Origin of the sequence: Burkholderia sp. USMB20 (assembly GCF_000949135.2) — a bacterium.
GTDB lineage: Bacteria > Pseudomonadota > Gammaproteobacteria > Burkholderiales > Burkholderiaceae > Burkholderia.
The window spans coordinates 1-56,662 of sequence record NZ_JTAN02000008.1 but is presented as its reverse complement, the minus strand read 5'-3'; the positions used below and the strand labels follow the sequence as shown (position 1 = coordinate 56,662).

Genomic DNA, 56,662 nt, shown 5'->3' with positions numbered 1-56,662 from the left:
CTCGCGAGCTCCGGCGCGATGGTCTGCAGCATCTCGACGTACGCGGACGTCTTGAAGCGCTCGGCCGCGATCACGGCCTTGCAGCCCACCTTGTTCAGCGCGTATTCGAGTTCCGCGAGCCGGTAGGCCGGGTTGATGTTGACGAGCACCGCGCCGATCCGCGCGGTCGCGAACTGCGTGAGCAGCCATTCGCTGCGGTTCGGCGACCAGATGCCGACGCAGTCGCCCTTCACGATCCCGAGCGCGGCGAGACCCGCCGCGAGCACGTCGACCTCGCGTGCGAATTCGCGCCAGGTCCAGCGCACCTGCTGTTCGCGGAACACGACGGCCGGACGATCGGGAAAGCGGCCGGCCGTGTCGAGCAGGAATCGGCTGATCGTCGCTTCGGATAGCGGCACGTCGGTCGCGCCGCGCACGTACGACAGTCCGTTTTCGGGCGCGATCAGCGCCCCCTTGCCAAGGTCTGCTGCCATCGATGTCTCCGTCCGTTTTTGTCTGATCGGCCCGGCGCGCGGCTCGCGCGCCTGCCTGCTCCGCCACGATCGCGGCGGACTGCCTCTGCCGGATGATGCCGCGCTCTGCTGACGACACTCTGACATCAAATCGCGGCGGACGGATGAAATAGCACGACCGGACGATACGATCCGGCCCGCAAAAAAACAGACGAAAACGACGGGCGAAAAAAAAGCAGCCCGAAGGCTGCTTTCTTTCGCGGGATACGCGCGCGCGGCTTAGTGCCGGCTGCGAATCTTCGCCAGACGCTGGATCGCTTCGAGCTGCGCCATCGCGGTCGCGAGCTCGGATTGCGCCTTTGCGAGGTCGAGGTCCGACTTCGCGTTCTGCAGCGTTTCCTCGGCACGCTTGCGCGCTTCCTCGGCTTTCGCCGCGTCGAGGTCCTTGCCGCGGATCGCGGTATCGGCGAGCACCGTCACGGCGCCCGGCTGCACTTCGAGAATGCCGCCTGCGACGAACACGAATTCGTCGTTGCCGCCCTCGACTTCGATGCGCACCGCACCCGGACGAATCCGGGTGATGAGCGGCGTGTGGCCCGGCAGAATGCCCAGCTCACCCGTTTCGCCCGGCAGCGCGACGAATTTCGCCTCGCCCGAGAAGATCTGCTCTTCCGCGCTGACGACGTCTACTTTGATGGTTGCCATATCGACTCCAATCTCATCCACGGGTTGAGCGTATTGCGGCCGGCGCGAGCGGCCGGAATAAGTCATCGCTGACTGATTGCTCCGGCCGGCACACGCCGGCTTGCGACTCACTCAAGCCGTTACTGGATCTTCTTGGCCTTTTCGAAGGCTTCGTCGATCGTGCCGACCATGTAGAACGCCTGTTCCGGCAGGTGGTCGCACTCGCCGTCGACGATCATCTTGAAGCCACGGATCGTTTCCTTCAGCGGCACGTACTTGCCCGGCGAGCCCGTGAACACTTCAGCGACGTGGAACGGCTGCGACAGGAAACGCTGGATCTTACGCGCACGTGCGACCGACAGCTTGTCTTCCGGCGACAGTTCGTCCATGCCCAGAATCGCGATGATGTCGCGCAGTTCCTTGTAGCGCTGCAGCGTCTGCTGAACGCGACGGGTGATCGAGTAGTGCTCTTCACCGATCACGTTCGGGTCGATCTGGCGCGACGTCGAGTCGAGCGGGTCGACCGCCGGGTAGATACCCAGCGAAGCGATGTCACGCGACAGAACGACGGTTGCGTCCAGGTGGCCGAAGGTGGTTGCCGGCGACGGGTCGGTCAAGTCGTCCGCAGGAACGTACACGGCCTGGACCGACGTAATCGAGCCCTTCTTGGTCGACGTGATGCGCTCTTGCAGCTTGCCCATTTCTTCAGCCAGCGTCGGCTGATAGCCCACTGCCGACGGCATACGGCCGAGCAGTGCCGACACTTCGGTACCGGCCAGCGTGAAACGGTAGATGTTGTCGACGAAGAACAGCACGTCGAGGCCTTCGTCACGGAAGTGCTCGGCCATCGTCAGGCCGGTCAGCGCGACGCGCAGACGGTTGCCCGGCGGCTCGTTCATCTGGCCGTACACCAGCGCGACCTTGTCGAGAACGTTCGAGTCCTTCATTTCGTGGTAGAAGTCGTTCCCTTCACGGGTACGCTCGCCCACGCCCGCGAACACGGAGTAACCGCCGTGCTCCTTCGCGATGTTGTTGATGAGCTCCATCATGTTGACGGTCTTGCCCACGCCAGCACCACCGAACAGGCCAACCTTGCCGCCCTTTGCGAACGGGCAGATCAGGTCGATGACCTTGATACCCGTTTCGAGCAGTTCGGTCGACGGCGACAGTTCGTCGAACGCCGGAGCCTTCTGGTGGATCGAACGCGTCGTTTCGCTTTCGATCGGGCCGGCTTCGTCGATCGGACGGCCGAGCACGTCCATGATACGACCGAGGGTCGGCTTGCCGACCGGAACCGAAATCGGCTTGCTCGTGTTCTTCACGGTCAGGCCGCGGCGCAGGCCGTCGGATGCACCCAGACAGATGGTACGGACCACGCCGTCGCCCAGCTGCTGCTGGACTTCGAGCGTCAGTTCCGAGCCATCGAGAATGAGCGCGTCGTAGATCTTCGGCATGCTGTCGCGCGGGAATTCCACGTCGATAACGGCGCCGATGCACTGTACGATCTTGCCTTCTACCAAAGCAGCAGTACTCATCGCTTTTCCTTTAAATACCTGATTCTTTACTCGCGCAAGGGCGCAGTTGTCGTCCGTGGCGCGCGCTTAAACAGCGGCTGCGCCGCCGACGATCTCCGACAGTTCTTTCGTAATCGCGGCCTGGCGGCTCTTGTTGTACACGAGCTGCAGTTCGCTGATCACCGTCTTCGCGTTGTCGGACGCGGCCTTCATCGCGACCATCCGCGCCGATTGCTCGGACGCCATGTTCTCCGCGACGGCCTGGTACACCAGCGCCTCGACGTAACGCACGAGCAGTTCGTCGACGACTGCCTGCGCGTCCGGCTCGTAGATGTAGTCCCACGACGTGGCCGGCGTACCGTCATCGGCTTCGAAGTGTTCCGACGACAGCGGCAGCAGCTGCTCGATCACGGCTTCCTGCTTCATCGTGTTGACGAAGCGCGTGTAAGCGATATAGACCGCCGACAGCTTGCCTTCCGAGTACAGATCGAGCTGCGTCTTCACGGCGCCGATCAGCTTGTCCAGATGCGGGGTGTCGCCGAGGTGCACGACCTGCGACATCACCTTCGCGCCGAAGCGGTTCAGGAACCCGAGGCCCTTGCCGCCGATCGCGGTGGCTTCGACCTTCTGGCCCTTCTCTTCCAGCTCCTTGAACTTCTGCACCGTCGCACGCAGCACGTTGGTGTTCAGACCGCCGCAAAGACCCTTGTCCGTCGTGACGAGGATGATGCCGGCCGTCTGCGCGCCGTCGTTTGCCACCATGAACGGGTGGCGGTACTCCGGGTTCGCACGGCTCATGTGCGCGGCGATGGCACGGACCTTGTCTGCATACGGACGAGCGGCGCGCATGCGTTCCTGCGCGCGACGCATCTTCGATGCAGCCACCATCTCCATCGCCTTCGTGATCTTGCGCGTGTTCTGCACGCTCTTGATCTTGCCGCGAATTTCCTTCATTCCAGCCATAGCTTGCTCCTTGACCGAAGCGGCGCGGGCGCATCAGCACCCGCGCGGCCTCAGTGTGTCACTCGCGGATCAATAGGCACCGGACTTCTTGAAGGATTCGATCGCCGAGCGCAGCGCGCCTTCGTCGTCCTTCGAGAGATCCTTGGTGTCTTCGATGCGCTTGATGAGGTCAGCGTGGCTGGTCTTCAGGTTGTCGCGCAGGCCCTTCTCGAACGACAGCACTTGCTTGACGTCGAGATCGTCGAGGTAGCCGTTGTTCGCGGCGTACAGCGACACGGCCAGTTCCCAGACCTGCAGCGGCTGGTACTGCGGCTGCTTCAGCAGTTCCGTCACGCGGCGGCCGCGCTCGAGCTGCTTGCGGGTCGCTTCGTCGAGGTCCGATGCGAACTGCGCGAATGCGGCCAGTTCACGGTACTGCGCGAGGTCGGTACGGATACCGCCCGACAGCTTCTTCACGACCTTCGTCTGAGCGGCGCCGCCGACGCGCGACACCGACACGCCGGCGTTGATTGCCGGGCGGATGCCTGCGTTGAACAGGTCGGTTTCCAGGAAGATCTGGCCGTCGGTAATCGAGATCACGTTCGTCGGAACGAACGCGGTCACGTCGCCAGCCTGCGTTTCGATGACCGGCAGTGCCGTCAGCGAGCCGCTCTTGCCCTTCACTTCGCCGTTCGTGAACTTCTCGACGTACTCTTCCGACACGCGAGCAGCACGCTCGAGCAGACGCGAGTGCAGATAGAACACGTCACCCGGGTATGCTTCACGGCCCGGCGGGCGGCGCAGCAGCAGCGAGATCTGACGGTATGCCCAAGCTTGCTTGGTCAAGTCGTCGTAAATGATCAGCGCGTCTTGGCCGCGGTCGCGGAAGTATTCGCCCATCGTGCAGCCGGCGTACGGTGCGAGGTACTGCATCGCTGCCGAATCCGAAGCCGAAGCGGCGACGACGATCGTGTATTCCATCGCGCCCGTTTCTTCGAGCTTGCGAACCACGTTCATGATCGACGAAGCCTTCTGGCCGATCGCGACGTAGATACAGATCAGGTCCTTGCCCTTCTGGTTGATGATCGCGTCGAGCGCCACCGCGGTCTTGCCGCACTGACGGTCGCCGATGATCAGCTCACGCTGGCCACGGCCGATCGGCACCATCGCGTCGATCGACTTGATGCCCGTCTGCACCGGCTGCGACACCGACTTACGCCAGATCACGCCCGGGGCGATCTTTTCGATCGCGTCGGTCAGCTTCGCGTTGACCGGGCCCTTGCCGTCGATCGGGTTGCCGAGCGCATCGACCACGCGGCCGACGAGTTCCGGACCAACCGGGACTTCGAGAATGCGGCCCGTCGTCTTGACGATGTCGCCTTCCGAGATGTGTTCGTATTCGCCGAGAATCACCGCGCCGACCGAGTCGCGCTCGAGGTTCAGCGCGAGGCCGAACGTGTTGCCCGGAAACTCGAGCATTTCGCCCTGCATCACGTCCGACAGGCCGTGGATACGCACGATACCGTCGGTCACGGAGATCACGGTGCCCTGGTTGCGAACGTCTGCGCTCGCTTCAAGGCCCTGGATCCGGCTCTTGATCAGCTCGCTGATCTCAGAGGGATTGAGTTGCATTATTCGCTCCTGATAGTCAATTCTGTTGCGTGCCGGCGTGGCGCTCAGGCGGTCAACGCAGCCTGCATCGATGCGAGGCGCGCGCGAACCGAGGTGTCGAGCACTTCGTCGCCGACCGTCACGCGCACGCCGCCGATCAGCGACGAATCGACTTCGACCGTCGGCTTCAGCTTGCGCTTGAACTTGCGTTCGAGGCCAGAGACGAGGCTTTCGAGATCCGCGCCGTTCAGCGGGAACGCGCTCACGATCTCGGCGTCGGCTGCACCTTCACGTTCGTTCTTGAGCGCCTCGAACTGCTCGGCGATTTCCGGCAGCAGCGCGATGCGATGATTGTCGACCAGCATCTGCACGAAGTTCTTCGCTTCGGCGCCGGCCGCGACCGGCGACTTCACCGCAGCAAGCAGCAACTCGGCTACTTGCGTGCGCGTCACCTTCGGGCTCGACGCGACCGACAGCACTTCCGGCAGACGCGCAACCTGGGCCAGCTCTTGCACGAGCGTGGACCAGGCGGCGATGTCACCTCCCTCGGCCACGCGGAACAGCGCTTCTGCGTAAGGGCGGGCGATGGTTGCAAGTTCGGCCATGATCAGAGCTCGGCTTTCAGTTGATTCAGCAGTTGGGCGTGGGCCGTTTGATCGACTTCGCGCTTCAGGATCTGCTCGGCGCCCTTCACGGCCAGCGCGGCGACTTCGCCACGCAGCGCTTCGCGCGCCTTCACGATTTGCTGTTCTGCTTCCGCTTTCGCCTGGGCGACGATGCGGGCGGCTTCAGCCTGGGCGTTGGCCTTGATTTCCTCGGCGACCGCCTGGGCACGCTTTTCAGCGTCGGCGATGCGCTGCTGGCCGTCGTTGCGGGCCTGCGCGAGTTCCTGGTCCACGCGCTTGTGCGCTGCGTCGAGTTCCGCCTTGCCCTTCTCCGCGGCTGCGAGGCCGTCGGCGATCTTCTTCGAACGTTCGTCGAGGGCGTTGATCAACGGCGGCCACACGAATTTCATCGTGAACCACGCGAGGACCAGGAACACGACCATTTGCGCAAACAGAGTTGCGTTGAGATTCACGGTGTTTCCTTATCTGCTATTCCGGAAAAATGAAACGGTAAGGCGCTCATCGAGTTGCATTCGATCAGCGCCCCAAGTCTCCGTTCCGCCCTGCGCCGGCTCACGCCGGTCGCATATTTCCGAGGAACCTTAGCCTGCGACGAGCTTCGACAGGAGCGGGTTCGCGAACGCGAACAGCATTGCGACACCAACGCCGATCAGGAATGCAGCGTCGATCAGGCCGGCCAGCAGGAACATCTTCGTTTGCAGCGGGTTGATGAGTTCCGGCTGACGTGCGCAGGCTTCGATGTACTTGCCACCCATCAGCGCGATACCGATACAGGCGCCGATTGCACCCAGGCCGATGATGATGCCGATACCGATGGCGGTCAGACCCTGGATGTTGGCGATGTAAGCTTGCATGATCACTCCTTTGTGAAAAGACTTGGAACTGAGATTTAAAAAACTAAAACGGAAACTCTTTTTTGCACGCCGCGCTTAGTGCTTGTCGTGCGCTTGGCCGAGATACACCAGCGTCAGCATCATGAAGATGAATGCCTGCAACAGAACAATCAGGATGTGGAAGATTGCCCAGACGCTACCCGCGATCACGTGACCAACGAAGCCGAGGAACGTTGCGTCGCCACCGAAGCTCCACATGCTGCCGAGCAGGGCGATCAACAGGAACAACAGCTCACCCGCGTACATGTTGCCGAACAGCCGCATGCCGAGGGAGACGGTCTTCGCGAGATATTCGACGATGTTGAGCGCGAGGTTAGGGATCCACAGCAGCGGGTGGGCACCGAACGGGGCCGACAGCAGCTCATGCACAAAGCCGCCCGCGCCCTTGATCTTGATGCTGTAGTAGATCATCAGGACGAACACGCCGAGCGCGATGCCGAGCGTGCCGTTCAGGTCGGCCGTCGGGACGATGCGATGGTGGGAAATCACGTCCGACAGACCGAGCAGGCCGATCACGCGGCCCGGCAGGTCGACGGGGAGGAAGTCGAGGGAGTTCATCAGCGCGACCCACACGAACACCGTGAGGGCGAGCGGAGCGATGAAGGTGCGGTTGCCGTGGACGATGGCCTTCGATTGATCCTCGACCATTTCGACGAGCATCTCGATTGCGCACTGGAAACGGCCCGGCACGCCCGACGTCGCCTTGCGGGCGGCCAGACGCAGCAGGAGGATCGTCACGATGCCGCACACGATCGACCAGAACAGCGTGTCGAGGTTCCAGACGTGGATGTCGAAAATCGACGTCTGATGCGAGGTGGAGAAATTCTGCAAGTGGTGCGCAATGTACTCGGACGGATCCGGACCGCGCGTGCCTTCGCTAGCTGCCATATCGTTAATGCCACCCAAATTGTCGAAAATCGTTTTGCCCCGTTCCGCAATACGCTATTGCCGCGATTGCGGGAACGGGCCGGTGCGGTTCGTTGTCGAAACCGCACGCTGCTTGTTGCTTACCGCCAGGCCAGCGCGATCCAGTACGTCTTCAGCACGACGAGGTAGGTGACGAGGAGTGCAGGCCAGTGCACGCCGGCGTAGCCGTATGCCACTGCGGCGAACATCCCGATCGTCACGCCGAGCTTCAGGGCTTCGCCCATCACCCAGCTCATCACGGTGGCCGAGCCACCTGCCTTCAGTCGTGCCACGAACAACGCGCTTGGCACCCAGCCGATCGCCCCGCCCAGAAACGCGGATTGCGCAGCGGCGCCCGGCGACTTTGAAAACAGCCACCACGCCAGCGTTGCAACCAGGGACAAGACCACCTGCGCGATCACCACCTTGTAGGGGGTCACGCGCGACGGCTTGCTCACGTCCGGACCGAACAACCTCTCGGCTTCCGTCCGCGTGAGCGGAACGATGTTGTTATCTTGCTGCTCGGCATCCCAGTCGTCGTCATCGGACTCGCGCCGCTCGCCGGCCGCTGAAGCGGTGCGTTGCGCTCGGTGATCATCGTGCCTGTCGTTCGGCGCCTGACCCGCCATCGCAATCTTCCGCAAAATCCTTGAACCCGGCCCCTGCTTTCCGAAAGCTTTCAGGGGTGCCTAGCTAACAAATCCGGGCGATTGTAAGCGATAGTTGCAAGTGATTCAAGGCTTTAGACGCGACAAAAACCTGCGTAAAACGACGCCTCATCATGTGAAAAACGCGCGAATCCACGACGTACGATGACAGTTGTAAGGTCGCTTTTTTGCACCGGTATTTCTTGCCCGAAAAAGTCCGGCGACGAGGCAATGACGTGGCATCGACGCCTGGTGCGGGCGACACCGGCGCGACGCGTTTGCAGCAGGAATTCCGCTGTGACGCGATCACGGATAATGATCCGGCGCAGCGATGCGAAGGAGAGGAAATACTGTGACCACCGCGACGAGCGCGATGCGTGAAATACGCTCGCACGCGAGCGCGTCGATGCCAGCAATCAGTTGTTGTGCCACCACAGTCGATCGACTGTGGATCGCCGCACTTATCAACAGCCCCCGGTTTCTCACCCACTGCGAATGCTGTGCCCCACCCCGTCAAGCTTGCAGCACGCCTGCACCGCAGGCGGCCGCATCGCTTAACCGCGCACGAGCAACCACGCACCCAATGCCGCGCTCACCAGCGCGAACGGGATCGACACGAGGTGAAACGGCAGCCACATGCGCGGCTCCTTCGCGAGACGCACCGCGATCAGGTTCGCGAGCGAACCGATCGCGAAACCGAAACCGCCGACCGATACGCCGAACGCGAGCGCCCGCCAGTCGCGCGTGAATTCCGACAGCAGGATCGCCGCCGGCACGTTGCTGATGCCCTGCGACAGCACCGCGCCTGCCGCGAACACGCGCAGCGGCGAATCGAGGTGAGTCCGCGCGATCGCGTCGTGCACGACGGGCAACGCGGCCGCGCTGCGCAGCACGACGAACATCAGCACGAAGATCAGCAGCAGCAGCCAGTCGATCTTCAGGACTGCATCACGTCTCGCCACCAGCAGCGCGATCACGACGGCAATCAGGCCCGGCACGGGATGGTGCGCATCGGCGAGCAGCACGAACGCACCGAACAGCACCGCCGCGAGCAACGCATGCAGGCGCTGGACGGGGACGGCCTGGACGTCTCCAGACAGATCGAGCGGCTTCGCGCGAAACGCACACGCCGTCAGCACGAGCAGCAGCGCCATCAGCGCCAGCGCGAGCGGCCCGAGCGTGACGACGAAGCGGCCGAACGACACGCCGCTCAATTGCCACAGGAACAGGTTCTGGGGATTGCCGAGCGGAGTCGCGACGGACCCCGCATTGACGGCCAGCGCGACCACGATCACGAGCCGCCGGAAAGGCAGCGGCGTCAGCAGGCGCAGCGACACCATCAGCGGCACGACGACGAACAGCGCGACATCGTTGGTGAGCCACATCGCGAGCGCCGCCGCGAACACGACGAGCAACATCGCCAGCCCGCGCTCGGAATGCACGTGATGCACGATGCGATGCGCGAGCCACATCAGGCACCCGGACAGCTCGAGCGCCTTGGTCAGCATCAGCAGACCCGCGAGCGTCGCGACGGTCTGCCAGTCGACGAGACCGGCCAATGCGGCAATTGGTTGCGGACGCAACAATTGAAGAATAATCAGTGCAAGCGCCAGTACCGCCAGCACCGGCTCCTGCATCAGCCATCCGAGCCATCGGCGCGGCGCTGCCGCGCCCATGTTCTCCGTCAATCGCACCTCGTTACTCTTCCGTCGCGACGTTGCCGCGAAGGCGCGCGAGAATGCCCTCGAGCGCGTCGAGGTTGCCGAAGTCGATCAGCACCTGCCCTCGCCCGCGGCGGCCGAGCTTGATCTTCACCGTCGACGCGAGCAGGTCGGACAACTCTTCCTCGAGACGGCGCGTGTCGCGGCCGCCGTCATCCTTCGCGCGCGCCTTCACCGCCGGCGCTTCCTTCGTCGTGTGCGCGACCAGCTTCTCGGTCTCGCGCACCGACATGCGCTTGTTGACGACCTGATGCGCGAGCGTGATCTGCGTCGCGGCGTCGACCGCGAGCAGCGCGCGCGCGTGCCCCATGTCGAGATCGCCGGCCAGCAGCATCGTCTGCACTGGCGAAGCGAGGTTCAGCAGGCGCAGCAGGTTCGATACCGCGCTGCGCGAACGGCCGACCGATTCGGCCGCCTGTTCGTGCGTGAAACCGAACTCGTCGAGCAGACGCTGGATACCGTGCGCCTCTTCCAGCGGGTTCAGGTCCTCGCGCTGGATGTTCTCGATCAGCGCCATCGCCGCGGCGGCCTGATCGGACACGTCCTTCACGAGCACCGGCACTTCGTCGAGGCCAGCCAGGCGTGCCGCGCGGAAACGCCGCTCGCCTGCGATGATCTCGTATTTGTCAGACGAAATGGGGCGTACCAGGATCGGCTGCATCACGCCTTGCGCGCGAATGCTGGCCGCCAGCTCCTGCAGGCTGCCTTCGTCCATCCGCGTCCGCGGCTGGTACTTGCCGGCCTGCAGCTTGCCGAGCGCGAGCGTGTTCGGTGCCCCTTCGATCTTCACCGCTTCGGTGATGTCCGCACTGCCGCCGAGCAGCGCTTCGAGGCCACGTCCCAAGCCCTTCTTCTTTGGTACCGCGTTCATGTCTTTCTTCCTCGCTTCGCTCATGTCCGGATCACGACACCTCGAACGCGCGCACGCGATCGATCATCTCGGCACCGAACTGGAGATACGCCTGCGCACCGCGCGAATTGCGGTCGAACACGACGCCCGGCAACCCGTAACTCGGCGCTTCCGCGAGGCGCACGTTGCGCGGAATCACAGCGTCGAACACCTTGTCGCCGAAGTGCGCTTTCAGTTGATCGGAGACTTGCTGCTGCAGCGTGATGCGCGGATCGAACATCACGCGCAACAAGCCGATGATCTTCAGGTCGCGATTCATGTTCGCGTGGACCTGCTTGATCGTGTTGACGAGATCCGACAACCCTTCCAGCGCGAAGTACTCGCACTGCATCGGGATCACGACGCCGTGCGCCGCGCACAGCCCGTTCAGCGTCAGCAGCGACAGCGTCGGCGGGCAATCGATCAGCACGAAGTCGTAGTCGTCGGCCACATGCTCGAGCGCGGCCTTCAACCGACGCTCGCGGTTGTCGATGCTGATCAGTTCGATCTCGGCACCCGACAGCTCGCGGTTGGCCGGCAGCACGTCGTACGTGACGCCCTCCGGACGCACGCGCGCGTCCGTCACCGAGACGCCGTCAACCAGCACTTCGTACACGGTCGACTCGCAGGCGGCCTTGTCGATCCCGCTACCCATCGTCGCGTTGCCCTGCGGGTCGAGATCGATCAGCAGGACTCGTTGCTCCTGCGCTGCAAGGCTTGCGGCGAGATTGACCGATGTCGTCGTCTTGCCGACGCCCCCCTTCTGGTTCGCAACGCAGAAGATCTTTGCCATCGTTGGTGTGTTCCCTTTACCTTCAAACAAACAGCGCGCTACCGCGCGCCTTCAATTCGCCTCGTCGACGGTGACCTCGATCAGATGCCGTTCGGCATCGAGCATCGGCACCGCCAGCCGCATCGTCTGCTTTACGCGACTGCCTTCCGGCAGCCGTGCAATTTCGTCGTCCGGGTGGACACCCTTCATCGCCCAGATCGATCCGCCGGGCGCGACGAGATGTCGAGCAAGTTTAACGAAGTCGGATAGATCCGCGAAGGCGCGGGATACGATCATGTCGAATTTTTCCGGCACTTCGACACCCGGCTGCAGCGATTCGACCCGCCCGGTGACGACCGACAGGTTCGCGAGCTTCAGCTCCGCACGCGTCTGAGTCTGGAATGCAGACTTCTTCTGCACGATATCGTTCAGCGTCACTTGCCAGTCCGGCCGGACGATCGCCAGCACGATACCGGGCAACCCGCCGCCCGAACCCACGTCGAGCACGCGCGCCGATGCACGGTCGCGCAGATGCGGAACGATGGAGAGTGAATCAAGAATGTGCTGGATCAGCATCTGCTTCGGGTCGCGGATCGCGGTCAGGTTGTAGACCGCGTTCCACTTGCCGAGCAGCGCGACGTAATCGAGCAGCTGGTTGCGTTGTGTATCCGTCAATGCGATGTCGAGCGCGGCCGTGCCGTCGACGAGCATTTGTTCAAGTACGTCCCGATTAACCGCCGGCGCGCGACGCGCCGTCATTGTTGCGTCGGGACGGTGCCGTCCCCCTGCTCGGTCGCCTCTGCGGCAGTGCCATTACGACGGCCGAGGCCACGGCGCTTCAGGTGCACCATCAGCAGCGAGATCGCAGCCGGCGTGACGCCCGAGATCCGCGATGCCTGGCCGATCGTTTCCGGCCGGAACTCGTTGAGCTTCTGGCTCACTTCGAACGACAGGCCGCGCACCTCGCGATAGTCGATACCGTCCGGCAGGCGCGTGTTCTCGTTCGCATCGTTGCGCTCGATCTCGCTCGCCTGGCGTTCGATATAGCCCTGATATTTGATACCGATCTCGACTTGCTCCTTGATCTGCTCGAGCAGCACCGGATCGTCGGCCAACGGCTCCGCCGGACCGCATTCGCCGCCCTTCAGGCCGCACACGCCGTCGTAGCTGATACCCGGGCGACGCAGCAGCTCCGCGAGGCTGTACTCGTGATCGATCGCCTTGCCGAGCAGCGCGGTCGCCTCTTCCGGCGGAAGCGTCTTCGGCGTGACCCATGTCGACTTCAGTCGTTCGGTTTCACGTGAAACAGCGTCGCGCTTCCGGCTGAACGCATCCCAGCGCACGTCGTCCACCAGGCCCAGCTCGCGGCCGATCTCGGTCAGGCGCATGTCCGCATTGTCTTCACGCAGGCTCAAACGATACTCGGCACGGCTCGTGAACATCCGGTACGGCTCGGCCACGCCACGCGTGACGAGGTCGTCGACCAGCACGCCCAGGTACGCCTGGTCTCGACGCGGGCACCATGCGTCCTTCTCCTGCACGTAACGGCCTGCGTTCAGACCGGCCAGCAGCCCTTGAGCGGCCGCTTCTTCATAGCCTGTCGTGCCGTTGATCTGGCCCGCAAAGAACAGCCCGTTGATCGCCTTCGTCTCGAGCGATGCCTTCAGCGCGCGCGGGTCGAAGTAATCGTATTCGATCGCATAGCCGGGGCGCAGGATGTGCGCGTTCTCGAGGCCGCGCATCGAGTGCACGAGTTCGAGCTGCACGTCGAACGGCAGGCTCGTCGAAATCCCGTTCGGATAGAACTCGTTGGTCGTCAGCCCTTCCGGCTCGAGGAAGATCTGGTGCGATTCCTTCGACGCGAACCGGTGGATCTTGTCCTCGATCGACGGGCAGTAACGCGGGCCGACACCTTCGATCACGCCTGTATACATGGGCGACCGGTCGAGGCCGCCGCGAATGATGTCGTGCGTGCGCTCGTTCGTATGCGTGACCCAGCACGGCAACTGCTGCGGATGTTGCTCCGCACGGCCCAGGAACGAGAACACCGGGATCGGATCGAGGTCGCCCGGCTGCTCGTCCAGCTTCGAAAAATCGATCGAGCGGCCGTCGATACGCGGCGGCGTACCGGTCTTCAGGCGGCCCTGCGGCAGCTTCAGCTCCTTCAGACGCGCCGACAGCGACACGGCCGCCGGATCGCCCGCGCGACCGCCCGTGTAATTGTTCAGGCCGACGTGGATCTTGCCGTCGAGGAAGGTACCCGCGGTCAGCACCACCGCGCGTGCGCGGAAGCGGATGCCGATCTGCGTGACGGCGCCCACCACGCGGTCGCCTTCGACCATCAGATCGTCGACGGCCTGCTGGAACAGCCACAGGTTCGGCTGGTTCTCGAGCCGATGGCGGATCGCAGCCTTGTACAGGATACGGTCGGCCTGCGCACGCGTCGCGCGCACGGCCGGGCCTTTCGACGAATTCAGGATCCGGAACTGAATACCGCTCTCGTCCGTCGCAGCGGCCATCGCGCCGCCGAGCGCATCGACTTCCTTGACCAGATGGCCCTTGCCAATACCGCCGATCGACGGATTGCAGCTCATCTGCCCGAGCGTTTCGATGTTATGGGTCAGCAGCAGCGTCTTCGCACCCATACGGGCCGATGCCAACGCGGCCTCCGTGCCGGCGTGCCCGCCGCCGACGACGATGACGTCAAATTCTGTGGGAAAAAGCATGGTGGATTCCGCGCGCAGGACTGCGCACGAACCTATCTGAGAAATGTATGGGCCGAATTATAGCGGGTTCGGTTTTCACCCGAAGGCCGTCCGAATGGTAGGGACCGTTCATTTAGCCGGTTTTTTTCGGCCGATCGGCCGAGCTGTACCGCCTGGCGCGGCCTTGGCGGCGCTGGCACGACCTCGACGCACATCGTCAAGCTGTGCAAAACCGAGGACCTGGTAGCGGCTCGTGAACCGACATCACCGTGGCATCACAGTATTTCCGGTGAATCGCCCGACACTTATCCCCTGTGGCGCCCGCCCCTCGGGCGGCCGACCACTATCGCGCATGCAACGCTCAATCCCCTGTGCAACCCGACGCGATGGGTCCGCACTCTCATCACAGTGCTTCCGCTGGTTGCTCCGGCACTTATCCCCACACTCGATTCAACGTCACGTCGCCCTCCTCCGAAAACAAAAACGGCGTGTTTCACGTGAAACACGCCGCGCGTTTCCCGCCCACCGCCTCACCCATCAAGCCGTTTTCTTCGCCAGCCCCAGATACGTTTCGATTACCTGCGGATTCTGTGCCAGCTCGGCAGCCGGCCCTTCCAGCGCAAACTCGCCGGTCTCCAGCACATAGCCGTAGTCCGAGATCTGTAGCGCGGCCCGCGCGTTCTGCTCGATCAACAGCGTCGCGACGCCCGTGCCACGCAACGCGCTGATGATATGAAAAATCTCTTTCACGATCAGCGGCGCCAGCCCGAGGCTCGGCTCGTCCAGCATCAGCAGGTCGGGCTTACCCATCAGCGCGCGGCCCACCGCAAGCATCTGCCGTTCGCCGCCCGACAGCGTGCCGGCCGCCTGCTTGCGCCGCTCCTTGAGCCGCGGAAACAGCGCGAACACATGATCGAGCTGGTCGAGGAAGTTCGACTCACCCGCGACCTTGCGGCGATACGCGCCGAGCACGAGGTTGTCCTCGACGGTCATCGTGCTGAACAGCTCGCGCTTTTCCGGCACAAGGCACATCCCGCGCGCGACGCGCTGCTCGACGGGCAATGCGCCTACGTCGTTACCGCGGTAAACGATCGCGCCCGACGCGTGCCCGGTCACCGGCAACGCGCCCATGATCGCGTTCAGCAGCGTCGACTTGCCGGCTCCGTTCGGGCCGATCACGCTGACGATCTGCCCTGCGCCGACCTTGATCGCCGCACCGTGCAGCGCCTCGACCTTTCCGTACCGCACCGCCAGCCCGCGTACCTCGAGAATCGGCATCGTCGTGTCCGTCATCACTCCACCCCGCCCAGATACGCTTCGAGCACCGCCGGATCCTGCTGCACGTCCTGCGGCAGCCCTTCCGCGATCCGCGTGCCGAATTCCATCACCACCAGCCGGTCAGTGAGGTTCATCACGAAATCCATGTCATGTTCCACGAGCAACACGCTCATCCCTTCGGCCTTCAGGCGCCGCAGCAGGTCCGCGAGCTGCTGCTTCTCCTGGTAGCGCAGCCCGGCCGCCGGCTCGTCGAGCAGCAGCAGCGTCGGATCGCAGCACAGCGCGCGCGCGATTTCGAGAATCCGCTGCTGGCCAAGCGCGAGGCTGCCCGCTTCGTCGTACATGTGCTTCTCCAGCCCGACGCGGCGGATCTGTCGTGCCGCTTCAGCCAGCAGCTGCGCTTCCTCATGTGCATTGAGCCGCGCGATGCTGCGCCAGACGCCCGTATGGCCGCGCAAATGCGCGCCGATCGCGACGTTCTCGAGCACCGTCATCGTCGGCAGCAGCTTCACGTGCTGGAACGTCCGGCCGATCCCGCGGCGGACGATCTGGCGCGACGTGAGCCCGTTGATCCGCTCGCCGCGGAACGTGATCGTGCCGCCGGTCGGCTGCAGCACGCCGGTCACGAGGTTGAACGTGGTCGACTTGCCCGCGCCGTTCGGGCCGATCAGGCCGACGATCTGCCCCGCTTTCACGTCGAAACTGACGTCGTTGACGGCCACCAGCCCGCCGAACTGCTTGCGCGCGTTGTCGACCACGAGCAGCGGCTCGCCCGCCACCGGCTTCGCGCGCTGCGGCAGCGGGTCGGCATGGTCGGGCACATGTGCGCGCGGCCCGCGTGGAAACAGCTTCGCGACGAACGGCCATACCCCCTGGCGCGCGTACTGCAGCAACAGCACCATCAGCACGCCGAACACGATGATCTCGAAGTTGCCTTCCGAGCCGAGCAGCTTCGGCAACAGCGTCTGCAGGTAGTCCTGCAGCACGGTGAGGATCGCCGCACCGAGCACCGCGCCCCATACGTGCGACACGCCCCCGACCACGGCCATGAACAGGAATTCGATCCCGTGGTTCAGGCCGAACGGGGTCGGGTTCACCGCGCGCTGCAGGTGCGCGTACAGGAAGCCCGATACCGCGGCGAGCACGGCCGCGTAGGTGAAGATCACGACGCGCATCCACGCGGTGTTCACGCCCATCGCTTCGGCCATCACGCCGCCGCCGCGCAGCGCGCGGATCGCGCGGCCGGGCCGGCTGTTGAGCAGGTTCTGCACCGACACGATCGCGGCCAGCACGACGGCCCAGATCAGGAAGTACAGGCTGCGGCCGCTGCCGAGCTCGATGCCGAACAGGTTCAGTGCCGGAATCCCGTTGATCCCGTCGTACTTGCCGAGCAGCTCGAGGTTGCCGAACAGATAGAACAGCGCGAGCCCCCACGCGATCGTGCCGAGCGGCAGGAAATGCCCGGACAGGCGCATCGTGACCGCGCCGAGCACCAGCGCGACGAGCGCCGTAAGCACGACACCGACGATCAGCGCGAGCCACGGCGACACGCCGTATCGCGTGGTCAGGAATGCGGTCGCATACGCGCCGATGCCGACGAACGCGGCCTGCCCGAAGCTCGTCATCCCGCCGACGCCCGTCAGCAGCACGAGCCCGATCGCGACGATCGCGTAGAGGCCGATGTAGTTCAGCAGCGTGATCCAGTATTCGGGCACCTGCAGCGCGCCGGGCAGCACCGGCAGCGCGAACAGCACCACGAGAAACACCCAGAAGGTCTTGTTGCGTACCATCGTCTTCATCGCGTCACTCCTCTTCCTCTTCCGCATGCGGCGCCGCGAAACTGCGCCACAGCAGCACCGGGATGATCAGCGTGAACACGATCACTTCCTTGTACGCGCTCGCCCAGAACGACGAATACGATTCGAGCACGCCGACCAGCAGCGAGCCGGCGGCCGCGAGCGGATAACTGACCAGCCCGCCGATGATCGCGCCGACGAAACCCTTCAGGCCGATCAGGAAGCCGGAGTCGTAATAGATCGTCGTCAGCGGACCGACGAGGATGCCGGACAGCACACCGAGCCCGGCCGCCAGCGTGAATGCGAGCCGCCCTGCTTCGGTCGTGCCGATGCCGACCAGCCGCGCGCCGAGCCGGTTCACCGACGTCGCGCGCAGCGCCTTGCCGGCGATCGTGCGGCCGAAGTACACATAGAGCGCGCCGATCAGCACCAGCGCGGTCACGACCACGAGGATGCTCTGCATCGACACCGTCATGCTGCCGACCGACAGCGACGCATCCGCGAAGCCGTTGGTGCGCGAGCCTTCAGCGCCGAACATCACGAGCCCGAGGCCGACCATCGCGAAATGGACGGCGACCGACACGATCAGCAACAGCAGCGTCGTGCCTTCGGCGATCGGCTGGTAGACGAGCCGGTAGACGAACGGCCCCATCGGCACGACGATCGCGAGCGTCAACGCGATCTGCGCAAGCATCGGCAGCGGCTGCGCGGCAAAGCTGCGCGTGATAGCGAACACCGCGAGCGGCAGCAGCACGTAGCGGCTGCCGAGCGTCGCGAGCGTGCGGCCGAGTTGATGGCGGCGTTCGCGATGGCGGACCAGGCCGCCGACTTCCAGCAGGAAGCATGCGATGCCCATCACGAACAGCAGCCAGCAGGTGGCGGGAAATTTCTGCGCCTGCAACGCCGCAAGCGTGAGCGCACCGTAGGCGACGAATTCGCCCTGGGGAATGAAGATCACCCGCGTGACGGAAAACACCAGCACGAGCGCCAGCGACAGCAATGCATAAATGGCGCCGGTCGTGATGCCGTCTTGCGCGAGGATCGCCGCAATCGAGAGATCCATACGTTTCGTGTATCGAGAATGCTGCGGAGAAACGGCGACGGGAACGGCCCGCGCGCGGACGGCAAGACCGGGGGTCAGGCGTCGCGTTGCGGGCTTCCCGGCATTCCATGCGGCGCGAGCACGGATCGCCGCGCCGCCGACGGCGCGCACGGCACCGTTCGCGCCGCGCACGCCGGTTTCACGTGGTGCTTACTCGGCCTGCAGCTTCCACTTGCCGTCGACGATCTGCACCATCACGCGCGCCCGCGTGTCGAAGCCGTTGTGATCGGTCGCCGTCGTGTTGATCACGCCGTGCGACACGGGCAGGTCCTTCACGCTCTCGAGCGATGCGCGCAGCGCCTCGCGGAACGCCTCGGTGCCCGGCTGGCCCTTCTTCAGCGCATCGGGAATCGCACGCTGCAGCAGCAGGCCCGCATCCCATGCATGGCCGCCGAAGGTCGCCAGCGAACCGGCCCCGTACGCCTTTTCGTATGCGGCCTTGTAGCCGAGCGCCGGCTTCTTCACCGGATTCGAATCGGGCAGCTGGTCGGTCACGAGCACCGGGCCGGCCGGCAGGATCTCGCCTTCGCAATCCTTGCCGCACACGCGCAGGAAGTCGTTGTTCGCGACGCCGTGCGTCTGGTACACCTTGCCCTTGTAGCCGCGCTCCTTCAGCGTCTTGGCCGGCAGCGCGGCCGGCGTGCCCGAACCGGCGATCAGCACCGCGTCGGGATTCGAGCCCAACAGCTTCAGCACCTGCCCCATCACCGACGCGTCGGTGCGGTTGAAGCGCTCGTTCGACACGAGCTTCAGGCCGTTCTTCTCGGCCGCCGCGCTGAACGTCTTGTACCAGCTGTCGCCGTACGCATCGGCGAAGCCGATGAAGCCGACCGTCTTCACGCCGTGCTTCGCCATGTAGCCGGCGATCGCGTCGGCCATCAGCTGGTCGTTCTGCGGCACCTTGAACATCCATGCGCGCTTCGCGTCCATCGGCGAGATGATCTGCGCGCTCGCCGCGAGCGAGATCGTCGGCGTCTTGCCCTGCGACACCGGATCGAGCATCGCGAGCGAGTTCGGCGTGACGGACGAGCCGATGATCGCGTCGACGTGATCCTCGTCGATCAGCTTGCGCACGTTCTGCACCGCGCGGCTCGTGTCGGACGCATCGTCGAGCACGATGTACTGGACGCTCTTGCCCGCGATTTCCTTCGGCAGCAGCGCGATCGTGTTCTTTTCCGGAATCCCGAGCGAGGCGGCCGGCCCGGTGGCCGACAGCGTCACGCCGATCTTCACCTGCGCCGACGCCGTGGCCGCCGCACCCACGAGGCCCGCGGCAAGCAGAACCTCCATCCATCGATTCATCTTCATTTACGTTGTCTCCAAACGCTGCTCGAAAAATCCGTGGGTCGCTCGGGCGGCTCCCGGTCCTCAAACAAGTTAATAAATTAACTATCTCGCCGTACCGCGTCTACGCTCGTTTTCCCGTGAAACGCCGGCGTCGCAATCGAGCCCCGGCGATCGCACGCACGCCCGCGCCGCGGCGCGTTCCGAAACGGTCGTTCGACCGCCACGATGCGCGGCAGCAATGTCGTCACGATGAAGGGAACGGAGAAACGCAGCGTTGCGCAAGACGCGATCGATGCGAACGCAACGATCGCGGGAAGGTCGGCTGGCCGAGCCTGGTTCGGCTCCGCAAGCGCGCGGCACACGATCGGAAAACCGGCGGTTCATGCGCATCCGAACGACGCGTCGGATGCGAACGCAACGACCGGAGAAGCCGCCGTGCCGGGCAATCGCTCCAGAACGCGCATACCGTCCGCAGGACGGCTCGTGAAAGCCCGGGCATACCGATGCACCGCCGCCCCCGAACGAGCGGCGCCAGCCGCCCTTCGCACCCCGATCCATCGTCCCGCGCTTCTCATCCAACCGCACTCCCTCTTCTGCATTTTGCTTGTAGGAGAACTGCCGACTATTTTCCCGACCGCACGGTCGGCGAAAGCTGAGTGTAACGGACGCTTTTTGCGCACGCCAACCGGGTAAGCCCGGACGGCATGCGCGTGGCTGTGCGCCAGCGACGATCGACCGGCAGGATTGGACGAAAACGGGGGGACGGGATGAAACGCGAGCGATGCGAGATGAGGTGAGGCGGAAACGGGCGCGGGAAACGCGGCGCCACTCGCCTGCACCATCAATGGAAATTCGCGCACACAAATGAAAAAGCGCTGTTGGATTCCGTCCAACAGCGCTTTGGGGTCCGGGCACTTTGTGCCTCGATTGTCTCCTCGTTCTCCACCTGCAAATTCGTTTCGCGGTGCATCAGAACTGAAACGAAGATTAAAGGACCTTTCACCCTGCGACAACTTAGCATTTACCCCTATGGTGCATCGCCGCACGAAAATGGGGCACCAGCCTTGCCGCGCGGCACCGTGCCGACGCCGCCGCGACGCCCTTCCCGGCCGCGCCGGATGGTGCTTCGCATCAACGCGTCGCCACGCCGCGGCGCGCTGCAATCAGGACGGCCTGAGCGTCTTGACCCGTGCGACCATCTCGCCGACGATCCCGCGCCGGAACGCAAGCACGCATGCGATGAAGATCAGCCCGGTGACGATCGTCGCCGATTCGCCGAGCGAGTGGAACCAGCCGATGCCCGTCATCGACGCGAGCCATTCGCCGATGTCGCCGAGCCGGTCCTCCAGCGCGACGATCAGCGCCGCGCCGAGCAGCGGCCCGAACAGCGTGCCCATCCCGCCGACGAGCGTCATCAGCACGACGAGGCCCGACATCGTCCAGTACGCGTCGGACAGCGTCTCGAAGCCGAGCACCAGCACCTTCAGCGAACCGGCCAGCCCCGCGAGCCCGGCCGACAGGATGAACGCGAGCAGCTTGAAGCGGTCGGTGTCGTAGCCGAGCGAGATCGCGCGCGCTTCGTTTTCCTTGATCGCGACGAGCACCTGGCCGAACGGCGAGTGCACGATGCGCACGATGAACGCGCACGCCGCGACGATCACCGCGAGCACGACGTAGTAGAGCGCGACGTCGTTCGACAGGTCGACGACCCCGAACAGATGCCCGCGCGGCACGCCCTGCAGGCCATCCTCTCCGTGTGTGAACGGCGCCTGCAGGTAGATGAAGTAGACCATCTGCGCGAACGCGAGCGTGATCATCGCGAAGTAGATGCCCTGCCGGCGGATCGCGAACAGGCCGACGACGAGCCCGAGCAGCGTCGCGGCGAAGGTGCCGACAAGCACGCCGAGCTCCGGCGTGAAGCCGAGCGTCTGGATCGTATAGCCGGTCGCGTAGCCGGCGGTCGCGAGGAACATCGCATGGCCGAACGACAGCAGCCCCGTATAGCCGATCAGCAGGTTGAACGCGGCCGCGAACAGCGCGAACGTGAGCACCTTCATCACGAACACCGGATACGCGCCGATGAAGGGGGCGGCGAGCAGTGCGGCGAGCAGCACGCCGTAGAGCACTTTTCTCTGCATCATTTTTCCTTGCCGAACAGGCCAGCCGGGCGGATCAGCAGCACGATCGCCATGATCACGAACACCACCGTGGCCGACGCTTCCGGATAGAACACGCGCGTGAAGCCCTCGATCACGCCGAGCATCAGCCCGGTGATGATCGAGCCGAGAATCGAGCCCATCCCGCCGATCACGACCACCGCGAACACGGTGATGATCATCGGCTGGCCCATCAGCGGCGACACCTGGATCACCGGCGCCGCGAGCACGCCCGCGAATGCCGCGAGCGCGACGCCGAAGCCGTAGGTGAGCGTGATCATCATCGGCACGTTCACGCCGAACGCCTCGACGAGCTTCGGGTTCTCGGTGCCCGCGCGCAGATAGGCGCCCAGGCGCGTCTTCTCGATCACGAACCAGGTCGCGAGACACACCGCGAGCGACGCGACGACCACCCACGCGCGGTAGTTCGGCAGGAACATGAAGCCGAGATTGGTCGCGCCGGACAGCTGCGACGGCACGTCGTACGGCTGGCCGGACGACCCGTAGACCGAGCGGAACACGCCTTCGACGACGAGCGTGAGGCCGAACGTGAGCAGCAGCCCGTACAGGTGATCGAGCTTGTACAGCCAGCGCAGCATCGAGCGCTCGACCAGGATCCCGAACGCGCCGACGATCAGCGGCGCGAGCGCGAGCATCGCCCAGTACGGCAACCCGAAATACGACAGCCCCATCCACGCGAGCATCGCGCCCAGCATGAACAGCGCGCCGTGCGCGAAGTTGATCACGTTGAGCAGCCCGAAGATCACCGCCAGCCCGAGGCTCAGGATCGCGTAGAACGAGCCGTTGACGAGCCCGAGCAGCAACTGGCTCAGCATCGCCGGCAACGGAATGCCAAAGATTTCCATCGACTTAGCCGTCCAAATGAGTTTCGTTGCGTGCGCAACCGTCTTGCCGTCGCGCACGCGGGCGGTGCCGCGGCCACATCGCTGCGGCCGCGCCCGCGCTTACTTCCATGCCGCGCAGCGCGTCTCCTGCTTGGTCGTGAACGCCTGCTCGCCCGGAATCGTCGCGAGCACCTTGTAGTAGTCCCACGGCTCCTTCGATTCCGACGGCTTCTTCACTTCCATCAGGTACATGTCGTGAATCATGCTGCCGTCCTGGCGGATGTAGCCCTTCGCGTAGAAGTCGTTGATCTTCGCCTTCTTCAGCTCGGCCATCACCTTGTCGGAGTCGGTCGTGCCGGCCGCCTGGACCGCCTTCAGGTAGGTCGTCACCGACGAGTAGTCGGCCGCCTGCAGGCTCGACGGCATCTTCTTCATCTTGCCGAAGTAGCGCTGCGCCCACTGGCGCGCCGTCGCGTCGCGGTTCCAGTACCAGCTGTCGGTCAGCACGAGGCCCTGCGTCGTCTCGAGGCCGAGGCTGTGCACGTCGTTGATGAACATCAGCAGCGCGGCGATCTTCATCGTCTTCGTGATGCCGAACTCCTTCGCGGCCTTGATCGAGTTGATCGTGTCGCCGCCCGCGTTCGCGAGGCCGAGGATCTGCGCCTTGGACGACTGCGCCTGCAGCAGGAACGACGAGAAGTCCGACGCGGACAGCGGGTGTCGCACCGTGCCGAGCACCTGGCCGCCGCTCGCCTTCACGACGTCCGACGTGTTCTTCTCGAGCGCCTTGCCGAATGCGTAGTCGGCGGTCAGGAAGAACCAGCTCTTGCCGCCCTGCTTCACCACCGCCGACCCGGTGCCCTTCGCGAGCGCCATCGTGTCGTATGCGTAGTGGACCGTGTACGGCGTGCACTGCTCGTTGGTCAGCGTGTCGGCGCCCGCGCCGATGTTGATGTAGACCTTCTTCTTTTCGGCCGCGACCTGGTTCATCGACAGCGCGGTCGCGGAGTTCGTGCCGCCGACCAGCAGGTCGAGCCCGCCGCGGTCCATCCATTCGCGCGCCTTCGACGCGGCGATGTCCGCCTTGTTCTGGTGATCGGCATAGACGACCTCGATCGGCTTGCCGAGCACCTTGCCGCCGAAGTCGGCGACCGCCATCCGGATCGCCTCGAGGCCGCCCTGCCCGTCGATGTCCGCGTACAGCCCCGACATGTCGGTGATGAAGCCGATCTTCACGCTATCCGCGGCGTGTGCGGCGCCGGCGGTGAACGCTGCGGTCGCGACCGCCAGACACGCGTGTGCGAGGGTCTTCATTTTCATTGACGTCTCCTGTTGTTCTGATGCGTTGTGGTTGTTCGTAGGCCGCCACGGCTAGCGGCAAGGGAAACGGGGCGGCGTCACACCCCGAGCAGGTCGTGAAGGATCGGCATCTTGCCTTCCAGTTCGGATGAGCGGAAATGCTCGACGATGCGGCCATGTTCCATCACGTAGAAGCGGTCGGCGAGCGGCGCGGCGAAGCGGAAATTCTGTTCGACCATCACGACCGTGTAGCCGCGCGCCTTCAGCGCGACGATCATGCGCGCGAGCGCCTGCACAATCACCGGCGCGAGGCCTTCGGAAATTTCATCGAGCAGCAGCAGGTTCGCGCCGGTGCGCAGGATCCGCGCCACCGCGAGCATCTGCTGCTCGCCGCCGGACAGCCGCGTGCCCTGGCTCTGCCGGCGCGACGCGAGGTTCGGGAACATCGCGTAGATCTCGTCGAGCGACATCGCGTGCTCGCGCGGGCCGATCGGCGGCGGCAGCATCAGGTTCTCCTCGCACGACAGGCTCGAGAAGATTCCGCGCTCCTCCGGGCAATAGCCGACGCCGAAATGCGCGATGCGGTGCGTCGCGAGGCCGATCGTCTCGTTGCCCGAAACCTTGATCGAGCCGCTGCGCCGGCCGGTGAGGCCCATGATCGCGCGCAGCGTCGTGGTGCGGCCCGCGCCGTTGCGGCCGAGCAGCGTGACGACCTCGCCGCGATGAACGCTCAGGTCGACACCGTGCAATATGTGGGATTCCCCGTACCAGGCCTCGAGGCCCGTGATCTCCAGCGCGGGCGTGCCGCTCTCGACGCCGCTCAATTCGCGTTCCTCCCGTTCGCTGTGCTTCATGCGTGCGCCCCCGCGAGCGCCGCATCGGCGCTGCCCATGTAGGCCTCGATCACCAGCGGATTCTTCGACACTTCCGCATACGAGCCCTCGGCCAGCACTTCGCCGCGTTGCAGGACGGTGATCGTGTCGGAGATGCCCGCGATCACGTTCATGTTGTGCTCGACCATCAGGATCGTGCGGCCGCTCGCCACCTTCTTGATCAGCGCGGTCACGCGATCGACGTCCTCGTGGCCCATCCCTTGCGTGGGCTCGTCGAGCAGCATCAGTTCGGGTTCCATCGCGAGCGTCGTCGCGATCTCGAGCGCGCGCTTGCGGCCGTATGCGAGTTCGACCGTCGGCACGTGCGCGAAATCGGTGAGGCCGACCTGCGTGAGGAGATCCATCGCGCGATCGTCGAGGCGCCGCAACGTGCGCTCGCTGCGCCAGAAGTGGAATTCAGTCCCGAGCGCGCGCTGCAGGCCGATGCGCACGTTCTGCAACGCTGTCAGGTGCGGGAATACCGCCGAGATCTGGAAGGAACGGATGATGCCGCGCCGCGCGACCTGCGCGGGCCGCTCGTCGGTGATGTCGATGCCGTTGAAGACGATCTGGCCGGCCGTCGGTGTCAGGAATTTGGTCAGCAGGTTGAAGCAGGTGGTCTTGCCCGCGCCGTTCGGTCCGATCAACGCATGGATCGCGCCGCGCCGCACACGCAGGTTGACACCGTTCACGGCGGTGAAGCCCCTGAATTCCTTCGTCAATCCGCGTGTTTCGAGAATCGTGTCGCCGAGAATCATGTTCCCTTCCGTACGAAGTCAGGCGAAGCACCGGGAAGATTCGCGCAAGCGACCGCGAACAAGTCCGCGGATCTGCGGGCTGCCCCCGGGGCGCCGTATTACGCCTCGAGGGTGGTCTCCCGCGCCGACGCGTATGCACACTGCGCAACATTGTCGCGCCGTTGGTGCAGTGCAATCATCGGGATTTGCACTTATAGGGCTGGCGGCCATATCGGGCGCGGCTGAGCGCAAATTTTCGACGCGCTTTTTTGACGCGCGCATCATCGAGGTGCGCATGCTCGCATCGGACGTGCCTGATTGAACGCAGGCATGTGACGCTGCGCGTCATGTCGTCGCGCAAAAAAAGCCGCGTGACATAAGCGATAAGCGAGTGGGCGAAGCAATTGCCGTGCGCATCGCCGCGCCCGTGTCATTGTGATGCTCGCGCGTCACCTTTGCTTCGCATAGCGAAACAGCGGGTGCTCGGATGACAGCCCGCTGTCGCGCGTGTCAGCGTGGCGTCACGCAGCCGTCATCGTCGCGTCCGTTCGCACCTGCGTCGCGTCACGCGTCGCGCGTCGATCGGCGCGAATCATGTCGCTTGCGCGCTCGGCGATCATCAGCGTAGGCGAATTCGTGTTGCCCGACGTGATGAACGGCATCACCGATGCGTCGACGATCCGCAGCCCGGCGATGCCGCGCACGCGCAGCCGGCTGTCGACGACGGCACGCGCGTCGTCCGCGCGCCCCATCCGGCACGTACCGACCGGATGGAAGATCGTCGTGCCGACCGCACCCGCCGCTTCGATCAGTTCGGCTTCGGTCCGGTATCGCTCGCCCGGCAGGATCTCCTCCGGACGGTAGCGCGCGAGCGCCGGCGCGGATGCGATGCGGCGCGTGAGACGCAGCGCGTTCGCGGCGACCTGGCGATCGTGGTCGGTCGACAGATAGTTCGGTGCGATCGACGGCGCCACGCCGGCATCGGGGCTCGCGATATGCACGCTGCCGCGCGAACTCGGCCGCAGATGGCAGACGGACGCCGTAAAGGCGTTGAAGCTGTGCAGCGGCTCGCCGAAGCGCTCGAGCGACAGCGGCTGCACGTGATATTCGAGATCGGGGCGCGTGAGCGCGGGATCGTCGGGATCGGATTTTGCGAACGCACCGAGCTGCGACGGCGCCATCGACATCGGCCCGCGCTGCAGCAGCGCGTATTCCGCGCCGATCATCAGCTTGCCCCACCAGTGCGCGGACAGCGTGTTCAACGTGCGCACGCCTTCGACGCGAAACGCCATCCGCAGTTGCAGGTGATCCTGCAGGTTCTCGCCGACGCCCGGCAGGTCCTGCACGACGTCGATGCCGAGCGCCTGCAGCCGTGCGCCCGCACCGATGCCCGACAGTTCGAGCAGCTGCGGCGAGTTCACCGCGCCGGCGGTCAGCAGCACTTCGGCGCGTGCGTGCGCGACGTAGTCGGTGCCGCCGCCGCGATACTCGACGCCGACCGCGCGCCGCCCGTCGAAGATCACGCGCTGCGCATGCGCGCCGGTTATCACGGTCAGGTTCGGGCGCGTCATCGCGGGGCGCAGGAACGCCTTCGACGTATTCCAGCGCACGCCGCGCTTCTGGTTCACCTCGAAATAGCCGACCCCGCTGTTGTCGCCGCGGTTGAAATCGTCGGTCGCCGGGATGCCCGTCTGCTGCGCGGCCTGCGCGAACGATTCGAGGATCTCCCAGCGCAGCCGCTGCTTCTCGACGCGCCAGTAGCCACCTGCGCCGTGTGCGTCGCTCGCACCCGCGTGGTGGTCCTCGCTGCGCTTGAAGATCGGCAGCACGCTGTCCCACGACCAGCCCGCGTCGCCGGTTTCCTGCGCCCAGCTGTCGTAATCCTCGCGCTGGCCGCGCATGTAGATCATCCCGTTGATCGACGAGCAGCCGCCGAGCACGCGACCGCGCGGATACGACAGTGCGCGGCCGTTGAGCGCCGCCTCCGGCTGTGTCTTGTACAGCCAGTCCGTGCGTGGATTGCCGATGCAGTACAGATAGCCGACCGGGATGTGGATCCAGTGATAGTCGTCCTTGCCGCCCGCTTCGAGCAGCAGCACGCGGATCTCGGGATCCTCGGTCAGGCGGTTCGCGAGCACGCAGCCTGCGGTGCCCGCGCCGACGATCACGTAATCGAATTCGCCCTCGAGCGTGCGTTGAGTCGTCACGACGTGTCTCCTGTCGACCCGAGTTAGCGCTTTAGCGCTTACTCGGGTCCCATGCTTTGCGGTCGACCCGAGTTAGCGCTTCAGCGCTTACTCGGGTCCCATGGCGTGGTTGGATGAAGTTGGCGCTTCAGCGCTTACTCCATCCCCACGGCGGTCGACCCGAGTTGGCGCTTTAGCGCTTACTCGTGCCCCGTGCTTTGCGGTCGACCCGAGTTAGCACTTCATCGCCTACTCGTGCCCCATGCAAAGCGCATTGTTGTGTCCCGCGCGGCGCAATCCCGCGCGTAGTTTTCAGCATAGTGCGTCGCGGGCGACGCGATCGATGAAGCGTACTCCGCCTGCCGTCCACCAATCCAATGAGTTATGCTGAACTGCGTTATAAGCTGCGCTCATATCACGACGATGGATCTCACCCTGCTCCGTGCGTTCGCGACGGTCGCCCGCGAAGGCAACCTGACGCGCGCCGCCGTGCAGTTGCACCTGACGCAGCCGGCCGTCAGCCTGCAGATCAAGCATCTGCAGGAAACGCTCGGCGTCACGCTGTTCACGCGCACGTCGCGCGGGCTCGCGCTCACACGCGACGGCCAGACGCTGCTGCCGCACGCGGAGCGCGCGCTGGCCGCAGCCGCCGACGTGCAGCGCGCCGCTGCCGCGCTGCGGCACGAGGTGCGTGGCCGGTTGCGGATCGGCACGATTCTCGACCCCGGTTTCCTGCGGCTCGGCGGCTTCCTGCGCGCGCTGGTCGAAACCCATCCGCAGATAGAAACCGCGCTGCGGCACGGGATGTCCGGCTGGGTGCTCGAGCAGGTGCGCGCGCGGGCGCTCGACGTCGGCTACTACATCGGCCGGCCCGGCGAGGACGAGCCGCGCGACGACACGCTGTTCCACACGGTCACGCTCACGCGTTTCCAGTACCGCGTGCTCGCGCCGGCCGGCTGGAAGGAGCGCGTGCAGCGCGCGCACGACTGGCGCGCGCTCGCCGCGCTGCCGTGGATCTGGACGCCGCCGGCGTCCGCCCATCACCGGCTGCTGTCGCGGCTTTTCGCGGCGGCCGGCGCGCAGCCGGTGAAGGTCGCCGAGGTCGACCAGGAGCAGTCGATGCTCGATCTCGTGAAATCGGGGATCGGGTTGACGCTCGCGCGGGACTCGACCGCGCTGGCCGAAGCGCACGCGCACGCGCTGACGATCGTCGAACGCGTGACGGTGCCGACCGAGCTGACCTTTGTGGCGCTCGTCGAGCGGCGCGACGAACCGGCGATCGCGGCCGCGCTGCGGCTGATCGAGACGCAGTGGGCGATATGAGCGTGGCTGATGTCGGTGTGACGGGTCGTGCAGTGGACTTTTACGCCTGACGCTTCCTGCTATTCCTGTTCCTCTCGTCACTGCTCCTCTGCATCCCTACATCCCTACATCCCTGCATCCCTGCATCCCTGCATCCCTGCATCCCTGCGTCTGCGGCGTCTGCGGCGTCTTTGGCGTCTTTGGCGTCTCCGGCGGATCTTGCGAATCACAAATCGCCAACACACCCGCGCATAACCAGCGAAATCACATACGAGCCCCAATCGCCCGCTCCGAGTCGCGCTGCCGCGCGCCAGTCGCTCGTCACGCCACCATCCCAGGCTTTTTGCTAGATTGTCCGTTCGCACACCGCGAGACCCCTGATTGAAGGAGACCCGCATGGCCCGCAACATCGAGATCAAAGCCCGCGCCCGCGAATTCGACCAGCTGCGCGAACGCGCCGCGATGCTCGCAACCGAAGCACCGCTCTTCTACCGCCAGCAGGATTTCTTCTACGACGTGCCGCGCGGCCGGCTGAAGCTGCGCCGCTTCGAAGACGGCACGCCGGCCGAGCTGATCTTCTACCAGCGCGACGATCGCGACGGTCCGAAGGCGTCGTACTACACGCGCAGCCCTGTGACGAACCCGGACGCGATGCACTCGCTGCTCGCGACCGCGCTGACCACGCGCGGCATCGTGACGAAGGAACGGCACGTGTACCTCGTCGGCCGCACGCGGATCCACCTCGACCGCGTCGACGGCCTCGGCGACTTCATCGAACTGGAAGTGGTGCTCGGCCCCGACGACGACGAAGCCGGCGGCGAAGCCGAGGCGCATGACGTGTTCGCGAAGCTCGGCGTGGCGCACGAGGATCTCGTCGCGGTCGCGTACGTCGACCTGCTGAACGCCGACGCGCAATCCGAAGCGGCCTGATCGAGCCCTATCCGCGGCGGCGCCTTGCGCCCCGCTGCCAACCCCGCCGCCGCGTCACGCGGCGCCGGGCGCCAGGTGCGCGAGCGGCAGCGCGCCATTGCGCTTGAACGTCGTCAGTACGATGTTCGAGCGCACGCTGTCGACGCCCGGCACGCGCATCAGCTTCTTCATCACGAACTGCGACAGCGCGTTGAGATCCGGCGCGACGATCCGCAGCAGATAGTCGGCATCGCCGACCACGGCATGGCATTCGAGCACCTCGGGCAGCACGTCGATCTGCTGCTGGAACTGCTCGATGATCGAATCGCCGTGGTGCTTGAGCTTCAGGCTCGTGAACGCGGTGACGCCGAGCCCAAGCTTTTCGGGGCGCAACATCACGCGATAGCCTTCGATCACGCCGGCCGCCTCGAGCCGCTGCAGCCGCCGGCCGATCTGCGACGGCGACAGCGGCACCTCCTCGCCAAGCTGCTGGTGCGTCGCGCGGCCGAAGCGCTGCAGCACGTCGAGAAGCGCGAGATCGAAGTGATCGAGTTCCAGCATGAACATTCTCCGCATTGATTACGATTTTGATGCGCGATTATCGCACCATCAAGCGAATCAACGCCATCTTTGCGCCCATTCCGCATGTCCCCCGCTCTACACTTGCATGGTTCCCATCACAGCGTGCAGAGCCTCACCATGTCCACCGTCGTCACCGCGAAACTGCAGGAGCAGTTCGATGCGGGCCTCGAAACCCGCGCCGATTTCACCATCGACCAGCCGCTCGAACGTTACGGCCAGGTCGACCACGCGGTGTGGCAGCAGCTCTATGCGCGCCAGTCGGCGCTGCTGCGCGGTCGCGCGTGCGACGCGTTCGTCGCCGGGCTCGGGAAGATCGACCTGCCGGCCGATCGCGTGCCGTCGTTCGCCGACGTGAACCGCCAGCTGAAGCCGGCCACCGGCTGGGAAATCGTCGCGGTGCCGGGCCTCGTGCCCGATCGCGTGTTCTTCGAGCACCTCGCGAACCGGCGGTTTCCGGTCACCTGGTGGATGCGCCGCCCGGACCAGCTCGACTACCTGCAGGAACCCGACTGCTTCCACGACCTGTTCGGCCACGTGCCGCTGCTGATCGAACCGGTGTTCGCCGACTACATGCAGGCCTACGGCCGCACCGCGCTCGCGGTCGCGGACGACGAAGCGGCGCTCGCGCGGCTGGCGCGCCTCTACTGGTATACGGTGGAATTCGGCCTGATCCGCGACCCGCAGGGCACGAACGGGCTGTCGATCTACGGCGCCGGGATCGTGTCGAGCAAGGGCGAGAGCCTCTACAGTCTCGAAAGCGCGGCGCCGAACCGGCTCGGTTTCGACCTCGAGCGCGTGATGCGCACGCGGTACCGGATCGACACGTTCCAAAAGACCTACTTCGTAATCGACGATTTCGCGCAGCTGTTCGCGCTGGCCGACGTCGACGGCCGCGCGCTGGCCGACCGGCTGGCCGCGCAGCCCGAATTCGCGGCCGGCGCGGTATGCGATGGCGATCTCGTGCTGCATCGCGGCACGGGAGAAGGCTGGCCGGACGACGCGGACGCGTAAGGCCGCGGGCCACGCCGGCGTGATTCGTGCGCCGGCGCCCGCCTTCCGATGCCCGTCGCCAGATGGCCGTCCCCGGATGCCCGTCACCGAATGCCCGTCGCCCAACTATGAAACAATGACCGGTACCGGCTTTGCCGCGTGGCCTTTGCCCGCGTGCGGGCGCCGTTACCCAACGAGGTGCAACATGATCCACAAGCTCACATCAGAAGAACGCAAGACCCGGCTCGAAGGCCTGCCGCACTGGACGGCCGTGCCGGGCCGCGACGCGATCCAGCGCAGCCTGCGCTTCGCCGATTTCAACGAGGCCTTCGGCTTCATGACGCGCGTCGCGATCAAGGCGCAGGAAATGAACCACCATCCGGAATGGTTCAACGTATACAACCGCGTCGACGTGACGCTGTCGACCCACGATGCGGACGGCCTGACCGAGCGCGACATCGCGCTCGCGACGTTCATCGACCAGGTGTGCGCACATACCCAACCGGCCGCCTGAGGTCGTCCTCTACCGCCGCGCGTCTTTCGACGCGCGGCGCGTCAACTTTTCATTTCGATGAACGTTTTCTAGGATGTACTCAGCGAAAGCCTTCAACTTTCCAAGCCATCCTTAAGGCGCACGTAAGTCTCGTACGCTTTCCGCGCCCTAGGGTCCAAACCTTCCAGTTGCAGCGCGCTTGCGCGCTGTACAATCAGCAGCGCATACGGCTTGGAGAGCGCACTGGCCTCTTCGCAGAGTTTGAGTTCGTCGCCGCTCGACGGCGAGCGGGCGCGCCAGAAATTGATCGCGGCTTCGAGGTCGTGGATCGAAATATCGGACATGATTGGATTTAATCGTTCGCTGGCCGCCATGCTTGATGTCAGGCGATGCGGCGCCCCTGTGGAAACGGCGTCGTGCTGTCCGCGTGCCTGAACCGCCAACCCATTGTACTTGAGCGAACTTCATGCGACTCCTTCTGATCGAAGACGACCGCCCCATCGCACGCGGTATCCAGAGCAGCCTCGAGCAGGCTGGCTTCACCGTCGACATGGTGCATGACGGCATCTTTGCCGAACAGGCGCTGGCACAGAACCGCCACGAACTCGTGATCCTCGACCTCGGCCTGCCGGGCATCGACGGGATGACGCTGCTCACGCGTTTCCGCCAGACCAACCGCCACACGCCGGTCATCGTGCTGACCGCGCGCGACGAACTGAACGACCGGATCCAGGGCCTGAACTCCGGCGCCGACGACTACATGCTCAAGCCGTTCGAGCCGGCCGAGCTCGAAGCGCGCATCCGCGCGGTGATGCGCCGCAGCGGCCCGCACAGCGACATGCCGCGTCCGGAAGTGTCGCTCGGCGGCGTCCGCCTCTCGGGCGTCGATCGCCGCATCTTCAACGACGACAAGCCGCTCGAACTGTCGCCGCGCGAATTCGCGGTGCTGGAAATGCTGCTGCTGCGTCACGGCCGCGTCGTCAGCAAGGCCCAGCTGCAGGATCACCTCACGCACTTCGGCGGCGATCTCGGCGACACCGCAATCGAAGTCTACGTGCATCGCGTGCGCAAGAAACTCGAGCAGTGCCGCGTCGAAATCGTCACGGTGCGCGGCTTCGGCTATCTGCTGCAGGAAATCCGCCAGACCGCGAGCGTCTGAGCGGCGCCGCACGCCGGCCGGCCGCGTGCCGCCGGCGAGCCGCCCTGCCCGCGTCGCCGTCCGGCGCACGTCCGCGCCGCTCCCCGTGAGCGGCGCTTATCCATTTGCCCGTCGAAATGTCTTCTGATCCGGCTGTGACCACCAGCCTGCGCCGCTCGCTACTCCGGCGCCTCGCCGCGCCGCTGTCGATGCTCGCGCTGATGAGCGGCCTGATCGCCTACTGGCTCGCGTGGCAATACACGCAACACGTGATCGACCGCTCGCTCGCCGACCTCGCGACCGCCATCTCCAAACAGATCCAGATCGCCGGCCCCGACGCGCCGTTCACGGTGCCGCCGCTCGCGCAGGCGATGTTCTCCGATCCGGCCGAGGCGCTGATCTACCGGATCAGCGACGGCGAGCAGGAACTCGCCGGCGATCCGAAACTGCCGCTGCGGGGCATCAACGTGCGCCGCATGCATCACGCGTACGTGTTCGAGGCCGAGTACGACAACCGCGCGGTGCGGGTCGCGCAGGTGCGCGTCGAGGAAGTCGACGGCGGCCGGCCGATGGTGGTCGAGGTCGCGCAGCCGGTGCGGCACCGCTACCGGATCGCGGCCGAATTCCTCGTCGCGATCATGATGCCGCTGCTGCTGCTGCTGCTCGCGGGCTGGGGCATCGTGTGGCGCGTCGTGAACCAGCAGCTCGGCCCGCTCACGCATCTCGCCGATTCGCTGAACCGGCAGACCCACACGTCGCTGGAGCCGGTCGACGAAACCGACGTGCCGCTCGAGATCCGGCCGCTGACGAGCGCGATGAACGCGCTGCTCGGCCGCCTGAAGACCGCGCTCGACGCGCAGCGCAAGTTCATCGCCGATGCCGCGCACCAGTTGCGCACGCCGCTCACGGCCGTGAAGCTGCATGCCGAGCAGGCCGCCGTCGCGCGCGACCCGCAGCAGACCTATGCCGCGGTGCGCGAACTGCGCGCGGCCGCCGACCGCGCGGTGCGGCTGTCGAACCAGCTGCTGTCGCTCGCGCGCGCGGAGCCGGGCGAACAGGCCGCGCGTTTCGTCGACGTCGACCTGGCCGCGATGGCGTTCGAGACGGGTGCCGAATGGGTGCCGCGCGCGCTCGCGTCGCATGTCGACCTCGGCTTCCAGCGAAGCGACGATCCCGGCGAGGACGAAACGCTGAACGTGCGCGGCAACCCCGTGCTGCTGCGCGAGGTGATCGCGAACCTGCTCGACAATGCGTTGAAATACGTGCCGCTCGCCCGGCCGCACGGGGCGCGGATCACGGTGAACGTCGCGCGCGGCGCGCTCGAGACCGGCGAACCGGCCGCCGAGATCGTCGTCGAGGACAACGGCCCGGGCGTGCCGGCCAATCAGCAGGCCGACCTGTTCAAGCGCTTCTTCCGTGGCGACGCGCAAAGCGGCAACGGCGTCGAGACGGGCGCCGGGCTCGGGCTCGCGATCGTGCACGACATCATCGCGATGCACGGCGGCACGGTGTCGTACGAGGATGCATCGGAAGGCGGTTCGCGCTTCGTGGTGCGGGTGCCGCTCGCCAAGCGCACCGGGAAGCCGGCGAGCGAGACGCCGGCCGCCGCGCCGACGCACTGAGGCACGTGCGGCGAACCCTCATCAGGCTGGATGGACGGCCGCGCGGCGGCCATCCGGCGGTGACGCAGCCGCGCGCGATGCGCGGCCTCACCGGTCACTTCTTCTTTTTCTTGTCCTTCGCGCCGGACTCGGACTTGCCGTCCTTCCTGTCCTTCTTCTTCTTGCCGTCGTCGTCCGGCGTGGCGAGCAGCGTGCCGCGGCATGCGGTCGCGCCGCAATGGCACGCGTATTCCCGCTTGAGTTTCTTCGTCAGCTTCTCGTCGATCACGAGGCCGTAGTCGTAGAACAGCTCTTCTTCCGGCCCGATGTCGCGCAGTGCGTGGATGAACACGCGGCCCTTGATCTCCTCGGCCTCGCAGTTCGGCGCGCACGAATGGTTGATCCAGCGCGCGCTGTTGCCGTCGATCTTGCCGTCGATCACCCCGCCCTCTTCCAGTGCGAAGTAGAACGTATGGTTCGGCTCGTTCGGGTCGTGCGGATGGCGGCGCAGCGCTTCCTTCCACGAAATTCGCTCGCCCTTGTATTCCACTACGCGTTCGCCGGCCTTGATCGGCTCCACCGCGAACACGCCCTTGCCGTGAACTCCCGAGCGGCGTACCGCGATCCTGCGTGAACTCATCGAACGAATCCTTTGAAGACGACTTGAATGGAAGACGGCCGCGCTGTCGTTTTGCGCGGCCGTGCGTCGCGCAAAACGAAAACGCGGCACCGGTCGGTGCCGCGTCGGGACATGCGGCGAATCACCCGCATCCTACACGTTCAAGATTGCTTCGCTCAACATCGCGCGCAATATTGCGCGCATGACGCTCAGCGCTGGCCGAATGCGATGTCGCCGAACAACGCCTTGTGCTCGCGCGGCTGCGAACGCCAGTACTGCGGCGGCGCCGACACCTGCGCGCCGAGCTCGGCAGCCGCATGCCACGGCCAGCGCGGGTCGTACAGCATCGCGCGCGCCATCGCGACGAAATCGGCGTCGCCCGACTCGATCAGCCGGTTCGCATGCGCGGGATCGTTGATCAGGCCGACCGCGATCGTCGGCATCCCGACCGCGCGCTTCACCGCCTGCGCGAACGGCACCTGGTAACCGGGCGACAGCGGAATCTTCTGCAGCGGCGACACGCCGCCGGACGACACGTCGATCCAGTCGCAGCCGCGCTGCTTCAGCTCGTGCGCAAACGCAATCGTGTCCTCGAGTTCCCAGCCGCCCTCGACCCAGTCGGTCGCCGACACGCGCACGCCGACCGGCCGGTCCGCAGGAAACGCCGCGCGCACGATCTCGAAGATCTCGAGCGGAAAGCGCATCCGGTTTTCGCGCGAGCCGCCGTATTCGTCGGTACGCTGGTTCGCAAGCGGCGACAGGAACTGATGCAGCAGGTAGCCGTGCGCCGCATGCACCTCGATCGCATCGATGCCGAGGCGCGCGGCACGCTTCGCGCTCGCCGCGAACGCGTCGCGGATCCGGTTCAGGCCGGCCGCGTCGAGCGCGAGCGGCGGCGTCTCGCCGTCCTTGTGCGGTAGGGCCGACGGCGCATGCGGCAGCCAGCCGCCATCGGCGACGGACACGAGCTGGCCGCCCTTCCACGGCACCTCGCTCGACGCCTTGCGCCCCGCGTGCGACAGCTGCATCGCGACGCGGACCGGCGAATGCTTGCGGATCGCCGCCAGCACGGGCTTGAGCGCTGCTTCGGTCGCGTCGTCCCACAAACCGAGGTCGCCGGCCGTGATGCGCCCGTCGGGTTCGACCGCGGTCGCTTCGATGCAGAGCAGGCCCGCGCCGGACAGCGCGAGATGGCCGAGGTGAATCATGTGCCAGTCGGTCGCCTCGCCGCGCTCGGCCGAGTACTGGCACATCGGGGAGATCACGATCCGGTTCGGAAGGGTCACGCCGCGCAGCGTGAACGGGGAAAACAGCGCAGTCATGGAGGCCGCTCGCCAGGAAAGGGAAACAGCGGACGAGCGTAGCATGCGGGCTCGAAGCCTGCTGGCGGCCGGTTCGGCAGTAAGCGGATGGTCAGGTAGCGCCGGCAGCGATGCCGCGCGCACACGGCATGCAGCGGTGCGCCGACCGGCAAGGCCTGCGGGTCGGTCACGCGCGGTGCCGCTCGCTCGGGATCAAAGCCCGACGCTGTCGAGCCACTCCGCGAACATGCGTCGCGCGGCCGTCTCCAGCGCGGGACCGTGCTGCACGGTGTCGGCGCGCAGCTGGCGTGCGTCGATGCCGGGCGTCGACGCGATTTCGCCGGCGTTGCCGATCAGCCAGGGTTCGAAGCGGTCGGCACGGATTTCGGGATGGCATTGCAGCGCCAGCACGTGCTGCCCCCATGCGAACGCCTGGTGGCGGCAGGCCGGTGTCGAGGCGAGATGGATCGCGCCGCCCGGCAGGTCGAACGTATCGCCGTGCCAGTGCAGCATCGAGGTCGCCACGCCGTCGAGATGGCGCAGCGGCGACGCGCGGCCCGCGTCGGTGAGCGTCAGCGGCGCCCAGCCGAGTTCCTTCTGCGCAGCCGGATAGACGCGTGCACCGAGCGCGCGGGCGATGAACTGCGCGCCAAGGCAGATACCGAGGATCGGCAGCCCGGCGTCGATGCGCTGGCGCACGAGCGCCGTGAGCGGCGCGATCGACGGATACTGCGCGTCCTCGTACACGCTGAGCGGCCCGCCGAGCATCACGAGCAGCGCCGGCTTGAGCGCGTCGAGCACCTCGACGCGCGACGCGCCGACGTCGACGTAGCGCACCCGCCGCCCGCGCGCCCCGAGCACCTGCTCGAAGCTGCCGAGGTCCTCGAAATGCACGTGGCGGATCGCCACCACTTCAGCGTTCATCATCGGCCTCCCGGTCGATCGACGGACGTCAGCCGGCGAACACCTTCCAGGTCTTCTTTTGCGTTGCCGCGTCGGCTTCTTCGTGCACCGAACAGTCGAGACGCAGATCGCTGTCGGCCATCGACAGGTCGAGCGCCGCGCAGTGATGCACGGTCTTCTTCGACTGCTTGCCCGGCTGGAAATGCGTGCACGTCAGGCACATGCGCTGCGGCGGCGTCGCGCCGGCCACCTGCAGTTCGCGCAGCGTCTTCAGCAGCGCGCGGTACAGCGCGCCCTGCTCGTCCGCGCCGAGTTTGCCGACCGCCTTCGTCAGGAATTCCGGCCATTGCAGCGCCTTCTTCGCCGCGGTACGGCCGCGGGCCGACAGGCGCACGGCAAGCGCGCGGCCGTCGTCCAGCGCGCGGCGCTTCTCGACGAGCCCCTTCGTCTCGAGCGTGCTGACCGCATCGCTGGTGGTCGCAGCCGTGAGCTGCGTCTCGCGCGCGATCTCGCCGAGCCGCATCGGGCCCTTGCGTTGCAGCAGCAGCACGAGGATCTCGCCCTGCGTCGGCGTGAGGCCCGCGCCTTCCGCCCAATCCCATGCCTGGCTTCGCATGGCCGTACTCAACCGCAGCAAGCTGTGGGTCACACGTCCCGAAGCCTGATTCCCGTAAACGCCTTCGCTCATAGTCTTTTCGCTTTGCCGCCGCCCGGATTGCCGAGCAGCCGTAGTGTGGAGATCGAATGTCTATCTCAAAACAGACGCTCATCGAGGAGCGTCGACACGGCCGTCGCGAGGCACACGCGGCGGTCGCGTTCGCGGCGACCGGTGAGACACTGGTCGTTCCGGTGTCCGCAAAGCCGACATTCTAAGCGAGAGCGGAAAATCGCACAGCTAAGTTATCCCCTTCATTCTGTGGAAAATCGCTGGATAACCGGATTTTTTCGTTGTGCCGGCAATCCCTGCCGGCCTCACGGCGCAACGCGCAAACATTTTCCTGTTCGAATCGGCCATCGTGCGGCTGGCGGCGATCCACCGGGTTATCCATACCGCAGTGCGTTGACTTTGCAGCGGAATATCCAGTTATCCACAGATTTTCAGGAGGACTGGCGACGCGGAACGCCCGAATCGGCGTCGACCGGCATTCAGCGAATCGCCGCGCGGTCGAGCCTGTAATCTGCAAAACATTTTTTCATTCACGCCAGCGCAGGCACTGCTGGCGGACCGTCTCGTTCAGCGATTTTTCCTGTTTGAAAACGGTTCTCAACCACGATGCGTCATTCACGCGCGCCTTCGCGAGTGCACCGATCTCGTCGAGTGCCGCGCGCGAGCCAAGCGCGGCCGCATGCGGCGCGATCCGGTCGAGCGTGTCGAGGATGTCTTCCGCGATCGTGCGGCGCTCACCTGTCTGAGGATTGACGCAGGTGCCCTCGAGCCCGAAGCGGCAGGCTTCGAAACGGTTGAATGTGTAGACGAGATAGTCGTCCTCCGACAGCTTCAGCGGCCGGTCGGTCAGCAGGTAGCGCGCGAGCGTCTGGATGTAGCACGCGATCGCGGCCGCGCGGTCGACCGACAGCGGCGTGTCCATCACGCGCACCTCGATCGTCCCGTAGCCGGGCTTCGGCCGGATGTCCCAGTAAAAGTCCTTCATCGAGTTGACGACGCCCGTGTTGACCATCTTCGTGAAGTACTCCTCGAAGCTGTCCCAGGTCAGCACGAACGGCGCGCGGCCCGACAGCGGGAACGCGAACACCGAATTCAGGCGCGCCGAATGGAAGCCGGTGTCGACGTTCTGCACGAACGGCGACGACGCGGACAGCGCGATGAAGTGCGGAATGAAGCGCGACATCGAGTGCAGCAGGAACAGCGCGCTGTCCGGATCGGGACAGCCGATGTGCACGTGCTGGCCGAACACGGTGAACTGCTTCGCGAGATAGCCGTACAGCTCGGAGATGTACTGGAAGCGCGGCGCGTCGTAGATCTGCCGGTCGCTCCATTGCTGGAACGCGTGCGTGCCGCCGCCGGCGAGCCCGACGTTGAGCTGGTCGGCCGCCTTCACGAGCACGTCGCGGATCGCGTGCAGCTCGGAGACCGCCTGCTCGTGCGAATGGCAGATGCCGGTCGACAGCTCGATCATGCTCTCGGTGATTTCAGGCGTGATGTTGCCGGGGAAGGTCTCGCCCTGGATCAGGCGCATCAGGTCGGATGCAGCCTTGGTGAGGTCGTAGTTGTGCGTGTTGACGACCTGGATCTCCAGTTCGACGCCGAACGTGAACGGTTCGGAATTGACGAAGGTTTCGAGTGCCATGGCAGGTTCCGGAATCAGTTTCTGTCGCTGCGTTCGCTGACCGCCGACAGGCAGCGGTAGACGACGAACGGGCTGACGAGCTGCAGGATCACGATCGTGCACATCACGATCGCGCGCAGGTGCGGGTCGAAATTCGGATAGAGCTGGTAGGTGTCGTCGACGAGCAGGTACGACAGCGCGGACATCGGTGTCAGCGCGATGCCGAGCGCGACGCCCTGCTTCATCCCGAGCCCGCTCGGCTTCGCGAACGCGACGACGCCGGCGAGCTTGGCGGCGAGCCGCGTGACGATCAGCGCGATCGCGAGCAGGCCGCCGAGCGCGATGTCGCCCCACGTGAACGACGTGAGCGTCAGCACGAACAGGATCACCGTCAGCAGCCAGCCTGCCGTGCCGAAATGCTCGGGCCACAGCTGCGGCCGCGCTTCGAGGTTCTTCACGATGATGCCGGCGAGCAGCAGCGTGAGCAGCGTCGACAGCTTCAGCGCCTGCGCGACCGCGATCGCGAGCATCACGAGCCCGAACAGCGCGACGAACGAATGCTCGTCGCGCATCGTCGCGGTCATGTGACGGAACAGGTAGTTGCACGCGCGCGCGACCAGGTACGCGACGATGAACGAACCGGCGATCAGGTAGGCGGGTTGCAGGATCGTCGCGAAAACGTTCCCGTACGCTTCCTGGTGGAGCCAGCTCGTGACGAGCTTGGTCAGCACGATCGCGTACACACTGTTCAGCGCGGTCAGCGTGATGAGGCGCTGCGACACCTGCCCTTCCGCGCGCAGCTCGGTCTTGAGCTGGATCACCATCGACGGCGACGTCGCGATCGCGATCGCCGACAGCACGAGCGCGACCATGCCCGACACGCCGAGCGCGAGCATCACGAACAGCACGAGCACGAACGTCAGCGTCGCCTCGGCCAGGCTCGACGCAATGAGCCACGGATTGCGGCGGATCCATTTCAGGTCGAGGCGGCTGCCGAGCTCGAACAGCAGCAGGCCGAGCGCGACGTCGATCAGCAGCCGCGAGGTTTCGTCGGTGCTCGCGTCGATCACGCCGAATCCGAACGAACCGGCGATGAGACCGATCACCGCATACCCGGTGATGCGCGGCAGCCGCCATGCGCGATAGCACAGCTCGCCACACAGACCGGCCGCGAACAACGCGAGCCCGGCCCAGAACACGGCATCCGGCGCGAGCGGCCAATTGGGCAGGAATGAGAACGCCGACTTCATCGTGGTGACTTCTCCTTTGGAAGCAATCGCCAGCGGCGCGGGGTCAAGCGTCAGAAATGAGATGCGCGCCGGCTGGGTATCGCCCCGAGTGTGAATGTTGTGGTCGACGACGGCGGGACATGGGATCCGCCTCTTTCCGCCATCCGGCGGAACTGTCGTTCAGGCTGCCGATCTGGATTGTCGGCCTGGTGTGTGAACGGACTGCGCAGTCTCGATGATTCAGATTCGAAATCGAGCCGACCGTTCCATTGAAGCATGTCCGGCGCTTGGCCGAACGAACGCGAAGGAAACCGATTGTGCCACAGCTTTTTCGCTCCGGAACCGATTGAATCGACTCGTGGCGCTGTGAGGCACCACAGGTCTTTGGTTTCAATGGTTTACTTGTATATATACGTAGTAGAAGTTAACAAGGCGCTCACAGTTCTGTGGATAACTTCGGTTTACGCAACAAGATCAAGGCGTTGGCGCGGCCATAAGTCGTTGCACAGGCTGTTTGCTCACAGAGGTTTGAGTTGGGCAACTTTCGGGCCGTTTCACAGCTGTGCCGAGTTGCCCAGTTTACGTCCACTGTGATTGCACACGAAGTGCGTGCGGATTCCGCGCGGTTATCCACAGCGTCGCGTGGATAACCTTGCGCGAAAAAATCGAAGGACTGTGAGGATTCGGCTGACGAGATCAGCCGATCTGGCGGCCGCGCAGCGCGCGGATCAGGAACCGGGCCGGGTCGACGGCATCGGCGAGTTCGCGCTCGAGCGGCAGCGGCTCGCCTTCCAGTTGCGACGCGATCAGTTCCGCGCCGAGCGCGGCCCACACGAGGCCGCGGGAACCGTAGCCGAATGCGCCGTACAGGCCCGCGGTACGCGGCAGGTCGCGCGCCCTCGCACCGCTCAGCACGCGTGCGTTCGCGACGGCCTGCGCTTCGTCGGCGAGCGGGCCGATCACCGGCACGCGATCGGCGACGACCCAGCGAAACGCGACGCGCCCGCGCAGCGTATCGACGTCCGGCAACTCGCCGATCAGGCCGGGCAGCAGATGCCGGACGCGCTCGATATTTTCGATATGCCCGGCGCCGCGCATCGCCGGATCGAGGTCGTCGGGTTCGAACGTCGCGCCGATCAGCAGCGTGCCGTCGTCGAGCGGTACCGCATAGCCGTCGCCGATCGCGGGGCACGGCAGCGGTGCCGTGCTGCCGGGCGGCAGCAGCGTGAGCTGGCCGCGCACCGGCTGCAGCGCGACGTGCCGCAGGCCCGCGAGACGCACGGCGTCGCCCGCGTTCGCGAGCACGACGACCGGCGCCTCGGCGAGCGTCGCGCCTGCCGCGTCGACGGCGCGCCACGTGTCGCCATCGCGCTCGAGTCGCGCGACTTCGGTGCCGGCGAGCAGTGTCACGCGTTCACCGGCCGCCGCGACTTGTGCGGCGCAGACCCCGGCCGGCCAGACGGCGCCGCCGTGCGGAAACAGCAGGCCGCCATGTGCGACCGGCAGGTTCAGATGCGCGCGCGCGGCGTCCGTGCCGAGCAGCGACACGTAGTCGGACGGTGCGCCGAGCGCGTCGAACGCATCGCGCATCCGCACGAAATCGTCGGCCGATTCCGCGAGATGGATCATCCCGCGCGTGCTGCGCGCGAACGCGTGACCCGCATGCTCGAGCGCGCGCCAGCGCGCCAGCGCATGCAGGAAACCGCTGCGCGTGAGGCGGCTCGCGACGTTGTCGTCGCGCGTCATCAGTGGATGGAATACGCCGGCCGGATTGCCCGATGCGTCGCTCGCGATTCGCGCGTGTCGCTCGATCAGCGTGACGTTCCAGCCGCGCGCGGCGAGCCGTTCGACGACCGCGCAGCCGGCCAGCCCCGCGCCGATCACGATCGCGTCGCGCGCGGCAACCGGCAACGCGCGCGGCGGTTCGTGCCGGCGCATCCGCCAGCGCGGTGCGTATTCGCCCGCGAGCATCGCGAACTTGCCGGCCAGGCCGGCCATCTTGCGATACGTGAAACCCGCTTCGAGGAGCGCTTGTTTCACCACGCCCGCGCTCGAATAGGTCGCAAAGGTCGCCTTCTCGGCGGCGATACGTGCGAGCGCGCGGAACACGTCGGCCGACCAGAGATCCGGGTTTTTCGCGGGCGCGAAACCGTCCAGATAGAACGCATCGGCGCGGGCGACCAGTTTCGGCAGCATCTCGCACGCGTCGCCCAGCGCGAGCGTGAGCACGACCCGGCCAGCGTCGAATTCGAGGCGATGAAAACCGGGAACGAGCATCGGCCACGCATCGGCGAGCATTTCCGCTTCCGTCGATATCGTTGTGTTCGCAACCATATGGGACAGTGCCCGGCGCAGGTCATCGCGCGAAAACGGATGCTTCTCGAACGACACGAAATGCAGCCGTTCGCAGCGCGCGGGATCGTCGCGCCAGGCGGCCCAGGTCGCGAGGAAGTTGACGCCCGCGCCGAACCCCGTCTCGACGATCGTGAACGTGCGCCGGCCTTGCCAGCGCCCGGGCAGCGCGTTGCCCGCGATGAACACGTAGTTCGCGTGCGCGAGCGCGCCCGCGACGTTGTGATAGATGTCGCCGTACGCGGGCGAGATGAGGGTGCCGTCGTCGCGGAACGCGAGCGTGGCGGGAACGAGTCGGTCGGGCATGCGAAACAAAAAACGTGGCAGCCAAGCCTGGCAAGGGATTGCGCGGAGGCGTCCGGCGGGTCGTTGGCAAAAACCAACGGCGTTGCGCGGCGGCGGACCCGGCTGCGTATCCCGTCCGGTTGGCGCGGGTCAAAAAACGGGCAATCGACGATTCATTCGGCGAAATACCGATGAAAATCTTTGAAACCCTTGTCGTTATTGGGTTTGCGCTGCGCTATCATAGCAACGCCGTACCGCGGGGTGGCCTTCCGGCAAACCGGACGGCACGTCGCGCGGGCCAGGATTCGGCGCTGTGCCGTCGAAGTCTGACTCTCGACGGCACGGTTCGCGCACGTATAATCGGCGCGTTCGCGCTGTTCGTGTCAAACCTAACCTGAAAAAGGAACCTTAATGAACAAACAGGAACTGATCGACGCCGTCGCCGCCCAAACGGGCGCCAGCAAGGCTCAAACCGGCGAAACGCTGGACACGCTGCTCGAAGTCATCAAGAAGGCCGTGTCGAAGGGTGATGCGGTTCAGCTGATCGGCTTCGGCAGCTTCGGTTCGGGCAAGCGCGCAGCACGTACGGGCCGCAACCCGAAGACCGGCGAAACCATCAAGATCCCGGCAGCCAAGACGGTCAAGTTCACGGCTGGCAAGGCGTTCAAGGACGCCGTCAACAAGCGTTAATCCAGCGCCTGTTCCAGGAAAAAAACCCGCCGTTCGGCGGGTTTTTTGTTGGGCGCGCGCGGCATTTTCGCCACAGTTCGCGCCACTCTTGCAAGATTTAACGGTTGCCTTTCGCAGGCCGTTTTTACCGAGTATTACGCGTGCACGATCTGCGTATCGCCGGGATCGTCGTCGTCGTGCGCATCGACATCCCACACCGGAAACGGATCGTCGAACGCGCTCCATTGCGCCGCACCGAGCGCGAATTCCGCATCGGTGAGCAGGCATGCGTCGAGTTTCGCGCGCCATGCGTCGGCATCGAGCGCGATGCCGATCAGCACCAGTTCCTGACGGCGATCGCCGACCGAGCGGTCGTCGAGGTCGCCCTGCCACTCCGTGCGAATTTCGGCGAGCAACTCGTCGTCGTCCGGCCATTCCGCGCGATCCTGCGCGGCCCACCAGAGGCCCGCCGGGCCATGCCGGCATACGCCACCCGCCTGCGACAGCGAGCCCGCGATGTCGTTGCGCGTCGCGAGCCAGAAGAAGCCCTTGCTGCGCAGTACGCCCGGCCATTCCTGATGCAGCAGCGCCCAGAGCCGTGCCGGATGAAACGGCCGGCGCGCGCGGTAAACAAAATTGCCGATGCCGAATTCGTCGGCTTCGCCATGCACGTGCGCATGATGCGGATCGTGGCACTCGGGATCGTCGCAATGCGTGTGATCGTGATCGAGCGACGCGAGCCAGCCCGGCGCGTTCGCGGCCTCGTCGAAATCGAAGCGGCCGGTGTTCAGCACTTCCTCGAGCGGCACGTTGCCGAACGTCGACACGACCTGGTGCGCGCGCGGGTTGAGCCGCGCGAGGATGTGCTGCAGACGCGCGAGTTCTTCCGCGCCGACGAGGTCGGTCTTGTTGATCACGAGCACGTCGCAGAATTCGATCTGCTCGATCAGCAGCTCGACGAGCGTGCGATCGTCTTCGTCCGATGCGGCGATGCCGCGCGTCGCGAGCGCGTCGTCGGAACCGTAGTCGCGCAGGAAATTGTAGGCGTCGACCACGGTGACGAGCGTGTCGAGCCGCGCGACGTTCGACAGCGATGCGCCGTCGTCGTCGACGAACGTGAAGGTTTCGGCGATCGGCATCGGCTCCGCGATGCCGGTCGATTCGATCACGATCGCGTCGAAGCGGCCATCCGCCGCGAGATTGCGGATCTCGACGAGCAGGTCGTCGCGCAGCGTGCAGCAGATGCAGCCGTTCGACATCTCGACCAGGCGTTCCTCGACATGCGACAACGCCTGCGCATCGCGTACGAGCGACGCGTCGATGTTGACCGCCGCGAGATCGTTGACGATCACGGCGACTTTCAGGCCCGCGCGGTTCGCGAGGATGTGATTGAGCAGCGTGGTCTTGCCGGCGCCGAGGAAACCGGACAGCACGGTGACGGGCAACGGCTGGTTCATTGCCGGATTCATAACGATTTGCACCAACGGAAAAGAGGGAAAAGCGGCCGCGGCGTCCTGGCGGGGCGCGATCGGCCCGGAGCCGGTCGCCCGGGCCGGTCGAAACCGCGGCGTGAGATCCGCATTGTGCATCAAACGCGCGCCGGCCGAGCGGCACGGCGTCGGCAAGCGCCGCGGCGCGGCGTCACTGCTCGGGCGGCATCAGCTTCCACTGCGTCAGGATCCCGGCGATCTGCCGCGCATACTTGTCGCGCAGCGACGGCGTTTCCGAATGATAGGCGCCGACGGCCTGCCATGTGTTGCCGTAGCGATTCATCTTCTGGCGCAGGTGCCAAGCGGCGATGTAGACGTTCTTGCACGGCTGCATCAGCGTGTCGCGGCCGATGCCGTAGCGCGACAGCGCCGGCAGGTGGATCGAATTGATCTGCATCAGGCCGTAGTCGACCGAGCCGTTCGTATTCTTGTTCAGCGCGTCGGGCCGGTTGTGCGACTCCTGCCACGCGATCGCGCGCAGGATCAGCGGATTGACCTTCTGGTAGCGGGCGGCCTCGTCGAAACAATCCGCGCGTGCGCTTCCGCAGGCGAACCACACGCCGGCGGCGATCAACGCGATCGAAGCGAACCGTCTGTTCATGGTGCGGAAAACGAAAGAAATGGGCGCAAGGATCGGGAAAACCCGTGTCCGTTATTCGTGCGACTGGAAACGTGCCGCCCGTATCATACCGAGAGTCCGTCACGTGGCGACATGCGAACGACGGCTGCCCGTTTATACCGCATTTTCGTGTCGATTCATCGCAAAAACGACGGCGATGGACGGCAGCCCGGGTCGGCGCCGAAATCTTACATATTGCATACGGTGCGCCGGATACATGTCGTATGTGAGACAGTCCTCGGCTCAATGTGATATTCCGGACATGAAAAGCTGCTAATGTCGCCTCTTTCGGACCTGGATCCCAGCACTACCGCCGGAAGTGGCCTGAGCCGGCATCGACCCATTCATCCATGACAAGAAATCGCTTCGTTATGCGGCGCATCGCGACGACCCTGATCGTCGCCGGCATCATCGTTTCGCAGGCCGCCTACGCTCAGGTCACGCTCAATTTCGTGAATGCGGACATCGACCAGGTCGCCAAGGCGATCGGTGCCGCAACCGGCAAGACCATCATCGTCGACCCCCGCGTGAAGGGGCAGCTCAATCTCGTGGCCGAACGTCCGGTGCCGGAAGACCAGGCGCTGAAGACGCTGCAGTCGGCGCTGCGCATGCAGGGCTTCGCGCTCGTGCAGGATCACGGGGTGCTGAAGGTCGTGCCGGAAGCCGACGCGAAGCTGCAGGGCGTGCCGACCTATGTCGGCAATGCGCCGCAGGCGCGCGGCGACCAGGTCATCACGCAGGTGTTCGAGCTGCGCAACGAATCGGCGAACAACCTGCTGCCGGTGCTGCGGCCGCTGATCTCGCCGAACAACACGGTCACCGCCTACCCGGCGAACAACACGATCGTCGTCACCGACTACGCGGACAACGTGCGCCGCATCGCGCAGATCATCTCGGGCGTCGACAGCGCCGCGGGCGCGCAGGTCCAGGTCGTGCCGCTGCGCAATGCGAACGCGATCGACCTCGCCGCGCAGCTGCAGAAGATGCTCGACCCGGGCGCGATCGGCAACAGCGACGCGACGCTGAAGGTGTCGGTCACGGCCGACCCGCGCACCAACTCGCTGATGCTGCGCGCGTCGAGCGCGTCGCGCCTCGCGGCCGCGAAGCGCCTCGTGCAGCAGCTCGACGCGCCGAGCGCGGTGCCCGGCAACATGCACGTCGTGCCGCTGCGCAACGCCGACGCGGTGAAGCTCGCGAAGACGCTGCGCGGGATGCTCGGCAAGAGCAGCGGCGACAGCGGTTCGTCGGCGTCGTCCAACGACGCGAACAGCTTCAACCAGGGCGGCGGCTCGTCGCAGAGCGGCAACTTCTCGACCGGCACGTCGGGTACCCCGCCGCTGCCGTCGGGCGGCCTCGGAGGTTCGTCTTCTTCGTCGGCCTACGGCGGCAGCGGCTCGTCTGGCGGCGGCCTCGGCACGGGCGGCCTGCTCGGCGGCGACAAGGAAAAGGGCGACGACAACCAGCCGGGCGGGATGATCCAGGCCGACTCGGCCACCAACTCGCTGATCATCACCGCGTCCGACCCGGTCTACCGCAACCTGCGCTCGGTGATCGACCAGCTCGACGCACGGCGCGCGCAGGTCTATATCGAAGCGCTGATCGTCGAGCTGAACTCGACGACGCAGGGCAACCTCGGCATCCAGTGGCAGGTGGCGAGCGGCCAGTTTCTCGGCGGCACGAACCTGAACCCCGGGCTGGGCCTCGGCAACAGCATCATCAACCTGACGGCCGGCGGTGTGGCCAACGCGGCCGGCGGGATCACCGGAGGCGGGCTGGCCTCCAACCTCGGGCAGCTGTCCCAGGGGCTCAACATCGGCTGGCTGCACAACATGTTCGGCGTGCAGGGGCTCGGCGCGCTGCTGCAATACTTTGCGGGCGTGAGCGACGCGAACGTGCTGTCGACGCCGAACCTGATCACGCTCGACAACGAGGAAGCGAAGATCGTGGTCGGCCAGAACGTGCCGATTGCAACCGGCTCGTATTCGAACCTGACGAGCGGCACGACGAGCAACGCGTTCAACACCTACGACCGTCGCGACGTCGGCCTGACGCTGCACGTGAAGCCGCAGATCACCGACGGCGGGATCCTGAAGCTGCAGCTCTATACAGAGGATTCGGCGGTCGTCGCCGGCACGACCAGCGCGCAGACCGGCCCGACCTTCACGAAACGGTCGATCCAGTCGACGATCCTGGCCGACAACGGCGAGATCATCGTGCTCGGCGGCTTGATGCAGGACAACTATCAGGTATCGAACAGCAAGGTCCCGCTGCTCGGCGACATTCCGTGGATCGGCCAGCTGTTCCGTTCGGAATCGAAGGTGCGCGCGAAAACCAACCTGATGGTGTTCCTGCGCCCCGTGATCATTTCCGATCGCGGCACCGCGCAGGAAGTCACGGCCAACCGTTACGACTACATCCAGGGCGTGACGGGCGCGTACAAGTCGGACAACAACGTGATCCGCGACAAGGACGATCCGATCGTCCCGCCGATGCCGCTCGGCCCGAGCCAGGGCGGCACGCCGGCCGGGAACCTGTTCGATCTCGACAAGATGCGCCGTCAGCAGCTGCAACGCCAGGTGGCGCCGGTGCCGGCCCAGCCGCTGCCGGAGGCAACGCCCGCGCAGCCGCGGAGCGTACCGCAGCAGGCCGTGCCGCAACAGCCGCTGACCGCCACGCCGGGAGCCTCGCAGTGAGCGACGTGCGCGCGTCCTCCGCTCACGACGGCACGCCCGGCGAACGGCAGCCGCCGTCGCCGCTCGCCGCGCGCCTGTTGCCGTACGGCTTCGCGAAGAGCGGCCAGGTGCTGATCGCGCACCAGCTCGACGACACGCTCGAGGTGTGGATCAGCGAACGCACGAACGATGCGGCGCTCGCCGAAATCGCGCGCAACTTCGGCTCGATCTCCGTGCATCGCGTGCCGGCCGACGAGCTCGCGCAGGCGATCAACCAGGCCTACGCGCGCCAGGACGGCAGCGCGGCGCAGATCGTCGGCGAGGTCGAAGGCGAAGTCGACCTGTCGCGGCTGATGCAGGACATCCCCGAAGTCGAGGATCTGCTCGAATCGGAAGACGATGCGCCGATCATCCGGATGATCAACGCGCTGCTCACGCAAGCGGCGCGCGAACAGGCGTCGGACATTCACATCGAGCCGTTCGAGAATGCCTCGGTCGTGCGGTTCCGCGTCGACGGCACGCTGCGCGACGTCGTGCGCCCGAAGAAGGCGCTGCACGGCGCGCTGATCTCGCGGATCAAGATCATGGCGCAGCTCGACATCGCCGAGAAACGCCTGCCGCAGGACGGCCGCATCACGCTGCGCGTCGGCGGCCGGCCGGTCGACGTGCGCGTATCGACGCTGCCGACCGGGCACGGCGAGCGCGCGGTGCTGCGTCTGCTGGAAAAGGACGCGCAGCGCCTGAACCTCGAAGCGCTCGGGATGGGCCGCGACACGCTCGTCCAGTTCGACAAGCTGATCGGCCGCCCGCACGGGATCGTGCTGGTGACGGGCCCGACCGGTTCGGGCAAGACGACGACGCTGTATGCGTCGATGTCGCGGCTCGAAACGGCGACGACCAACATCATGACCGTCGAGGATCCGATCGAATACGACCTGTCCGGCATCGGCCAGACGCAGGTGAACGAGCGGATCGGGATGACCTTCGCCCGCGCGCTGCGTTCGATCCTGCGCCAGGACCCGGACGTGATCATGATCGGCGAAATCCGCGACCTCGAAACCGCGCAGATCGCGGTGCAGGCGTCGCTCACGGGCCACCTCGTGCTCGCGACGCTGCACACCAACGATGCGGCGTCCGCCGTCACGCGCCTGACCGACATGGGCGTCGAGCCGTACCTGCTCGCGTCGTCGCTGCTCGGCGTGCTCGCGCAGCGCCTGGTGCGGCAGCTGTGCCCGGTCTGCAAGGAAGAGCGGCAGGAGGAAGGCCGCACCGTGTGGCATCCGGTCGGCTGCGACAAGTGCGGGCATTCGGGCTACGCGGGCCGGCGCGGCGTATACGAACTGCTGGTGGTCGATGATTCGATCCGCACGCTGATCCACCGCAACGCGGCCGATGCGGAGATTCTCGCCGCGGGCCGCGCGGAAGGGATGCGCACGCTGCGCGACGACGCCGAGCGCTGGCTCGCGGCCGGTGCGACGTCGCTCGAGGAAGTGCTGCGCGTGACGGGAGGCGCATAGCGCGATGTCGGCATTCCGTTTCGAAGCAATCGATGCGGCCGGGCGCGCGCAGAAGGGCGTGATCGATGCCGACAGCGCGCGCGCCGCGCGCGGCCAGCTGCGCACGCAGGGGCTCACGCCGCTGGTGGTCGAGCCGGCCGCCAGCGCGAGCCGCGGCGCGCGCTCGCAGCGCCTCGCGTTCGGCCGCAAGCTGTCGCAGCGCGAGCAGGCGATCCTCACGCGCCAGCTCGCGAGCCTGCTGATCGCGGGGCTGCCGCTCGACGAGGCGCTCGGCGTGCTCACCGAGCAGGCCGAGCGCGACTACATCCGCGAATTGATGGCCTCGATCCGCGCGGAAGTGCTCGGCGGCCACTCGCTCGCGAATGCGCTGGGCCAGCATCCGCGCGATTTCCCCGAAATCTACCGCGCGCTGGTCGCGGCGGGCGAGCACACCGGCAAGCTCGGCATCGTGCTGTCGCGCCTGGCCGACTACATCGAACAGAGCAACGCGCTGAAGCAGAAGATCCTGCTCGCGTTCACGTATCCGGGGATCGTCACGCTGATCGCGTTCGGCATCGTCACGTTCCTGCTGAGCTACGTCGTGCCGCAGGTCGTCAACGTGTTCGCGAGCACGAAGCAGCAGTTGCCGATCCTCACGGTCGTGATGATGGCGCTGTCGGATTTCGTGCGGCACTGGTGGTGGGCGATCCTGATCGCGGTCGCGCTCGTCGTGTGGGTGGTGAAGGCGACGCTGTCGCGCGACGGGCCCAGGCTCGCGTTCGACCGCTGGGTGCTGACCGCGCCGCTCGCGGGCAAGCTCGTGCGGGGCTACAACACGGTGCGCTTCGCGAGCACGCTCGGCATCCTGACCGCGGCCGGCGTGCCGATCCTGCGCGCGCTGCAGGCCGCCGGCGAGACGCTGTCGAACCGCGCGATGCGCGCGAACATCGACGACGCGATCGTGCGCGTGCGCGAAGGCTCCGCGCTGTCGCGCGCGCTGAACAACGTGAAGACGTTTCCGCCGGTGCTCGTGCACCTGATCCGTTCGGGCGAAGCGACGGGCGACGTGACGACGATGCTGGATCGCGCGGCGGAAGGTGAAGCGCGCGAGCTCGAGCGCCGCACGATGTTCCTGACGAGCCTGCTCGAGCCGCTGTTGATCCTGGCGATGGGCGGGATCGTGCTCGTGATCGTGCTGGCCGTGATGCTGCCGATCATCGAGCTGAACAACATGGTGCAGTGACGGCCCGACCGCCGGTCAGGCCGCCGCCGTTCAACGCATGTAGATCGCGGGGGACGGCGTGTTCGCGGGGAGCTGGACTTCGGCGCGCGCGCCGTTGCGGTCGACGATGATCGAGCGGTTGCGCACTTCGGCGAGCTTCGCTCCGGGCGCGAGCTCCGCGCCGAGCGACACGGCGCGCGGCGGCTCGCCGCCGATGCCGACGATCGCGGCGCCGCCATGATCGAGCGCGAGAATGCCGAACAGGTGGATGTCCTGCACGGGATTCTTGTCGAGCTGGCCGCCGAAGAGCGCGGCGGCGTCCTCGGTGCGGATCGGCAACCGCGCGGCGGCGGCGGGCAGCGGCGCTTCGCGGGCCGACAGCGTGACGACCCAGTAGGTGGCCGTCGCGCACAAACCCGCGAAGAGGGCTAGGGAGAGGATCCGGATCGAGAGCGCGTTCATGCGCGCTATTGTACGGATGTATATGAAATTTGCGTTGGGTGAAAGCCCTCGGCAGTGCGCGCCTTACAATGCGTGCTCCGCGCCCGGGGGAAACGGAAGCTGGCCGTCAGGCAAACGTCCGGAATGCGCCGGGTGCGTCACTTAATCGACGACATTTTTTGGAAGAGGTAGTCAGTCATGCAAACGTGGATCACTCGCCGTAATGCGGCCGTGCGCCGTCAGCGCGGTTTCACGCTGATCGAGATCATGGTGGTGGTCGCGATCCTCGGGATCCTGGCGGCACTGATCGTGCCGAAGATCATGAGCCGTCCCGACGAGGCGCGCCGTATCGCCGCGAAGCAGGACATCGGCACGATCATGCAGGCGCTCAAGCTGTACCGGCTCGACAACGGCCGCTATCCGACCCAGGAACAGGGCCTGAACGCGCTGATCCAGAAGCCGACCACCGATCCGATCCCGAACAACTGGAAGGACGGCGGCTATCTCGAGCGCCTGCCGAACGATCCGTGGGGCAACGGGTACAAGTACCTGAACCCGGGCGTGCACGGCGAGATCGACGTGTTCAGCTACGGCGCCGACGGCAAGGAAGGCGGCGAGAGCAACGATTCCGACATCGGTTCGTGGCAGTAAGCCTGCGCTGACCGTCCCGACGTTCTCCCCGTTCTTCACTCCATGCCCGCCCCTCGCACGCCCTTGCACTCCGCTCGCGCTCGCCGCGATGCCCGCGACGGCCGCGTGCGGCGCGGCGCGGCCGTGACCGTGGCACGCGCACGCGGCTTCACGCTGCTCGAGATGCTCGTCGTGCTCGTGATCGCGGGCCTGCTGGTGTCGCTCGCGTCGCTGTCGCTGACGCGCAATCCGCGCACCGACCTGCGCGAGGAAGCGCAGCGCATCGCGCTGCTGTTCGAGACGGCCGGCGACGAAGCACAGGTGCGCGCGCGCCCGATCGCGTGGCAGCCGACCGCGCACGGTTTCCGCTTCGACGTGAGCTCGCCCGACGGCTGGCACACGCTGCGCGACGACGTGCTGCGCCCGCGCGACTGGGACGGCGGCGTCACGGGCGCCGATATCGACTATCCCGGGGCCGACACGCGCGCGAGCCGCGTCGTGTTCGGCACGGAAAGCATCGACACGCCGGTGCGCGTGACGCTGCATTCGGCGGTCGGCAGCGCGACGATCGTCGGCACCGGCAACGGCCGCTACGAGGTGCAATGACGATGCGTCGTCGCCTGCCCTTTCCGGCCGCTTCCCGCCCCCCACGGGGACTCCCTTCGGGGCACCCCAGGCGTGCTTCCTCCGGAGACCGGCCCGCGGCCGGCCTCGTCGGGGCGCGCGGCTTCACGATGATCGAGGTGCTGGTCGCGCTCGCGATCATCGCGGTCGCGCTCGCCGCGTCGATCCGCGCGGTCGGCACGATGGCGACCAATGCATCCGATCTCCACCGCCGGCTGCTCGCCGGCTGGAGTGCCGACAACGCGCTCGCGCAACTGCGCCTCACGCATGCGTGGCCGGAGGTCGGCGAACAGAGCTTCGACTGTTCGCAGGGCAACCTGCAGCTGGTCTGCACGCAGCGCGTGAGCACGACGCCGAACCCGGTGTTCCGGCGCGTGCAGATGTCGGTGAGCATGCCGGGGCGCGCCGGCGTGCTCGCGCAAATGGTGACGGTGGTCGCGAATGAAACCAGCCGTCCGCTCTGACGCGCCGATGCCGCGCCGGCCCCTGCGCGCCGCCGGCTCGCGCCGCGTACGCGGCTTCACGCTGATCGAACTGATGATCGCGATCGCGATCCTCGCGGTGGTCGCGATCCTGTCGTGGCGCGGGCTCGACCAGATCATGCGCGGCCGCGACAAGGTCGCGGCCGCGATGGAAGACGAGCGCGTGTTCGCGCAGATGTTCGACCAGATGCGCATCGACGCGCGGCTCGCCGCGACCGACGACGAAGCCGGCCAGCCGGCGATCGGCGTCGCCGGCAACACGCTGCAGATCGTCCGCGAGCTCGACGTGCCGGGCGCCGCGCCGCGGCTGCAGGTGGTCCGCTACCGGATCGCCGGCGGGCGCGTCGTGCGCTATGCATCGCCGCCGCTCGACGGCGCGAACCGCCTGCGCGACGTGCTGAAGGACAGCAGCGTCGACGGCTGGAGCTGGGTCGCGCTGATGAGCGGCGTCGGTGCGATCGACGCGAAGCTGTACGTGCCGCGCGTCGGCTGGACCACCAACCTGCAGACGGCCAACGACGCGCTCACGCAGAACAACGATGCGCTGAAGGTGCCGCAGATCGGCAACGCGCCGCCGGCGCGGGCCGTGACGGGGCTGCAGGTCAGCATCGGCGCGACGTCGCTGCGCGTGCCCGTCACGCGCATCTTCCTCGTCGGGGAATGACGATGCGCGCGCGCCCTCACCGTACCCGGTTCGCCGCGCGTGGCGCCGTACGCGGCCGCCGCGAGCGCGGCGCGGCGATCATCACCGCGCTGCTCGTCGTCGCGCTGTCGGCGATCCTCGTGTCGGGGATGCTGTGGCGCCAGCAGGTGCAGATTCGCCGCATCGAGAACCAGCGCGTGATCGCGCAGGCGCAGTGGGTCGCGCGCGGCGCGCTCGACTGGACGCGCATGATCCTGCGCTCCGAAGGCGACACGGCGCCCGGCATCACCTATCTCGGCGGGATCTGGGCCGTGCCGATCGCGCAGACGAAGCTGTCGGATTTCCTCGGCCGGATCGGCGCGCCGAACGACAACGGCGGCGAAGACACCTACATCTCCGGATCGATCGAGGACGCGCAGGCGAAGTACAACCTGCGCAACCTCGTGTCGTCACCGGCGCCCGGTGTGCTGCAGCTCAACGCAATGCAGCTCCAGGCGTTCCAGCGGCTGTTGACGACGCTCGGTTACGACGGCGCGCTCGCGAAGCGGATCGCGCTGCAGATGCGCGCGGGCCTGATGCACTCGGCGACGCGTTTCCAGACGCCGACGCTGCCCGGCGCCGGAACGGCCGCGACCGCGCCGGTGCCCGGCGGCGACACGGCCGGCAACTTCACCGACGAGCCGGGGATGTCCGACGGCGACCGCGGGCCCGCGCCGCTCGTGATGACCGGCGTCGACAGCCTGCTCGACGTCGACGGCGTCACGCCCGAAATGATCGCGCGGCTGCGCCCGTTCGTCACCGTGCTGCCGACCACGACGCCGGTGAACATGAACACCGCGCCGGCCGAGGTGATCGCGGCGCTGATGCCGGGGATGAGCGTGTCGTCCGCGCAGGCGCTCGTAGCGCGGCGCGAGACCGTGTTTTTCCGCAACGTCGGCGACGTGCAGCTCGCGCTGCGCGGTGCCGGCGCGCCGAACGTGACGATCGACTCGAGCCTCGTCGACGTCAATTCGAGTTACTTCATCGTGCATGGCCGGATTCAGCACGATCGCGCGGAGGTCGATCGCACCTCGCTCGTGTATCGTGATCCGACCACGCACTCGACGCGGGTCGTGCGCATCCGCGACCAGCTATAACGACGCCATCCGGGAGAGGAGCTCTTGAGCACGCTGATTGTTTCTTTGCCGCCGCGCGAGCCGGCCGTGCCGTTGCAGGAATGGCAGTGGCCCGAGCTGCCGTTCACGCTCATGGACAAGGCCGGCCAGGTGCAGCGCGCGGGCCGCGCCGCGCTCGCGCTGCTGCCGCGCGCGAACGCGACGGTGCTGATCGTCGCCGCGCGCGACGTGCTGCTGCTGGCCGCGACCGTGCCGCCGCTCAAGGGGCCGAAGCTGCGCCAGGCGCTCCCGAACATCGTCGAGGATCAGCTGATCCAGGATCCGCTCGGCTGCCATGTCGCGCTCGATCCGGTCGCGCTGCCCGACGGCCGCCGCGTGCTGGCCGTCGTCGACCGCGCGTGGTTCCGCGCGATCTGTGATGCCTTCACCGCGGCCGGCCACCGGCACCTGAGCGCGGTGCCCGCGACGCGCTGCCTGCCCGCACCGCGCGCGCCGGCGGCGGAAGCTGCACCGGATGCGCATGCCGACGGTGAGGCCACCCAAGCCGACGCGCTCACGGATGCGGTCGAGCCGCCTGCGCGCCCGACCGCGGTCGCCGCGGTGCTCGGCCTCACGACGGCGCGCGCGGGCGCGCTGCGTCACACCCA

General features: G+C 66.0%; 55 protein-coding genes (1 of these 55 cut by a window edge). 17 read left to right on the top strand and 38 right to left on the bottom strand.

Going from position 1 to position 56,662, the window contains the following annotated elements; genetic code table 11:
• From PL79_RS10835 to PL79_RS10715, 26 genes are all read right to left on the bottom strand, one after another.
• A protein-coding gene (locus PL79_RS10835; protein ID WP_044845238.1) for an AMP-binding protein crosses the window boundary here: on the bottom strand, positions 1-473 show its 5' portion. Its footprint begins 1,255 nt before the window's first position; only the first 473 of its 1,728 coding nucleotides appear in the window; the start codon lies at positions 471-473; the stop codon falls past the left edge of the window.
• A gap of 258 nt (positions 474-731) precedes the next feature.
• The gene (locus PL79_RS10830) at positions 732-1,157 is read right to left on the bottom strand and encodes a F0F1 ATP synthase subunit epsilon (RefSeq protein ID WP_006477288.1); all 426 of its coding nucleotides are present in this window, start codon (positions 1,155-1,157) and stop codon (positions 732-734) included.
• Between the two features lie 119 nt (positions 1,158-1,276).
• The gene (gene atpD, locus PL79_RS10825) at positions 1,277-2,671 is read right to left on the bottom strand and encodes a F0F1 ATP synthase subunit beta (protein WP_044845237.1); all 1,395 of its coding nucleotides are present in this window, start codon (positions 2,669-2,671) and stop codon (positions 1,277-1,279) included.
• 66 nt (positions 2,672-2,737) lie between these two features.
• Positions 2,738-3,613: a F0F1 ATP synthase subunit gamma gene (atpG, locus tag PL79_RS10820; RefSeq protein WP_034209645.1), complete on the bottom strand. Its 876-nt coding sequence runs from the start codon at positions 3,611-3,613 to the stop codon at positions 2,738-2,740.
• A 69-nt stretch (positions 3,614-3,682) separates the two neighbouring features.
• Positions 3,683-5,224, bottom strand: a complete 1,542-nt coding sequence (gene atpA / locus PL79_RS10815; protein ID WP_014895499.1) for a F0F1 ATP synthase subunit alpha — start codon at positions 5,222-5,224, stop codon at positions 3,683-3,685.
• 44 nt (positions 5,225-5,268) lie between these two features.
• On the bottom strand, positions 5,269-5,808 hold the full coding sequence (locus tag PL79_RS10810; protein WP_014895498.1) for a F0F1 ATP synthase subunit delta: 540 nt from the start codon (positions 5,806-5,808) through the stop codon (positions 5,269-5,271).
• Between the two features lie 2 nt (positions 5,809-5,810).
• Positions 5,811-6,281 (bottom strand): F0F1 ATP synthase subunit B, encoded by a 471-nt coding sequence (locus tag PL79_RS10805; RefSeq protein WP_006477283.1) that lies wholly within the window; start codon positions 6,279-6,281, stop codon positions 5,811-5,813.
• Positions 6,282-6,410: 129 nt separating this feature from the next.
• Positions 6,411-6,683: a F0F1 ATP synthase subunit C gene (gene atpE / locus PL79_RS10800; protein WP_021160442.1), complete on the bottom strand. Its 273-nt coding sequence runs from the start codon at positions 6,681-6,683 to the stop codon at positions 6,411-6,413.
• Positions 6,684-6,758: 75 nt separating this feature from the next.
• Complete coding sequence (atpB, locus tag PL79_RS10795) at positions 6,759-7,610, bottom strand: F0F1 ATP synthase subunit A (protein ID WP_039351439.1); 852 nt, start codon at positions 7,608-7,610, stop codon at positions 6,759-6,761.
• 119 nt (positions 7,611-7,729) lie between these two features.
• Positions 7,730-8,257: an ATP synthase subunit I gene (locus tag PL79_RS10790; RefSeq protein WP_044845236.1), complete on the bottom strand. Its 528-nt coding sequence runs from the start codon at positions 8,255-8,257 to the stop codon at positions 7,730-7,732.
• Between the two features lie 324 nt (positions 8,258-8,581).
• Positions 8,582-8,707: a hypothetical protein gene (locus PL79_RS36865; protein WP_268906925.1), complete on the bottom strand. Its 126-nt coding sequence runs from the start codon at positions 8,705-8,707 to the stop codon at positions 8,582-8,584.
• A 122-nt stretch (positions 8,708-8,829) separates the two neighbouring features.
• On the bottom strand, positions 8,830-9,951 hold the full coding sequence (locus tag PL79_RS10785; protein ID WP_044845235.1) for an SLC13 family permease: 1,122 nt from the start codon (positions 9,949-9,951) through the stop codon (positions 8,830-8,832).
• 22 nt (positions 9,952-9,973) lie between these two features.
• Positions 9,974-10,867, bottom strand: coding sequence for a ParB/RepB/Spo0J family partition protein (locus tag PL79_RS10780; RefSeq protein WP_006482728.1), 894 nt, complete (start codon positions 10,865-10,867; stop codon positions 9,974-9,976).
• Between the two features lie 31 nt (positions 10,868-10,898).
• Complete coding sequence (locus PL79_RS10775; RefSeq protein WP_044845234.1) at positions 10,899-11,678, bottom strand: ParA family protein; 780 nt, start codon at positions 11,676-11,678, stop codon at positions 10,899-10,901.
• A 51-nt stretch (positions 11,679-11,729) separates the two neighbouring features.
• Positions 11,730-12,416: a 16S rRNA (guanine(527)-N(7))-methyltransferase RsmG gene (gene rsmG / locus PL79_RS10770; protein ID WP_044845233.1), complete on the bottom strand. Its 687-nt coding sequence runs from the start codon at positions 12,414-12,416 to the stop codon at positions 11,730-11,732.
• The gene (mnmG, locus tag PL79_RS10765) at positions 12,413-14,383 is read right to left on the bottom strand and encodes a tRNA uridine-5-carboxymethylaminomethyl(34) synthesis enzyme MnmG (RefSeq protein ID WP_044845232.1); all 1,971 of its coding nucleotides are present in this window, start codon (positions 14,381-14,383) and stop codon (positions 12,413-12,415) included. Before mnmG ends, rsmG begins: the two co-directional genes overlap by 4 nt.
• A 516-nt stretch (positions 14,384-14,899) precedes the next feature.
• On the bottom strand, positions 14,900-15,655 hold the full coding sequence (locus tag PL79_RS10760) for an ABC transporter ATP-binding protein (RefSeq protein ID WP_044845231.1): 756 nt from the start codon (positions 15,653-15,655) through the stop codon (positions 14,900-14,902).
• Complete coding sequence (locus tag PL79_RS10755) at positions 15,655-17,439, bottom strand: branched-chain amino acid ABC transporter ATP-binding protein/permease (RefSeq protein WP_052664664.1); 1,785 nt, start codon at positions 17,437-17,439, stop codon at positions 15,655-15,657. The genes PL79_RS10760 and PL79_RS10755 overlap by 1 nt, the downstream gene beginning before the upstream one ends.
• 4 nt (positions 17,440-17,443) lie before the next feature.
• Positions 17,444-18,499 carry a branched-chain amino acid ABC transporter permease gene (locus PL79_RS10750; RefSeq protein WP_044845230.1) on the bottom strand — a complete coding sequence of 352 codons (1,056 nt, stop codon included), beginning with the start codon at positions 18,497-18,499 and terminating at the stop codon, positions 17,444-17,446.
• Between the two features lie 189 nt (positions 18,500-18,688).
• Positions 18,689-19,846 carry an ABC transporter substrate-binding protein gene (locus PL79_RS10745; protein WP_044845229.1) on the bottom strand — a complete coding sequence of 386 codons (1,158 nt, stop codon included), beginning with the start codon at positions 19,844-19,846 and terminating at the stop codon, positions 18,689-18,691.
• A gap of 1,142 nt (positions 19,847-20,988) precedes the next feature.
• Positions 20,989-21,963, bottom strand: coding sequence for a branched-chain amino acid ABC transporter permease (locus PL79_RS10740; protein ID WP_044845249.1), 975 nt, complete (start codon positions 21,961-21,963; stop codon positions 20,989-20,991).
• Entirely contained in the window at positions 21,963-22,847 is an 885-nt protein-coding gene (locus tag PL79_RS10735) for a branched-chain amino acid ABC transporter permease (RefSeq protein ID WP_044845228.1), read from the bottom strand. Before PL79_RS10735 ends, PL79_RS10740 begins: the two co-directional genes overlap by 1 nt.
• Before the next feature lie 99 nt (positions 22,848-22,946).
• Positions 22,947-24,146: an ABC transporter substrate-binding protein gene (locus PL79_RS10730; protein WP_044845227.1), complete on the bottom strand. Its 1,200-nt coding sequence runs from the start codon at positions 24,144-24,146 to the stop codon at positions 22,947-22,949.
• 77 nt (positions 24,147-24,223) lie between these two features.
• A complete protein-coding gene (locus tag PL79_RS10725; RefSeq protein WP_044845226.1) occupies positions 24,224-24,979 on the bottom strand; it encodes an ABC transporter ATP-binding protein in 756 nt (251 codons plus the stop codon).
• A complete protein-coding gene (locus tag PL79_RS10720) occupies positions 24,976-25,755 on the bottom strand; it encodes an ABC transporter ATP-binding protein (protein ID WP_040142748.1) in 780 nt (259 codons plus the stop codon). The genes PL79_RS10725 and PL79_RS10720 overlap by 4 nt, the downstream gene beginning before the upstream one ends.
• Positions 25,756-26,255: 500 nt before the next feature.
• The gene (locus PL79_RS10715) at positions 26,256-27,941 is read right to left on the bottom strand and encodes a GMC family oxidoreductase (RefSeq protein WP_044845225.1); all 1,686 of its coding nucleotides are present in this window, start codon (positions 27,939-27,941) and stop codon (positions 26,256-26,258) included.
• Between the two features lie 402 nt (positions 27,942-28,343).
• Between PL79_RS10715 and PL79_RS10710 the strand changes: the two genes are divergently transcribed.
• Together PL79_RS10710 and PL79_RS10705 are read left to right on the top strand one after the other, a co-directional pair.
• Entirely contained in the window at positions 28,344-29,243 is a 900-nt protein-coding gene (locus PL79_RS10710) for a LysR family transcriptional regulator (RefSeq protein ID WP_044845224.1), read from the top strand.
• Between the two features lie 375 nt (positions 29,244-29,618).
• Positions 29,619-30,152, top strand: a complete 534-nt coding sequence (locus PL79_RS10705; protein WP_044845223.1) for a class IV adenylate cyclase — start codon at positions 29,619-29,621, stop codon at positions 30,150-30,152.
• Between the two features lie 54 nt (positions 30,153-30,206).
• Here the strand turns inward: PL79_RS10705 and PL79_RS10700 are convergent, their stop codons facing one another.
• Positions 30,207-30,692 (bottom strand): Lrp/AsnC family transcriptional regulator, encoded by a 486-nt coding sequence (locus PL79_RS10700; protein WP_006408082.1) that lies wholly within the window; start codon positions 30,690-30,692, stop codon positions 30,207-30,209.
• A gap of 138 nt (positions 30,693-30,830) precedes the next feature.
• On the opposite strand from PL79_RS10700, the gene phhA reads away from it, so the two are divergent.
• The gene (phhA, locus tag PL79_RS10695) at positions 30,831-31,724 is read left to right on the top strand and encodes a phenylalanine 4-monooxygenase (protein ID WP_044845222.1); all 894 of its coding nucleotides are present in this window, start codon (positions 30,831-30,833) and stop codon (positions 31,722-31,724) included.
• Positions 31,725-31,908: 184 nt separating this feature from the next.
• Positions 31,909-32,217, top strand: coding sequence for a 4a-hydroxytetrahydrobiopterin dehydratase (locus tag PL79_RS10690; protein WP_044845221.1), 309 nt, complete (start codon positions 31,909-31,911; stop codon positions 32,215-32,217).
• 92 nt (positions 32,218-32,309) lie between these two features.
• Here the strand turns inward: PL79_RS10690 and PL79_RS10685 are convergent, their stop codons facing one another.
• Positions 32,310-32,540, bottom strand: a complete 231-nt coding sequence (locus PL79_RS10685; protein WP_044845220.1) for a DUF3717 domain-containing protein — start codon at positions 32,538-32,540, stop codon at positions 32,310-32,312.
• 122 nt (positions 32,541-32,662) lie between these two features.
• Here PL79_RS10685 and PL79_RS10680 point away from each other — a divergent pair, with 122 nt between their 5' ends.
• Complete coding sequence (locus tag PL79_RS10680; RefSeq protein ID WP_006401494.1) at positions 32,663-33,355, top strand: response regulator; 693 nt, start codon at positions 32,663-32,665, stop codon at positions 33,353-33,355.
• Positions 33,356-33,471: 116 nt separating this feature from the next.
• Positions 33,472-34,956 (top strand): sensor histidine kinase, encoded by a 1,485-nt coding sequence (locus tag PL79_RS10675; RefSeq protein WP_044845219.1) that lies wholly within the window; start codon positions 33,472-33,474, stop codon positions 34,954-34,956.
• 94 nt (positions 34,957-35,050) lie between these two features.
• On the opposite strand, the gene PL79_RS10670 is transcribed toward PL79_RS10675, so the two are convergent.
• From PL79_RS10670 to mnmC, 7 genes are all read right to left on the bottom strand, one after another.
• Entirely contained in the window at positions 35,051-35,575 is a 525-nt protein-coding gene (locus PL79_RS10670; protein WP_044845218.1) for an SET domain-containing protein, read from the bottom strand.
• Between the two features lie 188 nt (positions 35,576-35,763).
• Entirely contained in the window at positions 35,764-36,876 is a 1,113-nt protein-coding gene (locus PL79_RS10665) for an NADH:flavin oxidoreductase/NADH oxidase (protein ID WP_044845217.1), read from the bottom strand.
• 192 nt (positions 36,877-37,068) lie between these two features.
• Positions 37,069-37,779: a glutamine amidotransferase gene (locus PL79_RS10660; protein ID WP_044845248.1), complete on the bottom strand. Its 711-nt coding sequence runs from the start codon at positions 37,777-37,779 to the stop codon at positions 37,069-37,071.
• Between the two features lie 28 nt (positions 37,780-37,807).
• Positions 37,808-38,446, bottom strand: a complete 639-nt coding sequence (locus PL79_RS10655) for a MarR family winged helix-turn-helix transcriptional regulator (RefSeq protein ID WP_044845216.1) — start codon at positions 38,444-38,446, stop codon at positions 37,808-37,810.
• Between the two features lie 505 nt (positions 38,447-38,951).
• Entirely contained in the window at positions 38,952-40,067 is a 1,116-nt protein-coding gene (locus PL79_RS10650) for a YbdK family carboxylate-amine ligase (RefSeq protein ID WP_006490006.1), read from the bottom strand.
• A 14-nt stretch (positions 40,068-40,081) separates the two neighbouring features.
• On the bottom strand, positions 40,082-41,296 hold the full coding sequence (locus PL79_RS10645) for a cation:proton antiporter (RefSeq protein WP_044845215.1): 1,215 nt from the start codon (positions 41,294-41,296) through the stop codon (positions 40,082-40,084).
• Positions 41,297-41,971: 675 nt separating this feature from the next.
• Entirely contained in the window at positions 41,972-43,933 is a 1,962-nt protein-coding gene (gene mnmC / locus PL79_RS10630) for a bifunctional tRNA (5-methylaminomethyl-2-thiouridine)(34)-methyltransferase MnmD/FAD-dependent 5-carboxymethylaminomethyl-2-thiouridine(34) oxidoreductase MnmC (protein ID WP_044845214.1), read from the bottom strand.
• 14 nt (positions 43,934-43,947) lie between these two features.
• Between mnmC and PL79_RS10625 the strand changes: the two genes are divergently transcribed.
• Positions 43,948-44,310: a hypothetical protein gene (locus tag PL79_RS10625; RefSeq protein WP_135801032.1), complete on the top strand. Its 363-nt coding sequence runs from the start codon at positions 43,948-43,950 to the stop codon at positions 44,308-44,310.
• A gap of 13 nt (positions 44,311-44,323) precedes the next feature.
• Positions 44,324-44,602 (top strand): HU family DNA-binding protein, encoded by a 279-nt coding sequence (locus PL79_RS10620; protein ID WP_006401505.1) that lies wholly within the window; start codon positions 44,324-44,326, stop codon positions 44,600-44,602.
• Between the two features lie 134 nt (positions 44,603-44,736).
• On the opposite strand, the gene PL79_RS10615 is transcribed toward PL79_RS10620, so the two are convergent.
• Together PL79_RS10615 and PL79_RS10610 are read right to left on the bottom strand one after the other, a co-directional pair.
• Positions 44,737-46,050 carry a GTP-binding protein gene (locus PL79_RS10615; protein WP_044845213.1) on the bottom strand — a complete coding sequence of 438 codons (1,314 nt, stop codon included), beginning with the start codon at positions 46,048-46,050 and terminating at the stop codon, positions 44,737-44,739.
• Between the two features lie 172 nt (positions 46,051-46,222).
• Positions 46,223-46,672, bottom strand: coding sequence for a lytic transglycosylase domain-containing protein (locus PL79_RS10610; protein ID WP_044845212.1), 450 nt, complete (start codon positions 46,670-46,672; stop codon positions 46,223-46,225).
• A 368-nt stretch (positions 46,673-47,040) separates the two neighbouring features.
• Between PL79_RS10610 and gspD the strand changes: the two genes are divergently transcribed.
• Genes gspD through gspF form a run of 3 tightly spaced genes read left to right on the top strand, consistent with a single transcriptional unit; the run spans position 47,041 to position 52,101 of the window.
• A complete protein-coding gene (gene gspD / locus PL79_RS10605) occupies positions 47,041-49,383 on the top strand; it encodes a type II secretion system secretin GspD (protein ID WP_044845211.1) in 2,343 nt (780 codons plus the stop codon).
• On the top strand, positions 49,380-50,879 hold the full coding sequence (gspE, locus tag PL79_RS10600) for a type II secretion system ATPase GspE (RefSeq protein ID WP_044845210.1): 1,500 nt from the start codon (positions 49,380-49,382) through the stop codon (positions 50,877-50,879). Before gspD ends, gspE begins: the two co-directional genes overlap by 4 nt.
• A 4-nt stretch (positions 50,880-50,883) precedes the next feature.
• Entirely contained in the window at positions 50,884-52,101 is a 1,218-nt protein-coding gene (gene gspF / locus PL79_RS10595; RefSeq protein ID WP_044845209.1) for a type II secretion system inner membrane protein GspF, read from the top strand.
• 30 nt (positions 52,102-52,131) lie between these two features.
• On the opposite strand, the gene PL79_RS10590 is transcribed toward gspF, so the two are convergent.
• On the bottom strand, positions 52,132-52,542 hold the full coding sequence (locus PL79_RS10590) for a hypothetical protein (protein WP_044845208.1): 411 nt from the start codon (positions 52,540-52,542) through the stop codon (positions 52,132-52,134).
• 177 nt (positions 52,543-52,719) lie between these two features.
• Between PL79_RS10590 and gspG the strand changes: the two genes are divergently transcribed.
• From gspG to gspL, 6 genes are all read left to right on the top strand, one after another.
• Positions 52,720-53,172, top strand: coding sequence for a type II secretion system major pseudopilin GspG (gene gspG / locus PL79_RS10585; RefSeq protein ID WP_027783126.1), 453 nt, complete (start codon positions 52,720-52,722; stop codon positions 53,170-53,172).
• A gap of 42 nt (positions 53,173-53,214) precedes the next feature.
• Positions 53,215-53,757 (top strand): GspH/FimT family pseudopilin, encoded by a 543-nt coding sequence (locus PL79_RS10580; RefSeq protein ID WP_044845207.1) that lies wholly within the window; start codon positions 53,215-53,217, stop codon positions 53,755-53,757.
• A 2-nt stretch (positions 53,758-53,759) separates the two neighbouring features.
• The gene (gspI, locus tag PL79_RS10575) at positions 53,760-54,239 is read left to right on the top strand and encodes a type II secretion system minor pseudopilin GspI (RefSeq protein WP_374692776.1); all 480 of its coding nucleotides are present in this window, start codon (positions 53,760-53,762) and stop codon (positions 54,237-54,239) included.
• Entirely contained in the window at positions 54,217-54,921 is a 705-nt protein-coding gene (locus PL79_RS10570; RefSeq protein WP_082088526.1) for a PulJ/GspJ family protein, read from the top strand. The genes gspI and PL79_RS10570 overlap by 23 nt, the downstream gene beginning before the upstream one ends.
• A gap of 2 nt (positions 54,922-54,923) precedes the next feature.
• Positions 54,924-56,036, top strand: a complete 1,113-nt coding sequence (gspK, locus tag PL79_RS10565) for a type II secretion system minor pseudopilin GspK (protein ID WP_044845247.1) — start codon at positions 54,924-54,926, stop codon at positions 56,034-56,036.
• Between the two features lie 24 nt (positions 56,037-56,060).
• Positions 56,061-56,662: type II secretion system protein GspL (gene gspL / locus PL79_RS10560; RefSeq protein ID WP_235879250.1), on the top strand; the 602-nt coding region annotated here is incomplete at its 3' end.

What these genes read in the sequence shown, in the direction of transcription:
- PL79_RS10830 (WP_006477288.1), bottom strand. Translation starts at nt 1,157, where the DNA reads ATGGCAACCATCAAAGTAGACGTCGTCAGCGCGGAAGAGCAGATCTTC.
- atpD (WP_044845237.1), bottom strand. Translation starts at nt 2,671, where the DNA reads ATGAGTACTGCTGCTTTGGTAGAAGGCAAGATCGTACAGTGCATCGGC.
- atpG (WP_034209645.1), bottom strand. Translation starts at nt 3,613, where the DNA reads ATGGCTGGAATGAAGGAAATTCGCGGCAAGATCAAGAGCGTGCAGAAC.
- atpA (WP_014895499.1), bottom strand. Translation starts at nt 5,224, where the DNA reads ATGCAACTCAATCCCTCTGAGATCAGCGAGCTGATCAAGAGCCGGATC.
- PL79_RS10810 (WP_014895498.1), bottom strand. Translation starts at nt 5,808, where the DNA reads ATGGCCGAACTTGCAACCATCGCCCGCCCTTACGCAGAAGCGCTGTTC.
- atpE (WP_021160442.1), bottom strand. Translation starts at nt 6,683, where the DNA reads ATGCAAGCTTACATCGCCAACATCCAGGGTCTGACCGCCATCGGTATC.
- atpB (WP_039351439.1), bottom strand. Translation starts at nt 7,610, where the DNA reads ATGGCAGCTAGCGAAGGCACGCGCGGTCCGGATCCGTCCGAGTACATT.
- PL79_RS10790 (WP_044845236.1), bottom strand. Translation starts at nt 8,257, where the DNA reads ATGGCGGGTCAGGCGCCGAACGACAGGCACGATGATCACCGAGCGCAA.
- PL79_RS10785 (WP_044845235.1), bottom strand. Translation starts at nt 9,951, where the DNA reads ATGGGCGCGGCAGCGCCGCGCCGATGGCTCGGATGGCTGATGCAGGAG.
- PL79_RS10780 (WP_006482728.1), bottom strand. Translation starts at nt 10,867, where the DNA reads ATGAACGCGGTACCAAAGAAGAAGGGCTTGGGACGTGGCCTCGAAGCG.
- PL79_RS10775 (WP_044845234.1), bottom strand. Translation starts at nt 11,678, where the DNA reads ATGGCAAAGATCTTCTGCGTTGCGAACCAGAAGGGGGGCGTCGGCAAG.
- rsmG (WP_044845233.1), bottom strand. Translation starts at nt 12,416, where the DNA reads ATGACGGCGCGTCGCGCGCCGGCGGTTAATCGGGACGTACTTGAACAA.
- mnmG (WP_044845232.1), bottom strand. Translation starts at nt 14,383, where the DNA reads ATGCTTTTTCCCACAGAATTTGACGTCATCGTCGTCGGCGGCGGGCAC.
- PL79_RS10760 (WP_044845231.1), bottom strand. Translation starts at nt 15,655, where the DNA reads ATGACGGACACGACGATGCCGATTCTCGAGGTACGCGGGCTGGCGGTG.
- PL79_RS10755 (WP_052664664.1), bottom strand. Translation starts at nt 17,439, where the DNA reads ATGAAGACGATGGTACGCAACAAGACCTTCTGGGTGTTTCTCGTGGTG.
- PL79_RS10750 (WP_044845230.1), bottom strand. Translation starts at nt 18,499, where the DNA reads ATGGATCTCTCGATTGCGGCGATCCTCGCGCAAGACGGCATCACGACC.
- PL79_RS10745 (WP_044845229.1), bottom strand. Translation starts at nt 19,846, where the DNA reads ATGAAGATGAATCGATGGATGGAGGTTCTGCTTGCCGCGGGCCTCGTG.
- PL79_RS10740 (WP_044845249.1), bottom strand. Translation starts at nt 21,963, where the DNA reads ATGCAGAGAAAAGTGCTCTACGGCGTGCTGCTCGCCGCACTGCTCGCC.
- PL79_RS10735 (WP_044845228.1), bottom strand. Translation starts at nt 22,847, where the DNA reads ATGGAAATCTTTGGCATTCCGTTGCCGGCGATGCTGAGCCAGTTGCTG.
- PL79_RS10730 (WP_044845227.1), bottom strand. Translation starts at nt 24,146, where the DNA reads ATGAAAATGAAGACCCTCGCACACGCGTGTCTGGCGGTCGCGACCGCA.
- PL79_RS10725 (WP_044845226.1), bottom strand. Translation starts at nt 24,979, where the DNA reads ATGAAGCACAGCGAACGGGAGGAACGCGAATTGAGCGGCGTCGAGAGC.
- PL79_RS10720 (WP_040142748.1), bottom strand. Translation starts at nt 25,755, where the DNA reads ATGATTCTCGGCGACACGATTCTCGAAACACGCGGATTGACGAAGGAA.
- PL79_RS10710 (WP_044845224.1), top strand. Translation starts at nt 28,344, where the DNA reads ATGGATCTCACCCTGCTCCGTGCGTTCGCGACGGTCGCCCGCGAAGGC.
- PL79_RS10705 (WP_044845223.1), top strand. Translation starts at nt 29,619, where the DNA reads ATGGCCCGCAACATCGAGATCAAAGCCCGCGCCCGCGAATTCGACCAG.
- PL79_RS10700 (WP_006408082.1), bottom strand. Translation starts at nt 30,692, where the DNA reads ATGCTGGAACTCGATCACTTCGATCTCGCGCTTCTCGACGTGCTGCAG.
- phhA (WP_044845222.1), top strand. Translation starts at nt 30,831, where the DNA reads ATGTCCACCGTCGTCACCGCGAAACTGCAGGAGCAGTTCGATGCGGGC.
- PL79_RS10690 (WP_044845221.1), top strand. Translation starts at nt 31,909, where the DNA reads ATGATCCACAAGCTCACATCAGAAGAACGCAAGACCCGGCTCGAAGGC.
- PL79_RS10685 (WP_044845220.1), bottom strand. Translation starts at nt 32,540, where the DNA reads ATGTCCGATATTTCGATCCACGACCTCGAAGCCGCGATCAATTTCTGG.
- PL79_RS10680 (WP_006401494.1), top strand. Translation starts at nt 32,663, where the DNA reads ATGCGACTCCTTCTGATCGAAGACGACCGCCCCATCGCACGCGGTATC.
- PL79_RS10675 (WP_044845219.1), top strand. Translation starts at nt 33,472, where the DNA reads ATGTCTTCTGATCCGGCTGTGACCACCAGCCTGCGCCGCTCGCTACTC.
- PL79_RS10670 (WP_044845218.1), bottom strand. Translation starts at nt 35,575, where the DNA reads ATGAGTTCACGCAGGATCGCGGTACGCCGCTCGGGAGTTCACGGCAAG.
- PL79_RS10665 (WP_044845217.1), bottom strand. Translation starts at nt 36,876, where the DNA reads ATGACTGCGCTGTTTTCCCCGTTCACGCTGCGCGGCGTGACCCTTCCG.
- PL79_RS10660 (WP_044845248.1), bottom strand. Translation starts at nt 37,779, where the DNA reads ATGAACGCTGAAGTGGTGGCGATCCGCCACGTGCATTTCGAGGACCTC.
- PL79_RS10655 (WP_044845216.1), bottom strand. Translation starts at nt 38,446, where the DNA reads ATGAGCGAAGGCGTTTACGGGAATCAGGCTTCGGGACGTGTGACCCAC.
- PL79_RS10650 (WP_006490006.1), bottom strand. Translation starts at nt 40,067, where the DNA reads ATGGCACTCGAAACCTTCGTCAATTCCGAACCGTTCACGTTCGGCGTC.
- PL79_RS10645 (WP_044845215.1), bottom strand. Translation starts at nt 41,296, where the DNA reads ATGAAGTCGGCGTTCTCATTCCTGCCCAATTGGCCGCTCGCGCCGGAT.
- mnmC (WP_044845214.1), bottom strand. Translation starts at nt 43,933, where the DNA reads ATGCCCGACCGACTCGTTCCCGCCACGCTCGCGTTCCGCGACGACGGC.
- PL79_RS10620 (WP_006401505.1), top strand. Translation starts at nt 44,324, where the DNA reads ATGAACAAACAGGAACTGATCGACGCCGTCGCCGCCCAAACGGGCGCC.
- PL79_RS10615 (WP_044845213.1), bottom strand. Translation starts at nt 46,050, where the DNA reads ATGAATCCGGCAATGAACCAGCCGTTGCCCGTCACCGTGCTGTCCGGT.
- PL79_RS10610 (WP_044845212.1), bottom strand. Translation starts at nt 46,672, where the DNA reads ATGAACAGACGGTTCGCTTCGATCGCGTTGATCGCCGCCGGCGTGTGG.
- gspD (WP_044845211.1), top strand. Translation starts at nt 47,041, where the DNA reads ATGACAAGAAATCGCTTCGTTATGCGGCGCATCGCGACGACCCTGATC.
- gspF (WP_044845209.1), top strand. Translation starts at nt 50,884, where the DNA reads ATGTCGGCATTCCGTTTCGAAGCAATCGATGCGGCCGGGCGCGCGCAG.
- PL79_RS10590 (WP_044845208.1), bottom strand. Translation starts at nt 52,542, where the DNA reads ATGAACGCGCTCTCGATCCGGATCCTCTCCCTAGCCCTCTTCGCGGGT.
- gspG (WP_027783126.1), top strand. Translation starts at nt 52,720, where the DNA reads ATGCAAACGTGGATCACTCGCCGTAATGCGGCCGTGCGCCGTCAGCGC.
- PL79_RS10580 (WP_044845207.1), top strand. Translation starts at nt 53,215, where the DNA reads ATGCCCGCCCCTCGCACGCCCTTGCACTCCGCTCGCGCTCGCCGCGAT.
- gspI (WP_374692776.1), top strand. Translation starts at nt 53,760, where the DNA reads ATGCGTCGTCGCCTGCCCTTTCCGGCCGCTTCCCGCCCCCCACGGGGA.
- PL79_RS10570 (WP_082088526.1), top strand. Translation starts at nt 54,217, where the DNA reads ATGAAACCAGCCGTCCGCTCTGACGCGCCGATGCCGCGCCGGCCCCTG.
- gspK (WP_044845247.1), top strand. Translation starts at nt 54,924, where the DNA reads ATGCGCGCGCGCCCTCACCGTACCCGGTTCGCCGCGCGTGGCGCCGTA.